At 69.8% G+C, this 57,671-nt stretch carries 52 protein-coding genes (1 of these 52 running past the window's edge); 16 read left to right on the top strand and 36 right to left on the bottom strand.

The annotated features are described in order from the left end of the window. On the bottom strand, nt 1-715 hold the beginning of the coding sequence (locus tag A5767_RS15455; protein ID WP_064852636.1) for an error-prone DNA polymerase. The gene continues 2,537 nt to the left of window position 1, outside the view; 715 of the gene's 3,252 nt are visible here — the first part of the coding sequence; the start codon lies at nt 713-715; the stop codon falls past the left edge of the window. A gap of 189 nt (nt 716-904) precedes the next feature. On the opposite strand from A5767_RS15455, the gene A5767_RS15450 reads away from it, so the two are divergent. Next, a complete protein-coding gene (locus A5767_RS15450; RefSeq protein WP_024101572.1) occupies nt 905-1,363 on the top strand; it encodes an ATPase in 459 nt (152 codons plus the stop codon). Beyond that, a complete protein-coding gene (locus A5767_RS15445; RefSeq protein WP_006550100.1) occupies nt 1,350-1,682 on the top strand; it encodes an ArsR/SmtB family transcription factor in 333 nt (110 codons plus the stop codon). Before A5767_RS15450 ends, A5767_RS15445 begins: the two co-directional genes overlap by 14 nt. On the opposite strand, the gene A5767_RS15440 is transcribed toward A5767_RS15445, so the two are convergent. Next, nucleotides 1,676-2,581, bottom strand: a complete 906-nt coding sequence (locus tag A5767_RS15440) for a D-isomer specific 2-hydroxyacid dehydrogenase family protein (RefSeq protein ID WP_064063847.1) — start codon at nt 2,579-2,581, stop codon at nt 1,676-1,678. The two genes, A5767_RS15445 and A5767_RS15440, sit on opposite strands and share 7 nt — an antisense overlap. A gap of 112 nt (nt 2,582-2,693) precedes the next feature. Here A5767_RS15440 and A5767_RS15435 point away from each other — a divergent pair, with 112 nt between their 5' ends. From A5767_RS15435 to A5767_RS15420, 4 genes are all read left to right on the top strand, one after another. After that, on the top strand, nt 2,694-3,101 hold the full coding sequence (locus A5767_RS15435; protein WP_006550097.1) for a YciI family protein: 408 nt from the start codon (nt 2,694-2,696) through the stop codon (nt 3,099-3,101). Nucleotides 3,102-3,103: 2 nt separating this feature from the next. Beyond that, nucleotides 3,104-4,243: an RNA polymerase sigma factor gene (locus A5767_RS15430; protein ID WP_006550096.1), complete on the top strand. Its 1,140-nt coding sequence runs from the start codon at nt 3,104-3,106 to the stop codon at nt 4,241-4,243. Between the two features lie 74 nt (nt 4,244-4,317). Then, nucleotides 4,318-5,847: a multicopper oxidase family protein gene (locus tag A5767_RS15425; RefSeq protein WP_006550095.1), complete on the top strand. Its 1,530-nt coding sequence runs from the start codon at nt 4,318-4,320 to the stop codon at nt 5,845-5,847. 285 nt (nt 5,848-6,132) lie between these two features. Then, entirely contained in the window at nt 6,133-8,256 is a 2,124-nt protein-coding gene (locus tag A5767_RS15420) for an MMPL family transporter (RefSeq protein WP_006550094.1), read from the top strand. A gap of 55 nt (nt 8,257-8,311) precedes the next feature. On the opposite strand, the gene A5767_RS15415 is transcribed toward A5767_RS15420, so the two are convergent. Together A5767_RS15415 and A5767_RS15410 are read right to left on the bottom strand one after the other, a co-directional pair. Continuing rightward, nucleotides 8,312-9,190 (bottom strand): sucrase ferredoxin, encoded by an 879-nt coding sequence (locus A5767_RS15415; RefSeq protein WP_064852627.1) that lies wholly within the window; start codon nt 9,188-9,190, stop codon nt 8,312-8,314. A gap of 55 nt (nt 9,191-9,245) precedes the next feature. Then, on the bottom strand, nt 9,246-9,770 hold the full coding sequence (locus A5767_RS15410) for a hypothetical protein (RefSeq protein ID WP_064852626.1): 525 nt from the start codon (nt 9,768-9,770) through the stop codon (nt 9,246-9,248). Nucleotides 9,771-9,820: 50 nt separating this feature from the next. Here A5767_RS15410 and A5767_RS15405 point away from each other — a divergent pair, with 50 nt between their 5' ends. Then, on the top strand, nt 9,821-10,927 hold the full coding sequence (locus tag A5767_RS15405; protein WP_019288569.1) for an alcohol dehydrogenase catalytic domain-containing protein: 1,107 nt from the start codon (nt 9,821-9,823) through the stop codon (nt 10,925-10,927). 76 nt (nt 10,928-11,003) lie between these two features. Here the strand turns inward: A5767_RS15405 and A5767_RS15400 are convergent, their stop codons facing one another. The 4 genes from A5767_RS15400 to A5767_RS15385 are packed head-to-tail and all read right to left on the bottom strand — an operon-like array spanning nt 11,004 to nt 15,072. Then, entirely contained in the window at nt 11,004-11,918 is a 915-nt protein-coding gene (locus tag A5767_RS15400) for an exodeoxyribonuclease III (protein ID WP_064852625.1), read from the bottom strand. A gap of 11 nt (nt 11,919-11,929) precedes the next feature. After that, nucleotides 11,930-12,718, bottom strand: a complete 789-nt coding sequence (locus tag A5767_RS15395; protein WP_019288571.1) for an alpha/beta fold hydrolase — start codon at nt 12,716-12,718, stop codon at nt 11,930-11,932. Between the two features lie 15 nt (nt 12,719-12,733). Beyond that, nucleotides 12,734-14,314, bottom strand: coding sequence for a DNA polymerase Y family protein (locus A5767_RS15390; RefSeq protein WP_037216093.1), 1,581 nt, complete (start codon nt 14,312-14,314; stop codon nt 12,734-12,736). Next, nucleotides 14,311-15,072 (bottom strand): hypothetical protein, encoded by a 762-nt coding sequence (locus A5767_RS15385; RefSeq protein WP_006550087.1) that lies wholly within the window; start codon nt 15,070-15,072, stop codon nt 14,311-14,313. The genes A5767_RS15390 and A5767_RS15385 overlap by 4 nt, the downstream gene beginning before the upstream one ends. Before the next feature lie 274 nt (nt 15,073-15,346). Here A5767_RS15385 and A5767_RS15380 point away from each other — a divergent pair, with 274 nt between their 5' ends. Continuing rightward, complete coding sequence (locus A5767_RS15380; protein WP_019288573.1) at nt 15,347-16,495, top strand: serine/threonine-protein kinase; 1,149 nt, start codon at nt 15,347-15,349, stop codon at nt 16,493-16,495. Between the two features lie 94 nt (nt 16,496-16,589). On the opposite strand, the gene A5767_RS15375 is transcribed toward A5767_RS15380, so the two are convergent. Then, a complete protein-coding gene (locus tag A5767_RS15375) occupies nt 16,590-17,276 on the bottom strand; it encodes a response regulator (RefSeq protein WP_006550085.1) in 687 nt (228 codons plus the stop codon). After that, on the bottom strand, nt 17,273-18,595 hold the full coding sequence (locus tag A5767_RS15370) for an ATP-binding protein (RefSeq protein WP_064852624.1): 1,323 nt from the start codon (nt 18,593-18,595) through the stop codon (nt 17,273-17,275). The genes A5767_RS15375 and A5767_RS15370 overlap by 4 nt, the downstream gene beginning before the upstream one ends. 97 nt (nt 18,596-18,692) lie before the next feature. Here A5767_RS15370 and A5767_RS15365 point away from each other — a divergent pair, with 97 nt between their 5' ends. Both A5767_RS15365 and A5767_RS15360 read left to right on the top strand, forming a co-directional pair. Then, complete coding sequence (locus A5767_RS15365; RefSeq protein WP_064852635.1) at nt 18,693-20,201, top strand: PspC domain-containing protein; 1,509 nt, start codon at nt 18,693-18,695, stop codon at nt 20,199-20,201. Next, nucleotides 20,194-20,427: a hypothetical protein gene (locus tag A5767_RS15360; RefSeq protein ID WP_006550082.1), complete on the top strand. Its 234-nt coding sequence runs from the start codon at nt 20,194-20,196 to the stop codon at nt 20,425-20,427. The genes A5767_RS15365 and A5767_RS15360 overlap by 8 nt, the downstream gene beginning before the upstream one ends. A 77-nt stretch (nt 20,428-20,504) precedes the next feature. Here A5767_RS15360 and guaA read toward each other — a convergent pair whose 3' ends face one another. The 4 genes from guaA to guaB all read right to left on the bottom strand — a co-directional run bounded on the left by guaA (nt 20,505) and on the right by guaB (nt 26,782). Further along, a complete protein-coding gene (gene guaA, locus A5767_RS15355; protein ID WP_024101587.1) occupies nt 20,505-22,079 on the bottom strand; it encodes a glutamine-hydrolyzing GMP synthase in 1,575 nt (524 codons plus the stop codon). Between the two features lie 67 nt (nt 22,080-22,146). Continuing rightward, complete coding sequence (locus A5767_RS15350) at nt 22,147-23,871, bottom strand: GMC oxidoreductase (RefSeq protein WP_019288577.1); 1,725 nt, start codon at nt 23,869-23,871, stop codon at nt 22,147-22,149. Between the two features lie 182 nt (nt 23,872-24,053). Further along, the gene (locus tag A5767_RS15345) at nt 24,054-25,187 is read right to left on the bottom strand and encodes a GuaB3 family IMP dehydrogenase-related protein (RefSeq protein ID WP_019288578.1); all 1,134 of its coding nucleotides are present in this window, start codon (nt 25,185-25,187) and stop codon (nt 24,054-24,056) included. 71 nt (nt 25,188-25,258) lie between these two features. Further along, a complete protein-coding gene (guaB, locus tag A5767_RS15340; protein ID WP_033097050.1) occupies nt 25,259-26,782 on the bottom strand; it encodes an IMP dehydrogenase in 1,524 nt (507 codons plus the stop codon). A 259-nt stretch (nt 26,783-27,041) separates the two neighbouring features. Here guaB and A5767_RS15335 point away from each other — a divergent pair, with 259 nt between their 5' ends. Next, on the top strand, nt 27,042-27,452 hold the full coding sequence (locus A5767_RS15335; protein ID WP_006550077.1) for a DUF5319 domain-containing protein: 411 nt from the start codon (nt 27,042-27,044) through the stop codon (nt 27,450-27,452). Nucleotides 27,453-27,547: 95 nt separating this feature from the next. Here the strand turns inward: A5767_RS15335 and A5767_RS15330 are convergent, their stop codons facing one another. The 3 genes from A5767_RS15330 to A5767_RS15320 all read right to left on the bottom strand — a co-directional run bounded on the left by A5767_RS15330 (nt 27,548) and on the right by A5767_RS15320 (nt 30,282). Next, nucleotides 27,548-28,618: an anti-sigma-D factor RsdA gene (locus A5767_RS15330; protein ID WP_019288579.1), complete on the bottom strand. Its 1,071-nt coding sequence runs from the start codon at nt 28,616-28,618 to the stop codon at nt 27,548-27,550. After that, nucleotides 28,611-29,189 (bottom strand): sigma-70 family RNA polymerase sigma factor, encoded by a 579-nt coding sequence (locus A5767_RS15325; RefSeq protein WP_019288580.1) that lies wholly within the window; start codon nt 29,187-29,189, stop codon nt 28,611-28,613. The genes A5767_RS15330 and A5767_RS15325 overlap by 8 nt, the downstream gene beginning before the upstream one ends. 127 nt (nt 29,190-29,316) lie before the next feature. Beyond that, on the bottom strand, nt 29,317-30,282 hold the full coding sequence (locus A5767_RS15320) for a hypothetical protein (protein WP_064852623.1): 966 nt from the start codon (nt 30,280-30,282) through the stop codon (nt 29,317-29,319). Between the two features lie 525 nt (nt 30,283-30,807). Here A5767_RS15320 and A5767_RS15315 point away from each other — a divergent pair. Next, nucleotides 30,808-31,101, top strand: coding sequence for a WhiB family transcriptional regulator (locus A5767_RS15315; protein WP_006550073.1), 294 nt, complete (start codon nt 30,808-30,810; stop codon nt 31,099-31,101). A gap of 193 nt (nt 31,102-31,294) precedes the next feature. Here A5767_RS15315 and groL read toward each other — a convergent pair whose 3' ends face one another. Both groL and groES read right to left on the bottom strand, forming a co-directional pair. Continuing rightward, the gene (gene groL / locus A5767_RS15310; protein ID WP_006550072.1) at nt 31,295-32,905 is read right to left on the bottom strand and encodes a chaperonin GroEL; all 1,611 of its coding nucleotides are present in this window, start codon (nt 32,903-32,905) and stop codon (nt 31,295-31,297) included. Between the two features lie 87 nt (nt 32,906-32,992). Continuing rightward, a complete protein-coding gene (gene groES / locus A5767_RS15305; protein ID WP_006550071.1) occupies nt 32,993-33,295 on the bottom strand; it encodes a co-chaperone GroES in 303 nt (100 codons plus the stop codon). 311 nt (nt 33,296-33,606) lie between these two features. Between groES and A5767_RS15300 the strand changes: the two genes are divergently transcribed. Beyond that, the gene (locus tag A5767_RS15300) at nt 33,607-35,331 is read left to right on the top strand and encodes an Hsp70 family protein (protein WP_064852622.1); all 1,725 of its coding nucleotides are present in this window, start codon (nt 33,607-33,609) and stop codon (nt 35,329-35,331) included. Between the two features lie 39 nt (nt 35,332-35,370). On the opposite strand, the gene tsaD is transcribed toward A5767_RS15300, so the two are convergent. The 8 genes from tsaD to glmS form a co-directional block, all read right to left on the bottom strand. Continuing rightward, nucleotides 35,371-36,399: a tRNA (adenosine(37)-N6)-threonylcarbamoyltransferase complex transferase subunit TsaD gene (gene tsaD / locus A5767_RS15295; RefSeq protein WP_033097166.1), complete on the bottom strand. Its 1,029-nt coding sequence runs from the start codon at nt 36,397-36,399 to the stop codon at nt 35,371-35,373. A gap of 44 nt (nt 36,400-36,443) precedes the next feature. Next, complete coding sequence (rimI, locus tag A5767_RS15290) at nt 36,444-36,959, bottom strand: ribosomal protein S18-alanine N-acetyltransferase (protein ID WP_006550067.1); 516 nt, start codon at nt 36,957-36,959, stop codon at nt 36,444-36,446. Then, nucleotides 36,956-37,624: a tRNA (adenosine(37)-N6)-threonylcarbamoyltransferase complex dimerization subunit type 1 TsaB gene (gene tsaB, locus A5767_RS15285; RefSeq protein ID WP_064060917.1), complete on the bottom strand. Its 669-nt coding sequence runs from the start codon at nt 37,622-37,624 to the stop codon at nt 36,956-36,958. The genes rimI and tsaB overlap by 4 nt, the downstream gene beginning before the upstream one ends. Nucleotides 37,625-37,703: 79 nt before the next feature. After that, nucleotides 37,704-38,192: a tRNA (adenosine(37)-N6)-threonylcarbamoyltransferase complex ATPase subunit type 1 TsaE gene (tsaE, locus tag A5767_RS15280; protein ID WP_064852621.1), complete on the bottom strand. Its 489-nt coding sequence runs from the start codon at nt 38,190-38,192 to the stop codon at nt 37,704-37,706. After that, the gene (locus A5767_RS15275; protein WP_006550064.1) at nt 38,185-39,243 is read right to left on the bottom strand and encodes an alpha/beta fold hydrolase; all 1,059 of its coding nucleotides are present in this window, start codon (nt 39,241-39,243) and stop codon (nt 38,185-38,187) included. The genes tsaE and A5767_RS15275 overlap by 8 nt, the downstream gene beginning before the upstream one ends. 4 nt (nt 39,244-39,247) lie before the next feature. Then, entirely contained in the window at nt 39,248-40,420 is a 1,173-nt protein-coding gene (gene alr, locus A5767_RS15270) for an alanine racemase (RefSeq protein WP_039584927.1), read from the bottom strand. Between the two features lie 58 nt (nt 40,421-40,478). After that, nucleotides 40,479-41,930 carry a bifunctional ADP-dependent NAD(P)H-hydrate dehydratase/NAD(P)H-hydrate epimerase gene (locus A5767_RS15265; RefSeq protein WP_064852620.1) on the bottom strand — a complete coding sequence of 484 codons (1,452 nt, stop codon included), beginning with the start codon at nt 41,928-41,930 and terminating at the stop codon, nt 40,479-40,481. A gap of 28 nt (nt 41,931-41,958) precedes the next feature. After that, entirely contained in the window at nt 41,959-43,824 is a 1,866-nt protein-coding gene (glmS, locus tag A5767_RS15260; RefSeq protein ID WP_006550061.1) for a glutamine--fructose-6-phosphate transaminase (isomerizing), read from the bottom strand. 128 nt (nt 43,825-43,952) lie between these two features. Between glmS and A5767_RS15255 the strand changes: the two genes are divergently transcribed. Then, entirely contained in the window at nt 43,953-44,801 is an 849-nt protein-coding gene (locus tag A5767_RS15255) for a hypothetical protein (protein WP_006550060.1), read from the top strand. A gap of 16 nt (nt 44,802-44,817) precedes the next feature. Here the strand turns inward: A5767_RS15255 and A5767_RS15250 are convergent, their stop codons facing one another. From A5767_RS15250 to eccCa, 9 genes are all read right to left on the bottom strand, one after another. Continuing rightward, nucleotides 44,818-45,858 carry a WXG100 family type VII secretion target gene (locus tag A5767_RS15250; protein ID WP_064852619.1) on the bottom strand — a complete coding sequence of 347 codons (1,041 nt, stop codon included), beginning with the start codon at nt 45,856-45,858 and terminating at the stop codon, nt 44,818-44,820. Beyond that, nucleotides 45,855-46,223 (bottom strand): hypothetical protein, encoded by a 369-nt coding sequence (locus A5767_RS15245; protein WP_064852618.1) that lies wholly within the window; start codon nt 46,221-46,223, stop codon nt 45,855-45,857. Before A5767_RS15245 ends, A5767_RS15250 begins: the two co-directional genes overlap by 4 nt. 118 nt (nt 46,224-46,341) lie before the next feature. After that, nucleotides 46,342-47,682 (bottom strand): phosphoglucosamine mutase, encoded by a 1,341-nt coding sequence (gene glmM, locus A5767_RS15240; protein ID WP_006550057.1) that lies wholly within the window; start codon nt 47,680-47,682, stop codon nt 46,342-46,344. Between the two features lie 152 nt (nt 47,683-47,834). Continuing rightward, nucleotides 47,835-48,338 carry a 30S ribosomal protein S9 gene (gene rpsI, locus A5767_RS15235; protein ID WP_006550056.1) on the bottom strand — a complete coding sequence of 168 codons (504 nt, stop codon included), beginning with the start codon at nt 48,336-48,338 and terminating at the stop codon, nt 47,835-47,837. Beyond that, on the bottom strand, nt 48,335-48,778 hold the full coding sequence (gene rplM / locus A5767_RS15230; protein WP_006550055.1) for a 50S ribosomal protein L13: 444 nt from the start codon (nt 48,776-48,778) through the stop codon (nt 48,335-48,337). Before rplM ends, rpsI begins: the two co-directional genes overlap by 4 nt. Before the next feature lie 289 nt (nt 48,779-49,067). Further along, on the bottom strand, nt 49,068-49,358 hold the full coding sequence (locus A5767_RS15225; protein ID WP_016690931.1) for a WXG100 family type VII secretion target: 291 nt from the start codon (nt 49,356-49,358) through the stop codon (nt 49,068-49,070). Between the two features lie 60 nt (nt 49,359-49,418). Continuing rightward, entirely contained in the window at nt 49,419-49,772 is a 354-nt protein-coding gene (locus A5767_RS15220) for a WXG100 family type VII secretion target (RefSeq protein ID WP_019288588.1), read from the bottom strand. Nucleotides 49,773-49,902: 130 nt separating this feature from the next. Next, on the bottom strand, nt 49,903-51,417 hold the full coding sequence (locus A5767_RS15215; RefSeq protein ID WP_231913197.1) for a type VII secretion-associated protein: 1,515 nt from the start codon (nt 51,415-51,417) through the stop codon (nt 49,903-49,905). Further along, entirely contained in the window at nt 51,417-55,400 is a 3,984-nt protein-coding gene (eccCa, locus tag A5767_RS15210; RefSeq protein WP_064852634.1) for a type VII secretion protein EccCa, read from the bottom strand. Before eccCa ends, A5767_RS15215 begins: the two co-directional genes overlap by 1 nt. 195 nt (nt 55,401-55,595) lie before the next feature. Here eccCa and eccD point away from each other — a divergent pair, with 195 nt between their 5' ends. Both eccD and A5767_RS15200 read left to right on the top strand, forming a co-directional pair. After that, nucleotides 55,596-57,047 carry a type VII secretion integral membrane protein EccD gene (eccD, locus tag A5767_RS15205; RefSeq protein WP_228044602.1) on the top strand — a complete coding sequence of 484 codons (1,452 nt, stop codon included), beginning with the start codon at nt 55,596-55,598 and terminating at the stop codon, nt 57,045-57,047. A 2-nt stretch (nt 57,048-57,049) separates the two neighbouring features. Beyond that, nucleotides 57,050-57,671: S8 family serine peptidase (locus A5767_RS15200; protein ID WP_331712097.1), on the top strand; the 622-nt coding region annotated here is incomplete at its 3' end.

The following is a 57,671-nucleotide window of genomic DNA, read 5'->3' as shown; positions in this document are numbered from 1 at the left end:
CAAGTTCGAAGAGGGCTGCGTTGCGTTCGTGGTCGTCGGGATATCCGTGACGGGTGAGTTCGACGGTCACGCGGTCGGCACCGAACCGGTCGACGAGATCGAGCAATGCTGCTTCGGCGGCGGGGATCCCGCCCGTGGTGAGCGCCTGTCGCAGGTGCCCCCGACGACAACCGGTGAGGATCTGCCAGTGCCCACCGGCGGCGTCGGTGAGCGCGTCGTAGTCGTACCTCGGGTTGTTCTTCTCCCCTCCTGCGAGGTGGGCGTCGGCGATCTGCCGCGACAGGCGTCGATAGCCCTCCTGACCGCGGGCGAGGACGAGCAGGTGCGCATCGTCGAGGCCCAGCTCGGCTCCGAAGACGGTGCGGATGCCGAGTTCGCGTGCGGCTTCGGCGAATCGCACCGCTCCGTACAGTCCGTCGTGGTCGGTCACCGCGAGGGCCTCGAGTCCGAGTCGTGCCGCCTCCTCGGCGAGTTCCTCCGGCGTGGAGGCACCGTCGAGGAAGCTGAACGCGGAGTGGGCGTGCAGTTCGGCGTAGGGCACGACCGGTCCTTCCGGACGTCGGACCCGCGCCTCGTACTCGGTGCGGGTGCGCGACCACGCCGGGCTGTCGCTCCCGTCGCCGGGATGTTCGGCATCGCGGCGGGAAGTGCCGGGTCGTCCCGAGAGCACACGTTCCATCTCCGACCAGGTCGGCGGACCGTTTCCCCATCCCACTCCGGCACCTCCTCGACCGATCCAGTATCGCACATGTGTTCGAACGAGACGTTCGAACACATGTGCAGTTCTCGTCGCGACACGCCGGGAGTCGGCGACGAGAACTGCACGATCGACTGCAACCAGGGGGTTGCATCATGGGCCAGCAAGTGCAACCCTGGAGTTGCATTCCCATCGGAGGAGACAGTCATGACCGACGAACTCGACCGCATCGAACGCGACATCACCATCGACGCGCCCGTGGACCGGGTATGGACACTCGTGGCCGAACCCGGCTGGTACATCAACGACAACGAGTGGACCGAGCACCGCCTCGAACACGACGGAGATCTCACCACCGTGCACGATCCGGTCCACGGCGCCTTCGTCTTCCGCACCGTGACCCTCGACGAACCGCACTACGCCGCCTTCCGCTGGCTCGCCGACCACACCGATCCCGACAGTCCGTCCACCCTCGTCGAGTTCCGGCTCACCGCGCTCGACACCGGCACGACCGAATTACGAGTCACGGAAACCGGATTCGACTCCCTGCCCGGCGACGCGAGCGAACGCCGCACCCGCTTCGAGGAGAACTCCCGCGGCTGGACGGCCGAACTGGAAATCGCCAAGCACCATCTCGAGAAGGACGAAAGCGTTGCCCGACGCTGAGTTCTCCGCCGACCTGCATCCCGTCTTCGCGGCCCTGGCCGACGACACCCGGTGGCGCATCCTGCAGCGACTGGGCCGATCCCCGGCGTCGGCGTCCGGGCTCGCGGCCGAGTTCACGGTCTCCCGTCAGGCCATCGCCAAGCATCTGGCGGTGCTCGAACGGTGCGGTCTCGTGACCTCCGAGCGCGCCGGACGGGAGATCCGCTTCTCCGCCGTCGGATCGCGGCTGAGCGCGGTCGGGCGTGCGATCGACGCCGTGGGGGCAGGCTGGGACCGCCGCCTGTCCGCGATCAAGAAGGCGGCCGAACGGCCTCAGTAACCCGCGTTCGGATCGACCCGGGCGATCAACTCCTCACCCGCGGCGAACCGGCGCACGTTCTCCTCGAGGGTCGGCGCGAACGTCTGCGTCAGCCGGCTGCGCGTATTGGCGATGTGCGGTGTGATCACGGCGTTGTCGAGATCCCACAGCGGATGACCGTCGGGCAACGGTTCGGGATCGGTCACGTCGAGGACCGCCCCGGCGATCGCACCGTCCCCGAGCGCCTTCACCAGCGCGTCGGTGTCGACGAGGTTGCCCCGCGCGACGTTCACGAGCCACGCCGACCCGGGCATCGCCGCGAGCGCGGCGGCGTCGACGAGATGATCGGTCTCGGCGGTCGCGGGTGCGGCGACGACGAAGTGATCGGCCATCGACCACACCTCCGACGTGCGGTCGGCCGGCAGCGTGACCTTCGCGCCGTCGACGGGACGGCCCGAACGATTGACCGCGACGACGGACGCGCCGAGGGCATGCAGGCGCGGGATCATCGCCCGGCCGATACCGCCGCATCCGACGATGGCCACGGTCGAGCCGTGGAGGGTCCGCACCCGCGGGTCGAGAACGTCCTTGGTCCACCGCTTCGCGGCAACCGAGGCGTGGAACTGCCGCAACCCCACGAGCAGCGCTCCCACCGCGTACTCGGCCACGTTGTCGGCGTACACACCGGACGCATTCGCCCACAGCCGCCGGTCGTCGATCACGCCCGCCCGGAAGAACGGTTCGATACCCGCGTAGGTGAGCTGCACCCAGCGCACCCGGTCGGGCAGATCCGGGAACTCCTCGGCGCTGCCGTCCCACACCAGGGCATCGGCCTCGTCCAGTTCGGAGAGGGTTCCACCGCCGGAGACGATCGCGGCGGCGAGGTGTTCGTCGTGGCCCGGTCCGAGATGAATACGCATGCCGCGACCCTAACCTCGAATCGTTCGCGGAGGGATGTCGAGAATCCGGAAGCGGCTCCGTCTCCTCCATGAACGCGGCCACAATGGGCCGTACCGCACGGAGGAGAACATCATGGCCAAGTACCTGCTGCTCAAGCATTACCGCGGCGCCCCGGCAGCGGTGAACGACGTACCCATGGATCAGTGGGAGCCGGACGAGGTGTCGGCCCACATCCGGTACATGCAGGATTTCGCCGCCCGTCTCGAGAGCACCGGCGAGTTCGTCGACGCGCAGGCGCTCTCCCCGGAGGGCACCTTCGTCCGTTACGACGGTGAGGGACGTCCCCCGGTCACCGACGGGCCGTTCCCGGAGACGAAGGATCTCATCGCCGGGTGGATGGTGATCGACGTCGACAGCTACGACCGGGCACTGGAGTTGGCCGCCGAACTGTCGGCCGCGCCGGGAGCCGGCGGGAAGCCGATCCACGAATGGCTCGAGGTGCGCCCGTTCATGTCCGAGCCGCCGACCGTCACGGAGTAGACGTGGACGAGGCTCTGCTGCGCACGCTCGTCCCCACCGTGATCGGCATCCTCGTCCGCCGCGGAGCGGATTTCGCAGCGGCCGAGGATGCCGTGCAGGACGCGCTCGTCGAAGCCCTGCGGGTGTGGCCGGAGGATCCGCCACGCGACCCGAAGGGCTGGCTGGTCGCGGTGGCGTGGCGCAGATTCCTCGACACCGTACGCGCCGACGCATCCCGCCGGCGCCGCGAGATCCTCGTCGACGCCGAGCCCCGGCCCGGTCCGGGCACACCGGTGGACGACACCCTCGCGTTGTACTTCCTGTGTGCCCACCCGTCGCTCACGCCCGGGTCGGCGGTCGCGCTGACCCTGCGGGCCGTCGGTGGGTTGACCACCCGGCAGATCGCGCAGGCCTATCTCGTCCCGGAAGCGACGATGGCCCAACGCATCAGCCGGGCCAAGCGCACGATCGCGGACGTCCGGCTGGATCGGCCGGGCGATGTCGCGACGGTGCTGCGGGTGCTCTATCTCGTGTTCAACGAGGGTTATTCGGGTGACGTCGACCTGGCCACCGAGGCCATCCGGCTCACGCGCCGGCTGGCAGCGGTGATCGACCACCCCGAGGTGTCGGGTCTGCTCGCGTTGATGCTGCTCCACCACGCCCGGCGAGCGGCGCGCATCCGGCCGGACGGCAGTCTCGTCCCCCTCGCCGAACAGGACCGCAGCCTGTGGGACACGCGCATGATCGCGGAGGGCGTGGAGATCCTGCAGGCCGCACTCGCCCGCGACAGGCTCGGCGAGTTCCAGGCACAGGCCGCCGTCGCCGCCCTTCACGCCGACGCACGCACTGCGGAGGAGACCGACTGGGTGCAGATCGTCGAGTGGTACGACGAGCTCCTGCGGTTCACCGACAACCCGGTGGCCCGCCTCAACCGCGCCGTCGCGGTCGGTGAGGCGGACGGACCGCAGGCCGGTCTCGCGGCGCTGGCCGAACTCGACCCCGGCTTGCCTCGGTACACGGCGGCCGCGGCATATCTCCACGAACGCGCCGGCGACACGGCCACGGCGGCCCGGCTCTACACGGAGGCCGCACACCTGGCGACCAGCGTCCCCGAGCGGGACCATCTCGTGCGGCAGGCGGCGCGCCTGCACAGCGTTTCCTGAGGGTCGCTCAGGGTTCTCCCCCACCATGAAATCCGGTGCCACGCCGGATGTGCCGAGAGTGCGGGAGAACGAGCATGGATGTCGTGAAACTCCTGGTGCGTCTGCTCGCCATACCCTTCGTGCTCTTCCTCGCGTTCGTGGCGGTCATCGGTGGCCTGGCCGTCCACGCGTGGACCACGCGCGCGATCGACACCACCGGACGCGTCGACTTCGACACCGCCCTGCGCATCCCTCCCGTCGAGTCGGGCACCGTCGACGCCGACGGCACACGCGTGTTCGACCTGACCATGCAGCGCGGCACGACCGACCTCGGGCACGGCCCCGACACCCGGACGTGGGGAGTGAACGGCAGCTATCTCGGGCCCACCCTCCGCGCCGTGCGGGGTGAGAACGTGCGCGTGAACGTCACGAACGAACTCGACGAGACGAGCACGATGCACTGGCACGGCATGCACCTGCCCGCGGCGATGGACGGCGGACCGCACCAGCCGATCGAGCCGGGAACGACATGGTCGCCGTACTGGACCGTCGATCAGCCGGCCGCGACCCTCTGGTACCACCCGCACCTGCACGGTTCCACCGCCGCGCACGTGTACCGGGGTGTCGCGGGCATGTTCCTGATCGACGAACCCGGCACGTCGCCGCTCCCCCACGACTACGGGGTCGACGACATCCCCCTCATCGTCCAGGACCGGAAGTTCGAGGGCGATCAGCTCGACGACAGCAACGCGATCTTCGCCGACGTCGGGACGCTCGGCGACGAGATCCTCGTCAACGGCACACCGCGACCGTTCCTGGACGTCGGCACCGAGACGGTCCGGCTCCGGGTGCTCAACGCGTCGAACGCGCGCGTCTACAACTTCTCGTTCGACACCGGGATGCCGTTCCTCGTCGTCGGCAGCGACGGCGGTCTGCTCGAGGAACCGCAGGCCGTCCGCAGCCTCCAGCTGTCGCCGGGTGAGCGCGCCGAGATCGTCGTCCGGCCGGAAGCAGGTTCGAGCCACGTGCTGCGCAGCACCCCACCCGAGCTGAAGGCCGGCTTCTTCCAGGACCGCTTCTCCGGTGGTGACGATCGCCTGGACGTCCTCGAACTGCGGACGGCACCCGTGCTCGGGTCGTCGGCCGCGATCCCGGAGAAGCTGACGACCCTCCCGGAGCTCGGGGAGCCGAGCAACACCCGCCGCATCGACCTGACGTCGTCGACGACCATCAACGATCGCGAGATGGACATGAGCCGGATCGACGAGGTGATCGTCGCCGGCACCACGGAACTGTGGGAGGTGACCAACGCCAGCGGCACGATCCACAACTTCCACATCCACGACGTGCAGTTCGAGATCCTCGGCATGACCGGGATGAGTCCCGACCATCCGTCCCTGGCGGGGCGCAAGGACACCGTCTTCATCCCGCCGGCGGCGACGGTGCGGCTGCTCGTTCCGTTCGGTAGCCACACCGATCCGGCGATGCCGTACATGTACCACTGTCACCTGCTCAAACACGAGGACGCCGGGATGATGGGGCAGTTCGTGGTGGTCGGCGCCGACGAGGTGCACGAGGTGACGCAGGTGGCCGGCACGGCCCACCATGCCCACGACGGCGGGTGAACCCGGTCACGTCCGGCAGGGCGGGGAATGGATCCCCGCCCACCCCTGTTGAGGAGTGTGGATCGGCGCGTCGCGTACGCCCCGGAGCCAATGAGAAACCGCCTTCGTGGAATACCGTCCGGCTGGAGCCACGTTGCGCACCGTGCCGTGAGGCATCCGGCGCGTCGGTCCACCTTCTTCCTCCCCTGATCTCGTGCCCGTTCCGGCCGAGCAGGGTAAAGCCCTCCCACTCCACGCCAGTACAGTTGCCGATCGTCACAATCGTCAGCGGAACCGGGAGTGGGCATGAGTCGCTGGGCCGAGATCGTCGTCACCAGGAGCCGATGGGTACTGGCGATCGTGCTGCTCGTCGTGCTCTTCGCCGGCGCCTGGGGCGTCGGGATCTTCGGCAAGCTGACCGGCACGGGCTACTACGACCCGAACAGCGAGGCCGTCGAGGTCGAGCAGATCATCTACGAGAACTTCGGGTCGCAGGCCGCGGACATCATCGCGCTCTACACCGCACCCGAGGGACGCACGGTCGACGACATCCGTCCCGACATCGAAAGAACCCTCGCCGAGTTCCAGGACGCCGTCCCCGCCGAGTCGATCCAGACCTACTGGACCGCTCCGCCGCCGATGAACCAACTGCTGCTGTCGACCGACCAACGCAGCGTGGCTGCCTCGATCACGCTCGGCGCGAACTCCGGGCTCACGGCCGCGAGCTTCCCCGAAGCCCTCGACCTGCTCGAGGTGCCCGGCGTGGAATCGCAGTTCGCCGGCAACACCGTGGTCGCGATCGAGTTCACCGACACCCTGGAGAGCGATCTCGTCCGGTCCGAGCTCATCGCGGTGCCCATCACGCTGGTGCTGCTGGTGTTCATCTTCGGCGGGGTGATCGCCGCCGCGGTCCCGGTCTTCGTGGGTGTGCTCGCGATCTTCTCGTCCCTCGCCACCCTGCGCCTGCTGTCGAATTTCACCGAGGTGTCGTCGTACGCGCTGAACATCACGTCGCTGATCGGTCTGGGCCTGGCGATCGACTACGGCCTGTTCATCGTCAGCCGCTACCGCGAGGAACTCGCGGCCGGTTCGGACGTCACCTCGGCGGTCAAGCGGACGATGTCCACCGCCGGTCACACCGTGATGTTCTCCGCTGCCCTGCTGATCTGCGCGTTCGCGGGCATGCTCGTCTTCCCGCAGACGGTGCTGCGGTCGCTCGGCCTCGGTGCCATGGCCGCCGTCCTCGGTGCCGCCGTCCTGTCGCTGACCGCGGTTCCCGCCCTGCTGACGATGCTCGGCCACCGCATCAACGCGTGGACCTGGGACCGTGAGACCTCCACCCGCGCCGAAGCGCGGGCACGTCGTTTCTGGGGTGGGGTCGTCCGCAAGGTCGTGCGCCGTCCCGCCCTGATCGCGGTGGTGATCACCGGCGGTCTCCTCGTACTCGCGTCGCCCCTGTTCGAAGCACGGTTCGGGGAGATCGAATACACCGCCCTGCCCGAGGACAGCCAGGCCCGCGCAGCCACCCAGACCTTGCTCGACGAGTTCCCGAGCACCGGCAACGGCGCCACGCTCGTCCTGCGTGGTGAGAACGGACAGGCCCCGGACAGCACTGCCGTGCGCACGGTGTCCACCGAGGTCGCCAAGGTCGACGGCATCTCGCAGACCGTCATCGTCGGGCAGGAGTCCGACGTGGTGGTCCTGCAAGGCCTCTACGCTCAGGGCGTGGACGGCACCGCACGGGCGAGCGAGATCACCGGCGAACTGCGCGCCCTGGACGTGCCGGACGGCACCGACCTGCTCGTCGGCGGCGGCCGGGCTCTCGTCGACGACGCCAACCAGGCCGTCTCGGATTCGCTCCCCTGGATGATCACGATCATGGTGCTCTCGACCCTGGTGCTGCTGTTCCTGGCATTCGGGTCGGTGGCACTGCCGATCAAGGCGGTGCTCATGGCGGCACTGAGTCTCGCCGCGACCTTCGGCGTGCTGACCTGGGTGTTCCAGCTGGGCCACGGTGCTTCGTGGCTGCACGTCGTTCCCGCGGCGATGGAGCCGACCTTCGTCGTCCTCATCCTCGCCGTGGTGTTCGGCCTGTCGACCGACTACGAGGTGTTCCTCATGTCGCGCATGATGGAGGCCCGCGCGGCCGGAGCGACGACGGTAGAAGCCGTCGAGTACGGCATTGCCCGCACCGGACGTGTCGTCACCGCCGCTGCACTGCTGCTGATCGTGGTCACCGGGGCCTTCACCATCTCCGGCCTGTCGATCATGCGGTTCCTCGGCGTCGGCATGATCGTCGCGCTGATCATCGACGCAACGATCGTGCGCATGCTGCTCGTGCCGTCACTGGTCAAGCTCATGGGCGAGGCCAACTGGTGGGCACCGGCGTGGATGAAGCGCGTGCACGCGAAGGTCGGACTGGGTCACTAGACCGCAGAGCGGCGGGATCACTGAACCGCAGAGCGGCCGGGTGGTCGGGGTGTCGCTACAGCGGCGTGATCGTCGTCGCGACGACGGGACGCGCCGGCTTGGCCGCGGCACCGCAGCTCGCCGGCCGGGCCGGTAGTTCCGAGGTCTCCACCCCGACCTGCCATGCCCGGCCGTCGCGATGATGCACGATCGGCTCGTCCCCGTCCTCGACCGTCACGGCGTCGATCGCGAACTCGTCGATCGCCTCGCGCACCGCGATCTCGGCGGCCTGCCCGGCCGCACCCCAGGTGCTGCGACCCCGCAGACCGGCCGCGTGGACCTTGCCCTTCCGGGCGTCGCGGACGGCGGCGAGACTGTCGTCCTCGTCGAGCCGCCCGTAGGTGTAACCGGTGGGCAGCATGATCATCGACGGCGCGAAACGGTGTCCGCCGGTGTGCGAGCACTCCCACACGTCCTGCCCGAACTCGGCGGTCAGAGCGGCCGCGATCGGGCGCCCCAGCACAGCGCAGCACCGGTCCCGCTTTCCGTGAGCGCACACCAGGGCGATCGGGTCCTGCACGGCCGTGCCGAAACCGGGGGCCGGACCTGCGACCACACGGGGGACGATGTCGAGCAGCTCCGCCGGCTCGGTGATCTCGAGCCGCTCGCACCAGGTGTTCTCCGGTTCGGTGCGGGCCAGCAGGACGGTCCGGGTCTCCCGCACCACGTCGCGGCCGGGTCTCCGGATGAACAGGATCCGCACGTCCGCGACCTTCGCCCGGGCGGACAATTCGTCCGACAACTCGGCGCCGAGGGCGGTGCCGTCGAGCACGTCGCGGCCCCAGCCCGTCGGCACCTCGAGGCACACGTAGCCGGGCGCGGTGGCCGCCGTACCGGGCAGCGGCTCGTCGAGTGCGGACAGTGCGGAACAGGTGGGGGCGGAGATGGTGGTCACGCGGACATTGTGGCCCGGACACCCTCGTGACGGCCCGGCACCCCGCGGTGACCGGTCAGCCGCGGCGAAGAACCCGCTGTGCCGCACCGCCCCACATCCGCAGGAATCCCTGCGACAGGTACGCGAAACTGCCCAGCGCCAGCACCCACTTGGTGAGGCTGACGGTCGAGGCAGCCCGGACCGTCCGATCGTCGATCCGGGTGCGGTGATCCAGCAGGTACAGGCCGACGGCGTTCTCGACGTAGTCCCCCGCCGCGGCGACGACGGGCGCCGCCATCAGGATCCGACGCGTGCTCGGCGACAGCGGGCGGTGCTCGTCGAGTGATCGTGCGCCGGCCCGCAACGCGATCGCGAAGGTCGCCGGGTGGACCATGTCCCAGTAGTAGTGCTCCCGGTAGCGCTCGATCTCCTCAGGACCGAGATTGTCGAGGATCTTTCGGTACTTCGCGGCCGAGAAGGTGGTCTGGAGGGTGCCCACCGTCGGGGCCGTGGAGCCGAGAACCCGACCGATGTTCGCCTGGGACACGAGGAAGACTGCGGTAGCACCGATGAGGAAGCGGTCGGCCCGGGTGAGTGTCATGCTCGTGATGCTAGAGGCAGAGAATCCGCGACTCTACGGAAGGGAGACTCGTGCAGATCACCGGAGCAGTCCTGGAGGAGATCGGACGTCGACGGCGGTACGAGGAGTCCACCCCGCTCAGCGTGGACCTTCTCGAACTCGACCCACCGGGCCCGGGTGAGGCGCTGGTCGAAATCGAATGCGCCGGTGTGTGCCACTCCGATCTGTCCGTGGTCGACGGCAACCGGCCTCGTCCGGTTCCCATGCTGCTCGGGCACGAAGCGGCCGGACGCATCGTCGAACTCGGTGACGACACCACCGGATTCTCCGTCGGCGAGCGGGTCGTCATGACCTTCATGCCCCGCTGCGGTGAGTGCGAGGGCTGCGCGAGCAACGGCATCCGTCCCTGCATCCCGGGATCGGCCGCGAACGCGGCGGGAACCCTGCTGTCGGGCGCCCGGCGGCTGCACCGCGACGGGAACGACGTCCACCACCATCTGGGAGCATCGGCCTTCGCGACCCACGCCGTCGTCGACACGCGGTCGCTCGTCGGTGTCGGCGACGACGTCCCCGCCGAGGTCGCCGCGCTGATGGGTTGCGCCGTGCTGACCGGTGGCGGTGCGGTCGTCAATACTGCTCGTCCTCAGGCCGGGGACACGCTGGTCGTCGTCGGTCTCGGCGGAGTGGGGATGGCCGCGCTGCTCGTGGCGCTGGCCCACGACGACGTCACCGTGATCGCCGTCGACACCTCCCCGGACAAGCGCGATACGGCCCGGTCGCTGGGAGCCGAACGCGTCCTCTCACCGGACGAGGCCGTCGAACAGGGCGTGAAGGCGCGGCTGGTCATCGAGGCCGCGGGGAGCGTGCCCGCGCTCGCCACGGCGGTCGCGCTCACCGGACCGGGAGGCACTACGATCACTGTCGGCCTGCCCGCCCCCGACGCCCGGCTCGAGATCTCGCCCACCGCTCTCGTCGGCGAGGGCCGCTCACTGGTGGGCAGCTACCTCGGATCCGCCGTCCCGGCCCGCGACATCCCCCGCTTCGTGGACATGTGGCGCGAGGGGCGACTGCCGGTCGAGCGACTCGTCACCGACCGTCTGCCGCTGGGTCGGATCAACGAGGCGATGGACGCCCTGGCCGACGGAACCGCCCTCCGTCAGATCCTCACCATGGACTGACCACGAGCCCTACATATCAAGCTCAGATGCCGTAGTCCACGACAGTCACTCAGATGTCGTAGTCCACGACAGTCACTCAGATGTCGTAGTCCACGACGACCGGCGCGTGATCGCTGATCCTCCGGTCCGGCGCCGGATCGCGGTCGGTCCCTGCGGAGATCGCGGTCCGGCCCAGTCGCGGCGTGGCGAGGTGGTAGTCGATCCGCCACCCGGAATCGGAGGCGAACGACTCCCCCAGCCACGACCACCACGAGTAGGGACCGTCGACCTCGGGATGATGCCGGCGGACGACGTCGACGAGCGTGCGCGGCGACAACAGTGAATCGAACCAGGCGCGTTCCTCGGGCAGGAAGCCCTCGGCCTGCCCGCGACGCCGCCAGTTGCGCACGTCGTAGCGCGTGTGGGCGACGTTGAAATCACCCATGATCAGGAACTCCCGCCCCTGGGCGCGCGCCGCGAGTCGGCTACGGGTCAGCTGCCGGGCGAAGGCCGACAGGAACCGCATCTTGCGTTGGTAGCGCATCCCACCGTCCGGTTCGTCGCGCATGCGCCCGGGCTTCTGGAGGTGCGCCGGGAGCCCGCCCTTCGGCAGGTACAGCGACGCCACGGTGATCGGTGCGTGGGCGAGATCCACCTCGACGTACCGCCCCTCGTGGGCGAATTCGGACAGTCCGCGTGCCAGCGCTCCCCGATCGAACTCGATCCGGTCGACGTGTTCCTCACCGGGAAGTCGCAGCAGTGCGGTGCCGCTCCAGGTGCGCACGGCGGCAGGTTCGTGCAGGGTCAGGATTCCGACGCCGTTGCGGCCGGGAAGGGTGCCCTCGTCGTAGGCGAGGTGGTACTTGCCGAAGACTCCCTGCGGGATCGCAGCCGCCGGGGCGCGTACCTCCTGCAGGGCCACCACGTCGGGGTTGCGCTCACGCAACCAGTCCTCGAATCCGCGGCGCTGTGCTGCGCGGATTCCGTTGATGTTGAAGGTCGCGATGCGCACGATCGTCCAGTCTAAGCAACCGTTCGATCCGTGAGGAACGGGACGACGGCCGCTGCGAAATCGCGGGCACGGTCGCGGTGGATGCTGTGCCCGCAGCCGATCTCCCGCACTGAGGCCGAAGGCAGCGCGTCGACTGCCGCCGCCAGCAGGCGCGGGTCGACCATGCTGCCGCGGCGCGCTCCGCGCAACAGCAGGGTCGGAGCGTCGAGGGACGGAAGATGCTTCCACCACACCGGATTCGGCGTGTGAAACTGGGCGACGACCGACGGCGTCATCGAGCGGTCGAAGGCGGTGACCGCGCGCGGGTTGAGCGCCATGCTGGTCGCGGCGTGCCATAACTCCGCGGGAGTCGGGCGGTGGGCCGGCACCTCCGGAACCGGATCCCCCTCCCGCAACGGCAGAGGTGTCTCCTCGAGGACAAGTCGCCGGACGAGGCCGGGATTCTGTTGCGCGACCAGCGATCCCACATGACCGCCGAGCGAGTGCCCGACGAGATCGACGGCCTCGACACCGAGGTGGGCGCACAGGCCGGCGACGTCGGCGGCGAACTCGTCGAAACGGTACGAGGGGGCCCGCCCGCTGCGTCCGTGCCCGCGCAGGTCGACGGTGATCACCCGTCTGCCCGCCTTCACCAGGTTTCCGGCGAACCGGGTCCATGTGCGCCCGTCACCCCCCATCCCGTGCACCAGCAGTACGGGCACGGAACGGGCGGCGGACCCCGCGGATTCGCGGGACGCAGCGTATTCGCGATACGCCAGGGCGACCCCGTTCGGCGCGACGGTGAGGACCGGAGATCTCATGATGCTCGAGCCTACTCAGTCGTAGACGCCCTCCACCCGCCAGCCGTCGGCACCGAAGAACACCAGCAGGGCCCGTGATTCCTCGAGCAGCACCTGCAGACGGGCGGCGCACCGGGCGGCGGCCGGATCCCACCAGTACTCGTCCACCGGCCACGGACCGGCCCATCCGATCACCGTCCAGCTGCGACTTCCCCATCGCAGCCGAGCAGGTGACCCGCTGAGCAGTCCGCGCTCGGTCACCGAGACCGGATTCCCCACGTCGTCGTCCAGCCGGATCGCGGGAGGTGTGTGCAACACCAGCGCGGGAGCCGGGGGCGGGAGCCGGCCCGGCCACGGTGCGTCCGGGTCGGAGTGCGGTATCGCCTCGTCGCCGACGGGCACGAGGACGATCCGTTCGGTGGGTCCCCGGCCGCCGCCGAGCACTCCGATCCGGACGGCGTCCCCACCGAGCAGGCCCTGCACTCGGACGAGCGCCCGACGTGCGCGTTCGTCCTCGTCGCCGACACCGCCCCAGAGCCCGAGCTGCAGCGCGCCGGCGGCCACGACCTCGACCGGCTCGAGACGTAGCAGCACGATTCCCGCCGTGGGCCGGTTCGTGTTGCGGCCGGTGAGCCATCCGTCGAGCTGCCATCGCACACGATCGGCCGTACCCTCGGGGGTGAGCGGCTCGGCGCAGCGCCAGGTGCGCGCGAGTTCCTCCCCGGCCCCGGTGCGTGCCGTCACGAGCAGTCGCGTGCATGCGACTCCCGCTGCCGCGAGCCTGGTGTGGAGCAGTTCGGCCAGTGCGCGACCGGCGAAGGCCGCGGCGTCGACCCGCTCCACCGGCGGGTCGCAGGGCTGCTCGACCGTCAGGTCCGGAGGGATCGGCCGCCCCGACGGGGGACGTTCCGGCAGGCCCCGTGCGCTCCGGTGCGCAGCGACGACGTCCGCGTCGAAGCGTGACGCAACATCGATAGGGGACAACGCGGCGAACGCTCCGATGGTGCGGATACCGAGACGGCGCAACAGATCCACCGTGTCGGCCCGCCGAGGAGCCGCCAGCGCCGGTTCCACCGCGAGATACGAGACCGGCAGCGGCGCCAGGAACTCGGCGCCCCTCCCCGTCGGGACCAGCGCGTTCCGGCGCGCGGCGAGGACCGCTGTGGACAACTCGTCGGCGACACCGACCTGGCATTCCACGCCGTTCGCCGCGACCGCGTCGATCAGGACCTCCGCGGCGGCCTCCTCCGAACCGAACCACCGGACTGCACCGCGCGCGGCGAGGACCACCAGACCCGGGCGCAGCACCTCCACGCCCGGGGCCACCGCATCGATTGCGGCCACCACCACCTCGAACGTCCTCGCTTCCAGGTCGGGATCCGAGCGGGCCACATGCAGTTCCGGGCAGCGTGCCTGCGCCTCACGTCGTCTCAGGCCGCGCCGGACACCCGCGGCCCGCGCCGAGGCCGAGCAGGCGACGACACGATTCGCCGAGACCACCGCCACCGGGACGGTCGCGGGCAACTCCGCGGCGGTGGCGGCGGCGACGGCGGGCCAGTCTGGGCACCAGAGGGCCACGACCCGCGCGGGCGCCCGTCGAGAGGACGAGTCGTTCACCGGACCGCTTTACGGAAATGCCCGTCCTCCAGCCGATTTCGCTCCTCACTCGCCCATTCGACGGCACTGCGGCCGGCGCACACCTCCACGCGGGTGGCGCGCGGAGGAAACGCACGCCCGTGCGCCCGGACCGACAAGCGGGTCGCGCACAGCCGGTCCCGGCCGGGACCGTCCACACCCCGATAACCGTCGACCCGCGCCTCCAGTCGCACGTGTGCACCCTCCCAGCGACCGTCCGTGACCACGAGGACGGACTGCTTGCTCCGCGCCCGGGCGGCGACCGCACGAGCGCGGGACGGCGGCACCGATGCCCCACCGAGCCCCAACACCACCAGGTCGATCCCGTCGAGCAGCACCGCGGCGATCTCCACGGGATCCGGTCCGGGATCGGGGATCACAGCCAACCGGTGCAGACGGGCTCCCATCTCCGCGGCGGCGAGCAGACCCAGCCGGCGCTGACCGATCACGGCGGCGTATCCGCCCGAGGCAGTCACGGACGCGAGCATCCCGAGGAGAAGGGAGGTGGCCCCCGAGACCGAGACGACGCTGCCACGCACCAATCCGCCCTGGGGCAACAGTTCCGCGAGCGGAGCCGGGACGGGCAGGATGCGGTCGGAGGGGGCCTCGACCCGGCCTCGCGCGACGGACTGGACCTCGCCCCGCGCCGGCACTGCCGCGATCCGACGTCGCAACGCTTCGATCCGCTCCGCGCGACCCGCTTCCTCGTCGTCCACCGGAAATTCGGCCACCTCGCCCACTGTCACCCCTGTCATCCGCCTGCCGCCTGACACACACGACCGGCCGACCACGGGGAAGTCGTGGCCCGGCTCGCACTCTATTCGAACATACTTTCGATCCCCATCAAGTAGAACCGACCCGAATCCTTCCCGTCAAGCCGGGAGCACCGCCCCCGACGGTGACTACAGTGCAGCTCACACGTTTTTCGGCCGGGGCGAACACCTCCGATCGACTACTCTCGATCGAGTGGCGGAGCAGGCATGGGCAGGACGGGCCGTAGGACCGGATCACTTGGTGGCCGGTCGATATCGGCTCGACTCCAAGCTCGGCGGTGGCGGCATGGGTGCCGTCTGGCTCGCCCGCGACAACCGTCTGGGCCGCGACGTCGCCGTCAAGCAGGTGATCTCCACCGCAGACCTCGATCCCGACGAGGCCGAGGATCTTCGCCGCCGCGCGCTCCGGGAGGGCCGGGCCGCCGCCCAACTCGCCCACGAGCACGCCATCTCGATGTACGACATGGCTCTGCACTACGGCGAACCGTGGCTCGTCATGGAGCACTTGCCGTCCCGCAGCCTGGCGCAGGTGATGAACGTCGTCGACACTCTCCCGCCGTACGTGGTGGCGCAGATCGGCGCGAACGTCGCCGACGCCCTCACCGCCGCGCACGCCGCCGGGATCGTCCACCGCGACGTCAAGCCCGGCAACATCCTCATCGCTGAACGCGGCCGCGACGCCGGCATCGTGAAGATCAGCGACTTCGGCATCGCTCGCGCGAAGGGCGACAACGACCCCGACGGCGTGATCATCGGCACCCCCGCCTATTTCGCACCCGAGGTCGCGCGCGGCAACGATCCCACCGAGGCCAGCGACGTCTTCTCGCTCGGCGCCACCCTCTACACCGCGGTGGAGGGGCAACCGCCCTTCGGCTTCGAGACCGACTCGATCGCGTTGCTGCACCGGGTCGCGCGGGCGGAGATCATCATGCCCACGCACACCGGTCCGCTCACCGAGCCCCTGCTCGAGATGCTCCAGCCCGATCCGGCGCGACGCCCGACGATGGCGCAGGCGCGCGATCTCCTCGCCCGCGTGGTCCTCGGACCGAGCGGATCGGCGGCGGCCCTGCGCGGCCGTCCCATCCAGAACGAGGACGGCACGATCCCGTCGTGGGCACAGCGTTCCGCGCACTTCGCCGAACCCGCACGCCCCCGTGGTTCCTTCGTCGACCGCCCCCTCGGTGCCGCGACGCAGGCCACCGGTGGTCCGAAGAAGTCGGCGAAGGGTTTCGCCCCGGCGGATCTGCTCGACCGCCTGCTCCCGAAGGGCCCCGTGCCCGACAACCCGCAGGACCGCATCGTCGCCTATGCACCCCTGGCGATGGCGGCGATGATCGCGGTGATCCTGGTGGCGTTGCTCGTCGCCGTCATCATCGCGCTGGTCGTCTGATCTGCGCCGGCTGCGCAGTCCTCGTCGATGATTTCGCTCGCGAGCGACGAGAACTGCACGCCGCCGGCATCGGCACGACGAGCACCGGTCACGCTCAGTCGATGCGGCGGCGGTGTGCCCAACGGGTCAGCGCGTTGCGGTTCGACTGCTGCGTCTTGCGCAACACGTTCGACGCGTGCGTCTCGACGGTCTTCACCGAGATCACGAGTTCCTCGGCGATCTCACGGTAGGTGTAGCCGCGAGCGAGCAGGCGCAGCACCTCGAGTTCCCGCGGCGTCAGCGAGTCGAGCTCGGGATCGAGGGGCGGTTCCGGCGCGGCCGACCGGCCGGTGAACGAGTCGAGCACGAAACCGGCCAGACGCGGACTGAACACGGCGTCTCCCCCTGCGACCCGCCGGACGGCGTCGGCCAGATCCGGACCGGAAATCGTCTTCGTCACGTACCCGCGGGCGCCGGCGCGGATGACGGCAATGACGTCCTCGGCTGCGTCGGACACGCTGAGCGCCAGGCAGACCGGCCCGTCCGGGATCCGCTGGAGGACGGCGACGCCGCCGCCGTCGGGCATGTGGACGTCGAGGAGCACGACATCCGGCTTGGTCGCCTCGATCCCGGCGACGGCCTCGGCGACTCCCCCGGCCTCGCCGACGATCTCCATGTCGGCCTCGCGCCCCAGTTCGGCGCGCACTCCGGAGCGGAAGACCGCATGGTCGTCCACCAGGAAGACACGATAGGGACGGTTGTTCTCGGTGGCATCGGACGATGTCGCCGGAATCGAAGTCACTGTGTCTGCTCCTCGGGGTGGGGGTCGTTCACCCCCCACTCTAAGGTCGACTCGGTGTCCTGTTCGCGTTCGGTCTCCGTCCGGCCGGCGCGCGGTGCATGGATGCGCACCTCGGTTCCCTTTCCGGGACTCGACTTCACGACCGTCCGGCCGCCGCGACGTTCGATGCGCGCCCGGATCGACTTGGCCAGACCCTGCCGATCGGCCGGCACCTCGTCGGGATCGAATCCGACGCCGCGATCGCGCACGAACACGCTCACCTGATGCGGTTCCACCTCCGCGAAGAGGTCGACGCTGTCCACCCCGGCGTGCTTGGCGGCGTTGACGAGAGCCTCGCGGGTCGCGCCGAGCACGGCGGTCGCGGCCTCGGGGGTCAGATCGCTGTCATCCGGCGCGACGTCACCGACGATGACGGGTTGAACGGACAGACCGTACTGGTCCTCCACCTCACCGGCGATGGTGCGCAGCGTCTCGGCGAGCGAGGTGCTCGGCGTCTCGTCCCCACCGAACAGCCAGCGGCGCAGTTCGCGTTCCTGGCTGCGCGCCAGTCGCACGACCTCTTGCTGGTCGCCGGCCTGCTTCTGGATGAGCGCGAGGGTCTGGAGTACCGAGTCGTGCAGGTGCGACGCGATCTCCTCGCGCTCCTCGTTGCGCACCCGGGCGGCACGCTCGGTCTCGAGGGCACGCCACATCCGGATCCACAGCGGCACCGACAGCAGGGCGGCACCGACCAGCGTGACCACCACGGCGACCAGCGACGAGCGCAGCGCCGCGACGTCGACCTGCGCGATGACCATCACTCCGAGTCCGGTGACGACGAGGGTCAGGCCGCCGAGTACGCGGGCCCATGTGAGGACCGTCGGATGTGCGGGCAGACCGAGTACCGATCGGGGGCCTTCGACGTCGAATTCACGCCATACGAGCGCCGCACCGACGACCACCACGACGATCGGCAGCACCACCCCGGCGGCACCACCACTGAACAGCCACGAAAGACCCACCGCCAGGCCGATACCCATGAAGGCGAGGCCGATGGCTCGGCGCCGTTCGGGGCCGGTGGGGCGATCGGTGTCGGAGCCCGGGGGCACGAACATCCACAGCAAGCCGTAGGCCGCGATCCCGGCCCCGCCGAGGGCGGCGAGCACTGTGAACGCGACCCGCACCTTGGTGGCGTCGATGCCGAGATGGTCGGCGACACCGCCGGCCACACCGCCCACGATGCGACCGCCCACCCGTCGTTCGAGGCGGGGAACGGTCACGGGTAATCCAGGTACCGGTTGCACACCTCGATACTGGCACGGAGATCGCCGGCCCGGCATCGGGGACGAACCCTGATGTCCGGGTTCCGATCGGGCCCTCGGAAATCAGGGTTGGTCCCTGATGTGCCGCGCGCGGAAGCCCAGCAGGATGGGTGCCATGGACACGAGGAGCTTTCAGGACCAGGTGGCGGACATGTGGCGGACCCGCCCCGTGCGTCTGCCGAAGGAGGGGCACATCGCGGGTGTGTGCTCGGGTATCGGAGTGCGCTACGGCGTCGATCCCGTGCTGATCCGTGTCGTCTTCGTCGCGTCGGCGCTGTTCGGCGGTGGCGGTCTCGTCCTCTATCTGGCCGCCTGGCTGATGTTCCCCCGTCACGGCGACCAGGTCTCCTCGCTCGAATCGCTCGTCGGGCGGGGTGCGAGCTCGGACTCGACCACCAAGGTCGTCGTACTCCTCGTGGCCCTGGCGATCGCGGCGGGTGCCATCGGTCCGGTGGGTGCGGGTTCGGGCGGTTCCGGATTCATCGGAACGCTCCTGCTGCTCGGCGGTTGGTGGCTGCTCTATCAGCGGCGTCCCGAACCGCCGGTGCTGCCGGCGCCCGAGGGAACCTCCTTCCCCACCCAGGCGGCCTTTCCTCAGCCTCCGGTGACGAACGCGTACTGCTCCCCGTGGGGCGCACACACCGGTGCATGGCACATGCAGGCGGGTCCGGCGGCCACGACGACACCGGGCGGAGAGGCAGCCGGCACAAAGACAACCAGCACAGCGGCAACCCCGCCTGCGCAGACCACCGACGCGACGGAGGTCCTGAGCACCACCGACGCCTCGGACACCCCTGCTTCGGGCACCGATTCCACAGCGCCCACCGAGACGACTGAGAGGAAGACGTCCCCGATGCCCGACCTACGCAAGGACACCGACCGCAAGGACACCGACCGCAAGGACACCGACCTTCCGCTCCCGGATGTCGACGCGCTCTCCCCCCACCGTTCGGCACCGCCGGCATGGGATCCCCTCGGGGTCGCCCCGTTCGCGTGGGACCTGCCCGAACCCACACCGACACACCAACCTGCGGTCGTCACGAACCGCCGTTCGCGCCTGACCACCACGGTCCTCGGTCTGGCCGTCATCGCCGCTGCCGTGACCGGCGCGCTCGGTGCCGCCGCCGACCTGGCCTGGGTGACCCCCGCCCGGGTGGGTGCCGCGGCCCTCGCGGTCGTCGGTCTGGGCCTGCTGATCGGCGCGTTCCTGCACCGCGGGCACGGACTGCTCGTCGTCACCGGCCCCCTCCTCGGATTCGTCGTCCTCGCCTCGATCGCCGGCCCGGTCGACACCTCCAACTGGGGCGACCGGACCTGGGCTCCGACCAGTACCGATCAGCTCGAGTCCGAATACAGCTTCCAGTTCGGGGCGATGACCCTCGATCTGCGGGGACTCGAACTCACCGAGGACCGCACGGTGCAGGTCGACGGCCGGTTCGGCAGCGTCGAGGTGCTGTTGCCGGAGAACCTGGACGTCCGCGCCGACTGCACGGTCGGTCCCGGTGAGATCAGGGGATGCCCCGCCCCCGGCATCGACGGTGGTGCCGACGGAGTCGACGACGGGCCGGTCCTGGACCTGAACGCGAACATGGAATTCGGATCTCTGGAGGTGCGTCGTGGCTGATCACGAAACCGGAACACACACCGAGGATCGGACCGAGCGCACCCGCAAGGGACCGTCGCTCCTGCTCCTGCTCGCCGCACTGGCAGCGCTGGTCGTGAGCGGATGGGCCATGATCGGGCCGTTCTCCGTCGAGTTCCTCGCCGCCGTCGACCTCGGATGGGTCCTGGTGGGCGCGGCCCTGCTGATCGGAGCGGTGCTGGTCTTCCTCCCCAACCGCCGGAGATAACCACCCCCACCTACGCGACGTCCCCCGGACCTGACCGGTCCGGGGGACGTCGTCTCACCGCTTACGGCGAGCGGAAATCACTCCCACTCGATCGTTCCCGGGGGCTTGCTCGTCACGTCGAGCACCACTCGGTTGACCTCCGCCACCTCGTTGGTGATACGAGTGGAGATCCGCTCGAGGGTCTCGTAGGGCAGGCGCGTCCAGTCGGCGGTCATCGCGTCCTCGCTGGAGACCGGACGCAGCACGATCGGGTGTCCGTAGGTGCGGCCGTCGCCCTGCACGCCCACGCTGCGGACGTCGGCGAGCAGCACGACCGGGCACTGCCAGATCTGTCCGTCGAGGCCGGCGGAGGTGAGTTCCTCGCGGGCGATCGAGTCGGCGCGGCGCAGGATCTCGAGGCGTTCGCGGGTGACCTCACCGATGATGCGGATGCCGAGGCCGGGGCCGGGGAACGGCTGGCGGCCGACGATCTCCTCGGGCAGACCGAGCTGACGTCCGACCGCGCGCACCTCGTCCTTGAACAGCAGGCGCAGCGGCTCGACGAGCTCGAACTCGAGGTCCTCGGGAAGTCCACCGACGTTGTGGTGGCTCTTGATGTTCGCGGTGCCGGAACCGCCGCCGGACTCCACGACGTCCGGGTACAGGGTGCCCTGCACGAGGAACTTCACGGTCTCGCCCTTGTCGGCACCCTCGCCGAGCACCTCGGAGACCGCGCCCTCGAAGGAACGGATGAACTCGCGGCCGATGATCTTGCGCTTGGTCTCGGGGTCGGTGACGCCGGCGAGCTCGCGCAGGAAGGTCTCGGATGCGTCGACGGTGACCAGACGGGCACCCGTCGCGGCGACGAAGTCCTTCTCGACCTGCTGCCGTTCGCCCTCGCGCATGAGGCCGTGGTCGACGAACACACAGGTCAGGCGGTCGCCGATGGCGCGCTGCACCAGCGCGGCCGCCACGGCGGAGTCGACGCCGCCGGACAGGCCGCAGATGGCACGACCGTCGCCGATCTGCTCGCGGACCTGCTCGACGAGCGCGTCGGCGATGTTCGCTGCAGTCCAGTCGCCCGGGATTCCGGCGATGTCGTGCAGGAACCGGCTCAGCACCTGCTGGCCGTGGGGCGAGTGCAGCACCTCGGGGTGGTACTGGACACCGGCGAGGCGACGGGCGCGGTCCTCGAACGCCGCGACCGGGGCACCGGCGCTGGTCGCCGTGACCTCGAAGCCCTCGGGGGCCTCGGTGACGCCGTCGCCGTGGCTCATCCAGACGGGCTGCGTCTCGGGCAGACCGTCGTGCAGCACACCTCCGGAGACCGACAGCTCGGTGCGGCCGTACTCGCGCGAGCCGGTGTGCGCGACCGTGCCGCCGAGCGCCTGCGCCATCGCCTGGAAGCCGTAGCAGATGCCGAAGACGGGGACGTCGAGATCGAACAGCGTGGGATCGAGACGCGGTGCGCCCTCCTCGTACACGCTGGCGGGGCCACCGGACAGCACCACCGCGCGCGGGTTCTTCGCCGCGATCTCCTCGACACCGGCCGTGTGGGGCACGACCTCCGAGTAGACGTTGGCCTCACGAACGCGCCGAGCGATCAGCTGCGCGTACTGAGCTCCGAAATCGACGACGACGACCGGTCTGGACTGCTGGCTTTGCGACGACACCCGAACAGTCTAAGCGGCCGCGCCGGGTGTTCCCGACGCGGCCGCTCATCCGATCACTTCCGGGTCGCTACGCGACGCCGCTGTGCTTGACCTCGACGACCGGCAGTCGCAACGCACCGGGTGCGTCGACGGGCACCACGGGGTTCTTCGGTTCGATCGGCGCGATACGACGGTAGGGCTGTCCCTGCTCGGGACGCTGGTCGTCCTCACCCTTGTTGGGCCACAACGACGCAGCGCGTTCAGCCTGCGCCGCGATCGTGAGCGAGGGGTTCACACCGAGGTTCGCGGAGACCGCGGCGCCGTCGACGACGCTCAGCGTCGGGTAGCCGTGGACGCGGTGGTACGGATCGATGACCCCGTGGTCACGATCGGATCCGATCACGGCGCCACCGAGGAAGTGTGCGGTGAGCGGAATGTTGAAGATCTCACCCCACGTGCCGCCCGCGACACCGTCGATCTTCTCGGCGATGCGGCGCGTGGCCTCGTTGCCGGCCGGGATCCAGGTGGGATTCGGCTGCCCGTGGCCCTGTTTGCTCGTGACCTTGCGGCGGCCGAACACACCCTTGGTCGTGTAGGTGGTGATGGAGTTGTCGAGGTTCTGCATCACCAGCGCGATGATGGTGCGCTCGCTCCACCGGTGCACCGAGAGCATCCGCAGCATCTTCACGGGGTTCCGCACGACCTGCCCGAGGAACTTCACCCAGCGCGGGGTGCGTCCGTCGCCGTCGGTCATGAGGGTCTGCAGCAAGCCCATCGCGTTCGATCCCTTGCCGTACCGCACGGGTTCGATGTGCGTGTCGGGGGTGGGGTGGAACGACGACGTGATCGCGACGCCCTCGGTGAGCTTCAGATCGGGATCGATCCGCATCTTCCCGGCGCCGACGATCGATTCGGAGTTGGTGCGGGTCAGTTCGCCGACCTTGTCGGACAGTTCGGGCAGCGCACCGGTGTCCTTGAGGTGGTGCAGCAGGTGCTGCGTGCCCCACGTTCCGGCGGCAAGGACGACGTGCGCGGCCGTGTAGGTGCGCCGCCGCTTGCGGACCCACGCGCCGGTGCGTTCGGTGATCACGTCCCAGGTGCCGTCGGCGGCCTGACGGAGATCGGTGACGGTGGTCAGCGGGACGATCTCGGCTCCCGCCCGCTCGGCGAGACCCAGATAGTTCTTCACGAGGGTGTTCTTGGCACCGTGGCGGCATCCCGTCATGCACTCACCGCACTCGATGCAGCCGGTGCGGTCGGGACCCACGCCACCGAAGTAGGGATCGGCGACCGTGCGGCCGGGTTCGCCGAAGAACACGCCCACGGGCGTCTGGATGAAGGTCTCGCCGACGCCCATGTCGTCGGCCACCGACTTGATCACCTTGTCGGCGTCGGTCATCCGGCCGTACTGCACCACGCCGAGCATCCGCTTCGCCTGGTCGTAGTACGGGCTCAGTTCGTCCTGCCAGTCGGTGATGTGCGCCCACTGGCGGTCCTCGAAGAACGGCGCCGGAGGCTTGTACAGGGTGTTCGCGTAGTTCAGCGACCCGCCGCCCACGCCGGCACCGGCGAGGATCAGGCAGTCGCGCAGCAGGTGCACGCGCTGAATGCCGAAGCAGCCGAGCTTGGGCGCCCAGAGGAAGCGGCGCAGGTCCCAGCTGGTCTTCGCGAAGTCGGCGTCGGCGTAGCGGCGACCGGCCTCGAGCACGCCGACCTTGTAGCCCTTCTCCACGAGGCGCAACGCCGTGACGCTCCCACCGAAACCCGATCCGATGATCAGGACGTCGTAGTCCGTGACCCGTTGCTTACCCATGGAACCTCCAGCGGCGAGAGTTGTTACCGGCAAGTATGCACTTCGGCGGTGTGACTACAGGCACAGCCCCAACTCTACCCGTTACGTGGAGTTGCACGAAAACGAAGTGTGAGAAAAATCGATGGCCGGTCACCGCGTCCTGCGACGCTGTGACCGGCCATCGGGATGTACCGGGAAGGTCCTTATCCGCGGACCGACAGACCGACCTTCTGGAATTCCTTCAGATCGGAGTATCCGGCCTTCGCCATCGATCGACGCAGGCCGCCCACAAGATTGAGCGAACCGGAGGGGTCATCGGACGGGCCGAACAGCACCCGGTCGAGGCCCGGTCGCCCGTCCTCGGCGACCCGGACCGCAGCGCCGCGCGGCATCGACGGATGCCCGGCCACGGACGGCCAGTACCAGCCCTTACCCGCGGCCTCCTCGGCGAGAGCCAGGGGCGCGCCGAGCACCACCGCGTCGGCGCCGCACGCGATCGCCTTCGCGAGGTCGCCGGCGTTCTCGATGTCGCCGTCGGCGAGCACGTGGACGTAACGGCCCCCGGTCTCGTCGAGGTAGTCGCGCCGGGCCGCAGCGGCGTCGGCGATGGCCGTGGCCATCGGGATGCCGATACCGAGCGAGGAGGACGTGGTGGTCGCCTGCTTCGTGGAGCCGAAGCCGACGATGACACCGGCCGCACCCGTGCGCATCAGATGCAGCGCGGTGCGGTGGTCGCTGACACCACCGGCGATGACCGGCACGTCGAGCTCCGAGATGAACGTCTTGAGGTTCAGCGGCTCGTCCTCACCGTGGGCCACATGCTCGGCCGAGATGATGGTGCCCTGGACGACGAGGAGATCGATGCCCGCCTTCACGAGCTCGGGCGTGAGGGCGCGCGCATTCTGCGGGCTGACGCGGACCGCGGTGGTCACCCCGGCATCCCGCACCTGCGCGACGGCCGCGGCCAGCAGATCGCCCTGCAGCGGAGCCATGTGCAGTTCCTGCAGGTAACGGACGGCTGCGCGCGGATCCGTGCTCGCGATCTCCGCGAGACGGGTGACGACGGCGTCGACATCGGCATGACGACCCCACAGGCCCTCGCCGTTGATGACACCGAGACCGCCGGCCTTGCCCAGCTCGATCGCGAAGGTGGGCGACACCAGCGCGTCGGTGGGGTGCGCCAGCACCGGGATGTCGAAACGGTAGGCGTCGATCTGCCAGGCCGTCGACACCTCCTTCGACGACCGCGTCCGGCGCGACGGGACGATGTCGACGTCGCCCAGCTCGTACGTACGTCGGGCCGTGCGACCCATGCCGATTTCAACGAGGTCGCGCACGCGCGCCCCTTTCTCCTCTTGGACGATGCTCCCGTCCTATTCGGAACGGGACCCTGCTGCGAACGCGAAAACTACCGGACCACGTAGTTCGGTGCCTCGGCAGTGATCGTGATGTCGTGCGGGTGGCTCTCCTTGAGGCCGGCGGCGGTGATCTGCACGAACTGCGCCTCCTGCAGTTGCTCGATCGTCGTCGCGCCGGCGTAACCCATCGCTGCGCGCAGGCCACCGATGAGCTGGTGCGTGACCTGCTGCAGCGGGCCGCGGAACGGCACGCGTCCCTCGATGCCCTCGGGCACGAGCTTGTCCTCGGAGAGCACGTCGTCCTGGAAGTAGCGGTCCTTCGAGTACGACTTGGCCTCGCCGCGGCTCTGCATCGCGCCCAGCGAGCCCATGCCGCGGTAGCTCTTGAACTGCTTGCCGTTCACCAGGATCAGCTCACCCGGGGACTCCGTGGTGCCGGCGAGCAGCGAACCGAGCATCGCGGTGGACGCACCGGCCGCCAGAGCCTTGGCGACGTCGCCGGAGAACTGCATACCGCCGTCGGCGATGACCGGCACGCCGTGGGCGCGCGCCACCGTGGACGCCTCGAGGATCGCCGTGATCTGCGGCGCGCCGACACCCGCGACGACACGCGTGGTGCAGATCGAGCCGGGGCCGATACCGACCTTGACCGCGTCGACGCCGGCGTTGATGAGCGCCTCGGTGCCCTCGCGGGTCGCGACGTTGCCACCGATGATCTGCACGCGGTCGCCGACCTCGCTCTTGAGCTTCGAGATCATCGACAGCACGTTGGCCGAGTGGCCGTGGGCGCTGTCGACGACGAGAACGTCGGCTCCGGCATCGACCAGCGTCATGGCGCGGGTCCAGGAGTCGTCGCCGACGCCCACGGCGGCACCGACGAGCAGACGGCCGTCGCGGTCCTTCGTGGCGTTGGGGTGCTGCTCGGTCTTGACGAAGTCCTTGACGGTGATCAGGCCGGTGAGCTTGCCCTGACCGTCGACGATCGGCAGCTTCTCGATCTTGTGGCGACGCAGGAGACCGAGCGCGGCCTCAGCGGTGACGCCTTCGCGGGCCGTGACCAGCGGAGCCTTCGTCATGACCTCGGCGACCGGGCGGTTCTGGTCGACCTCGAAGCGCATGTCGCGGTTGGTGATGATGCCGACGAGCTGACCCTCGTCGTCGGTGACCGGCAGACCCGAGATGCGGAATCGCGCGCACTTCGCGTCGACCTCGGCCAGCGTGTCGGTCGGCTTGCAGGTGACGGGATCGGTGACCATGCCGGCCTCCGACCGCTTGACGGTCTCGACCTGCGCGGCCTGCACCTCGGTGGGCATGTTGCGGTGCAGCACGCCCATACCACCGGCCCGGGCCATCGCGATGGCCATGCGGGACTCGGTGACGGTGTCCATCGCGGAGCTGACCAGCGGGATCCGCAGGCGGATCTCGCGGGTGAGCTGACTCGACGTGTCGACCTGACTCGGGACGACGTCGGAAGCCGCGGGAAGCAGCAGCACGTCGTCGAAGGTCAGACCCAGCATTGCGACCTTGTTCGGGTCGTCACCGCCGGTGTGCACGCGCCCTCCGGTACTACTCATGCGGTTCGGACCCTCCGTGACAGTCGATGGGAGCGGACGGCAGAACCGCCCGACAGCAGGAATGAATGAAGGCTGTGCGCGCTCGTCGCACCGACGGGCGGTTGGAGAGCGGCACGCACCCCTTCATGTTATCTGTTCGGGGAACAAGCTCGGCTCCCACCCTGTTCCCCGATGTTCGTCACATCACCCCGTGTGATTTCACGGCGTGTCCCCTGGCGACCGCTGGCGCAGACCCCCTCGGTCTGCGTACCGTGGAGTCGTGCGTGATCAGTTGCCTCCCGGACTCCCACCGGACCCGTTCGCAGGAGACCCCGACGATCCGTCCGCAGCACTGGACGCGATCGAGCCGGGCCAGCCCCTGGATCCTGCGGAGCGGCTCGCGGTGGAAGAGGACCTCGCAGACCTGGCCGTCTACGAGGCGCTGTTGGCTCCCCGCGGCGTCCGCGGACTCGTGGTGTGCTGCGAGGACTGCCACCAGGACCACTACCACGACTGGGACATGCTGCGGGCGAACCTGCTGCAGCTGCTCGTCGACGGCACCGTCAGACCGCACGAGCCCGCCTTCGATCCGTCCCCCGACGCCTACGTCACCTGGGACTACTGCCGCGGCTACGCGGACGCGTCCATGAACGAGGCTCTTCCCGTCGACCCCTACGGTCTGGATTCCTGACCGACCGTTCCCCACGCGGACCACGCATCACGTCACTTCCACGAACGACCCGGGCCCCACAGCACATGCTGCCGGGCCCGGGTCGTTCTGTACTTCTAGCCGCCTTCCGAAGTGGTCACGGACCCCGGAGCGAAATCTGCTCCCGGTCCGTCCTGCGTCGACCGCGGCGACGATGCCGTCGTCGTCGGAGCGGGAGTCGGGGAAGAAGCCGAGGTCGACGGAGGAGCCTCGCTGGGCACCGACGGACCCGGCGTGCTCGACGGGGGCGGTGGCGCGGTCTGCGACGGCGTCGTGGTGTTCGAAACCGGAGGCGGCGGCGCTTGCAGGATGGTCGGATCCACCGTCGTGGAAGTGGGCGGCACGGTCGTGCCGGTTTCCGCACCGGTCGTCGGGGCAGGCTGCTGCCCATCCGTGCCGGGCGTCGTGACCGGCGGGGGCACGACGGCACCGGGAACCACCGGCACCTCGGGTGCCACCGGCGCTGCCGGCGGCGGAGGCACCTGCGGCACCAACCGGCCGAGTTCCTCGGCGAGGCGTTGCACCCAGTCGCCGAGCGCATCGCGCTCCTCCGCGTCCCGGACGTCGCCCGAACGGGACTCCGCGGACGTCAGCAACTCGCGTGCTTCCTCCGTGTTGCCCTCGGCGATGAGTTGTTCGGCACGCTCCAGGGTCGATGTGGTGTCGATCCGGGCCTCGGTGGATTGCGCCTGCTCACTGAACACGACCTGCTTGACGCCCCACAACGGGTCGCCGGGCTCGGCGCCGTAGGACACGGCGGTCGCGCTGCCGACGGCGATGGCGACGAGCGCTGCTGCACCTGCGAGCGGACGGAGCAACCGGAGTTGCCCCTTCGATCTCGGGCGCAGAGGGGTGACCTCCGGGGCCCGAGCGAGCGTTTCCCGTGTTCCCAGTTCCCGGTGGACGGCGGCGACCACTTCGTCGAGGTCGGGGCCGGCGGGCATCGGTTCGGCGAGGATCTCTGCACGCCAGTCGGCGAGCAGAGTGGCGAGTTCGTACTCCTCGTTGTCCTTCGTCTCGACGAGCCCGTTACCGGAGATCGCATCGATCAGCGCGTCGTCACGACGCACGGCGGCGAGGTCCACGGAGGTTTCGTCGTCGGGAAACTCGTCGTCGAAGCCGTCGCCCGAGAAACGCCCCCTACCCATTCCGCTCACCTGCTCTCGTGACTTCCTTCTTGAGTCTCGCGATGGCCCGGTGCTGGGCCACCCTGATCGCTCCTGCAGTACTACCCACTGCTGCGGCCGTCTCCTCGGCCGACAATCCCATGACGAGACGGAGGATGAGGATCTCGCGCTGCTTCTCCGGGAGGATGCCCAGCAGCTGCTTCATCTGCCGGCCCGCCTCGGAGTTGATCGCGTATTCCTCGGGGCTGTCGTCGAGCGACATCACCTCCGGCACATCCGCCACGGGTTCCGCGCGGTTGCGCGCCGCACTGCGGTGCGCGTCGGCGACCTTGTGAGCAGCGATCCCGTACACGAACGCCATGAAGGGGCGGCCTTGGTCCTGATATCTCGGCAAAGCGGTCATCACGGCCAGGCACACCTCCTGTGCAACGTCGTCTGCAGAGAGCTGGCCGCGCTCTGCAGATCCGACCCGTGCGCGGCAGTACCGCACGACGAGGGGTCGGACACTTGCAAGAACCTGAGCGAGAGCCGCCCGGTCGCCTTGCGCAGCCGCAGCAACCGCGGAGTCCAACTCCTCACCCATAACAGTCATCGATTGCGCAAGTCCTGGCGTTACAGACGGCACCACCCCCCGGGCGGGCTTCCACCTGACCGTGGAACACCCCCAGAGTAACTACAACGACCGACCGGTCCGGTCACCCCCCGCGCGCGAATGGAACTCAGCAGGCAGACAAGGTCACGAAGCGACCCCCACGCCCCCTGATCACGGTCGCGCAGAAGTCACGGACGCGACCCGCATCGAGGTCACGGACGCGACCCGCATCGAGATCACGGACGCGACCCGCGTCTCTCCCTGCCCCCAGCCCGTCGAGGAGCATCGCCGCGGCCCATTGCAACGGAATGAGTTCGTGTTCCTCCGCGCGCGCGAGGACGTCGGCGGCCAGATCCATAGCCGGACCATGGTCGGGCAGTCCGGTCAAAGAGGCCGACCGAACGAGGTCCGACTTCACGGAGTGCCGGATCGATCCGAATCCGTCCGCAAGTTCCACCGCGCGGTCCGCCCGGCTGCGCGCACGGGTGAAGTCGCCTGCCGCGAGAGCGGATTCGGCCCCGACCCATGCGAGACGGATCCGCTGTCGCACGAAGGCCTTCTCCCCCGCTTCCGATTCGGCAGCGTCGAGAGCGGCTGCGCATCGGTCGAGCAGCGACCCGCACACCGCGAGACGGCCCCGCCCGAGCGCATCGGCCGCCAACCCCGTGGCAGCGTCACACCATGCAGCGACAACATCGACGTCGCGCCGTGCGGCGACAGTGCCGACGTCGCGCCGTGCGGCGACAGTGCTCCCGGAGCTGGTTCGCAGAGACCCCGCCTCCGCGAGAGCACGTCCGTCCAGGACGGCGGCCGCGCGATGTCCGCCCAACTGACGGAGAAGGGAGGCCTCGGTGCTCGCTCCGAACGACGACCACACTCCTCCGGTTCCACACACTCGGGCCAGCTCGGCCCGCGCGGCGGCGTAACGTCCCTGCCCACCGAGCGCGACGGCCCGCAACCAGTTCTGTTCGGGTCCGTGCGCCGCAGGGAGCGGATGTGCCCCCGGGGACGAGCCGAAGGCCGCGGCGACCAGGATCGCGTGGCGGTCGGACGGTGTCGGTGCCGTGTGCCGGCGGGCGTCGGAATGTGCCATCGCGGAATCATCGCACCAGCGGATACCGACGATACGCGGGGCTCCGGGCCGACGCCGGGCATTTGTCGGAGAGAAATTATCACCGCGAGCGCAAATAGTCTCGATGATTGGAACGCAGGGATGCACAGAAGACATTTCCGAACATTTTGTTAAACATCGAGTTAAAACATGCGTGGTGCATGTATGGTGCCGCCCCCGACCCCCGAGGCCGAGTCGGAGTCCGCATCCAGCCGCCGAAAGGCCGGGTTACCAGCGAGTAAGGGACCTTTTGCCCACGTCGGGAGCATAAGATACCCCGGATCACCCCCGCCCGCAGCGCACAGGCACGACTCCTCACGAAAGTAAATATTTCCGCGGTTAAATCTTGGCTGTTCGGTTATGGACTATCCCACTCATCGAAAACATTGACGACGAATCGATACAGATCCTACGGTGAGTTTGTTTGATTCGGATCACAGCGGGAATCCCGATGTGTCCACGGTCCGCTCGCACAATTCACGCGAGCTTGCTGCAAAGGAGTGCCACATGCCCGCACCACACACACTGCCCGGCCCCAACGCGGACCTCTGGGATTGGCAGATGCACGGTAAGTGTCGTGGTGTGGACTCCTCGGTGTTCTTCCACCCCGACGGAGAGCGCGGTCGTGCCCGCGCCCAGCGGGAGAACCGCGCGAAGGAGCTGTGCCGCACCTGCCCCGTGCTGGCCCGTTGCCGCGACCACGCCCTCGCCGTCGCCGAGCCGTACGGCATCTGGGGCGGCATGTCGGAGACCGAGCGGGAGATGTACACGAGGCAACGACGGCGGAAGGTCGCTGTGTGAGGCGGTCGCCCGCCCCGTGACGGTACGACCGGGAGGCCGGTTGGAGGAGTTGCGTCGATACGACGAAGGCCCCGCAGGGAATGCGAACATTCCTTGCGGGGCCTCGCTGTATTCGTGCCGTCCGGAACGACTTTCACGTCCGGCTCGACCTACGGACCCGCCGGGCGGCGGGTCCGCGGCCCTGACCGGTCGCTCAGTGCGCGTGACCGTGGCCGTGCCCGGCCTCGGCCTCTTCCTCCGGCTTGTCGACGACGGCGCTCTCGGTGGTGAGCACCATGCGTGCGACCGACGCGGCGTTGACGACGGCGGAACGCGTCACCTTCACCGGGTCGACGACGCCCTCGGCGACGAGGTCGCCGTAGGAGAGGGTCGCGGCGTTGAAGCCCTTACCCGTCTCCTCGACCTTGCTCACGACCACCGCACCGTCGATGCCGGCGTTCGTGGCGATCCAGTACAGCGGCGCGGTGAGCGCGGTGCGCAGCGCGGCGACGCCCGTGGCGGCGTCGCCGGAGAGGGACGCCTGGAGCTCTTCGAGCGAGCGTGCGGCCTGTACGAGAGCCGACCCGCCACCGGGGACGATGCCCTCCTCGATGGCCGCCTTCGCGGCGTTGACTGCGTCCTCGACGCGGAACTTGCGCTCCTTGAGGTCCGTTTCGGTCGCCGCACCCACACGGATGACGGCGACGCCACCGGCGAGCTTCGCGAGGCGCTCTTCGAGCTTTTCGCGGTCCCAGTCGGACTCGGTGGCCTCGATCTCACGACGCAGCTGAGCGGCGCGCGCCTCGATGTCCTCGGCGGTACCGGCACCGTCGACGATCGTGGTGCTGTCCTTCGTGACGACGACGCGGCGGGCCGAGCCGAGCAGGTCGAGTCCGGCCTCCTTGAGGGACAGACCCAGATCGGAGTTGATGACCGTACCCGCGGTGACGACGGCGAGGTCTTCGAGGAAGGCCTTCCGGCGATCACCGAAGTACGGAGCCTTGACGGCAACGGCCTTGAGGGTCTTGCGGATCGCGTTGACCACCAGGGTCGACAGCGGCTCGCCCTCGATGTCCTCGGCGATGATCAGGACCGGCTTGCCGGACTCTGCGATCTTCTCGAGGAGCGGGAGGAAGTCGGGAAGCGAGCTGATCTTCTCGCGGTACAGCAGGACGAGCGCGTCCTCGAGGACAGCTTCCTGCGCGTCGATGTCCGTGATGAAGTAGGGCGACAGGAAGCCCTTGTCGAACTGCACGCCCTCGGTGACGACCAGTTCGGTGCTCAGCGTGGAGGATTCCTCGACGGTGACGACACCGTTCTTCCCGACGCGGGTCAGCGCCTCGCCGACCATCTCACCGATCTCCTCGTCGCGCGAGGACACGGTAGCGACCTGCGCGATGGCGGTCTTGCCCTCGACGGGAGTGGCGGCAGCGAGCAGAGCCTCGCTCACCTTGTCCGCACCCTGGGCGATACCGGCACCGAGCGCGATCGGATTGGCGCCTGCGGCAACGTTCTTCAGGCCGGCCTTGACGAGCGCCTGGGCGAGAACGGTCGCGGTGGTGGTGCCGTCACCCGCGACATCGTTGGTCTTGGTCGCGACACTCTTGACGAGCTGGGCGCCGAGGTTCTCGAACGGATCCTCCAGCTCGATCTCACGGGCGATGCTCACACCGTCGTTCGTGACGGTGGGACCACCGAAGGCCTTGGCGAGCACGACGTGCCGGCCACGCGGGCCGAGCGTCACCTTGACGGCGTCGGCCAGCTGGTCGACACCGCGCTCGAGAGCCCGCCGCGCGGTCTCGTTGAACTCGATTTGCTTGGACATGTTCTGCGACTACTCCTGGACTCGGATGTTCCCCAACGTATTCCGCCCCGGGTCCGAAACGGGACACCGGGGCGGAATGCAAGCGGCCTACTTGGCGACGACAGCCAGGACGTCGCGCGCAGACAGGATCAGGTACTCCTCGCCGGCGTACTTGATCTCGGTTCCGCCGTACTTGCTGTAGATGACGACGTCGCCTTCCTTGACGTCCAGCGGGATGCGCTTGTCGCCATCTTCGTCCCAGCGGCCGGGTCCGACGGCGACGACGGTGCCCTCCTGGGGCTTCTCCTTCGCCGTGTCCGGGATGACCAGGCCGGAGGCAGTCGTCGTCTCGGCCTCGTTGGCCTGGACGAGGATCTTGTCCTCGAGCGGCTTGATGTTCACGCTCGCCACGATGAGCCCTCCACTTTCAGGGGTAATGGGGTCCGAGAACCGGTGTTCTCGGACACGGGTGTGTTCAGTCATCACGGTGACTCCGCACGCGTCCCGTCGTCGCGGGTGCCGGGCCGGCGCTCGGTGTCACTAGCACTCTATACACGAGAGTGCCAGCGCTCAAGGGCAACGGGTGCAAACACGCCGACCTGCGTGGAACCCGACGTCATGTTACGGTTGAATAACGGAAACCCATGAGCGTGATCGTTCGGTGACCTCAGCCGAGGTAGGCCCTGGACGCCTGGTCGTCGATCACGCACGGAAGGTGAACAATGCCCACGTCGCTCGGCATCTCCGTCGGCGCCTCCGGCGCCGGCTCGGCCCTGCGCGTCGATGCTGCACACGCGCCCACAACGGAATTCCGCAGACTCGCCTCCGAGTCGCAGCCCGGGCGCGATCTCGGGGATCTCGTCTTCGACGCCGTCTCGCTCACGTCTCCTCGCGGAACCGCCCGCGGAGCCGACAGTCCCGCCATCATCACGGTCGCATACCGCACCGAGGAACAGGCGCACGAGATCCGCACGGCCGCCGAGCGGACGGGCCACATGGTCCGCCTCGTTCCAGAGACCACCGCCGCCCTCGAGTATCTCTACACAGTGGGGGTCCGTCGCGAACCCGGCGCGATCGCGCTCGTGGACATCGGAGCCACCGGCACGACCGTCTCCGTCCTCGACCGCGAGACCGGCACCCTGCTGCGGTCCGCACGTACCGAGACCGTCGGCGGCGACGCCCTGACCGCACGTGTGCTCGATCATGTCCGCAACGCCACCGAGCGGATGCGCACCCGGAGGCAGATCGACCCCGGCCTGCTGGCGGCCCGGTGCCAGGGCGCCCAGGAGGCACTCTCCTCGGCGACGACGACCCGCATCGACATCGCCGAGGCCGGTCCCGACGCGACGGTCACCCTCACCCGAGCGCAACTGGACGAACTGACGACCGATCTCGCCGACGAAGCGGCGGCGTTCACGCGGCGCATCTGCTCGAGCACCGATCCGGTCCCCGAGACCATGGCCCTCATCGGGGGCGCGGCCGCGTCCCCCGTCCTCGCCGCGGCGATCTCGGCGGAGTTCGACGGCGAGATCGTCACCGTCCCCGAACCGGGAGCGGCTGCCGCGATCGGTGCGGCACTGTCGGCCGATTCCCCGTCCTCGGTCGGATACACCGTGGTCGGCGCCCCGTCGCGCACCGGCAACCGGTCCTCGGGTCGTGTCTCCGGTGCGGTCGCCGGGCTCCTGGTGCTCAGTGCGATCATGGCCGGCTTCGCCACCCAGCACTTCACCGAACGCGACAGCAGCGACGCCCAGGTGTCGCCGCGTTTCACGAGCGGCGACGTCCCCACGCAGGAGGCCGGTCCCGGCGAGTCGGCCGTCCCGTCCCAGGACCCGCCGCCCGAACCCGTGACGTCCCGGAGCACCCGGGACGCACCCGCGCCGACGACGGTTCCCTGGCCGTTGCCGACCGTCGAGCACACCGTTCCGTCGACCCAAGATCCGTGGCCCACTGTGCCCGAGTCGTCGAGCACCACCGTGACGCCCACGCCGATCGATCAGGTGCCGACCCCCGGGTCGACAGCGGAGGAAGAGTCCGACCCGGACCGACCGTTCACGTCGCCGGATTCCGAGACCGCACCGAGGCCCGATCCCGACTCCACGGCTCCGGACTCCACGGCTCCGGACACGACCGCTCCGGACACCACGGCTCCCGACACGACGGCTCCCGACACCACCGAGCCGACCACACCGCCGGAGACGACGAGCCCTGCGCCCACCGATCCGGAGACGACCGAACCGAGCACCGGTGTGAGCCCGACACCCCCGTCGACCGAGACGCCGTCCGCGTCGTCCACCGGCGCATATCCGACCGACCTGTCCTCCACGATCGCGTCCGTCACGGAGGAGGGCACGACCGTGCCGTCCACCGGACAGACCACGACGGGGGAAACGACCACCGGGGAGACCACCACCGGATCCGGGACCTCGGAGATCGCCCCCACCTAGGCAGCGCGCCCTCCTCGGGTGGGGGTCGGTCGGGAAAGGTCAGGCCACGACCTGCGACACCGACACCGACAGGCCCGGATCCGTCGCAGCGCCCAGCGAGGACGGCTGCGCCCCCGCGGCGATGAGATGCGCGCCCAGCGACGCGATCATGACGCCGTTGTCGGTGCACAACTTCGGCCGCGGCACGCGCAGGGTAATACCCGCAGCAGTGCACCGTTCCTCGGCGAGTGCGCGCAACCGGCTGTTGGCGGTCGCTCCACCACCGAGGACGAGCGTGTCGACACCGAGATCCTGGGCGGCCCGCACAGCTTTCATGGTGAGCACGTCCGCCACCGCCTCCTGGAAGCCCGCGGCGACATCGGCGACCGGCACCGGCTCGCCCTCACGTTCCTTCGCTTCGACGAAGCGGGCCACCGCGGTCTTGAGACCGGAGAACGAGAAGTCGTGACGCGCGTCGCGCGGACCGGTCATACCCCGCGGAAAGACGACCGCGGAGGGGTCGCCCTGGCGGGCCAGCCTGTCGACCTCGGGACCGCCCGGATAACCGAGCCCCAGCAGTCGCGCGACCTTGTCGAAGGCCTCCCCGGCGGCGTCGTCGACGGTGGTGCCGAGTTCGACGATGGGTTTGCCGAGATGTTCGACGTGCAGCAGGTGGGTGTGACCACCGGAGACGAGCAGCGCCACGCAGGGCGGCATCGGTCCGTGCTCGAGGGTGTCGACCGCGACGTGGCCCGCGAGGTGGTTGATCGCGAAGAACGGCACGTTCCACGCTGCCGCGTAGGCCTTGGCGGCGGCGACACCGACGAGAAGTGCTCCCGCGAGACCCGGCCCGATGGTTACGCACACCGCGTCCGGCTTCTCGATCCCGGCCTCGTCGAGGGCGCGCCGCATCGTCGGCACCATGGCTTCGAGGTGGGCGCGGGATGCGATCTCCGGCACCACACCACCGAAGCGGGCGTGCTCGTCCACGCTCGACGCCACGGCGTCGGCCATCAGCTCGAGGGTGCCGTCACCCACCCAGCGGACGATGCCGACACCGGTCTCGTCGCACGAACTCTCGATGCCCATCACGACGGGGCGCTCGGGCAGCTCGAATCGGGGGCTGGTGGTGCTCACGCCGGTGACTCCTCTCGCGGATCCGGACGACGCATCGTGTACGCGTCCGCGCCGCTCGGCTGGTAGTAACGCTTCCTGGTTCCGACGATCTCGAAGCCCTCGCGCCGGTACAGGGCGATCGCCGCGTCGTTGTCGGTGCGCACCTCGAGGAAGACCGGCCCTCCCCAGCGGTCGGCGACGGCCAGCAACTCCCCCAGGAGGGCTCCGCCGATCCCCCGGCGGCGCGCCACGGGGTCCACACCGATGGTGTGCACCTCGGATTCGGGTTCGATGGCCGTACCGAGTCGCGCGAGTCCCGCGTAACCGATCAGCCGGCCCTGCGGGTCGCGGGCCGCGAAGTAGCGGTTGTGGGGCGAGGCCAGCTCCGAACGGAAGGCGTCGGCGCTCCACGGGTCGTCGCCGGGGAACAGGATCTGTTCGAGTTCGGCGCAGCGGGGTGCATCCTCGGGGCGCAGTGCGTCGATGACGACCGCGTTCTCTGCGGCCGTATTCTCCTCGGGTGTGGCGTTCATGCTCGGCGATTCGCGGTCTCCACCGCGTCGGGGCGGCGCAGGTACAGGGGCACGAGCGGCTCCGGTTCGGCGCCCGCGCGCAGGGCGTCGGCCGCGACTGTCACCAGGCCCGCCGGGGACGGCGTCTGCACGTCCACCGCCGGAAGGTCGAACAGCGCGACGTGCGACGACGAGCCCGCCACCCGCACCGACGGCTCGGCGGGCACGTCGGCGGGCTTGCGCACCTCGGGTCCTTCGACGCGGCGGCCGCCGGAATAGCGTGCCCAGTAGATCTCGCGACGACGGGCGTCGGTGACGACGAGCAGATCGTCGTCCGTACCGTGTTCCCGGTGGACGTCCGCGGCGATCGCGTCGAGGCTGCACACACCGTGCACGGGGATGCCGAGCGCATCACCGAAGGCCGCAGCAGTGGCCATGCCGACGCGGAGACCCGTGAACGGGCCGGGTCCGATGCCGACGACGATCGCGTCGAGATCGATGGGGGCAGCGCCGGCCTCGGCGAGGCATTCGAGGATTTGCGGAGTGAGGACTTCGGCGTGCGCTCGCGGATTGTCGAGCACGCGCGCAGCGACCGTCTCGGGTCGGGCATCGTCCCGACCGCGGTCGAGACGGACGACTCCCGAGGTCACGGCGGGGGTGGCGGTATCGACAGCGAGCACGAGCACGATGTACCAGCTTACCCCGCGCGACCTGCCCGGTCGGTGTGCAGTGACGGAAGCCACCGGCATGCGGACTGCCGGTGGCTCAGCCGATCCATTCCCACGAGGCACGGCGGACATCGGTGCCCGGGTCGCGCCGGAGCCGGACCCTCAGATGCCGTTCGGCGAGCTGTTCGACCAAGCCACCGCCCCATTCGACCACCACGACGGTGTCGGTCAGGTCGGTGTCGAGGTCGAGCGCGTCGAGTTCGTCGAGGGCGTTCGGTCCGTCGCCGAGACGGTAGGCGTCGACGTGGACGAGCCCGACCGGTTCGCGTCCCTCCGGACTACCGGGACGGTGTTCGCGGGCGATGACGAAGGTCGGGGAGGTCACGCGTCCCTCCACCCCGAGGCCGGCGGCGATTCCGCGGGTCAGTGACGTCTTTCCCGCGCCGAGCGGCCCGTCGAGCACGACGAGGTCCCCGGCCCGCAGCTCGGCTGCAAGCCTGCGCCCGAACGCCTCGGTGTCCTCCACGGTCGGCAGTTCGATGGTCTGCTCCCCCGCCTGCGGCCCACTCGATTGCGAATCACCCAATTGCGATCTGCCTTCCGTTCACTCCCTGCGTGAAACTCCGCTGGATCAGACGATCGAGGGCACGGTCGACCACCTCGGGGAACTCCAGCTGCACGAGGTGCCCGGCACCACGTACCCGCTTGAGTTCGACATCGGGCAGCTGCTCCGCCAGCGCCTCGGAACTCGCGTACGGGATGACCATGTCGGCGTCGCCGGACAGCACCAGCACGGGCACGGTGCCCAGGACCGGAAGCGCCGCGGACTCGTCGTGCAGTTCGAGGGTGCGGAGGAAGTTGACGATGGTGAGCACCGACGTCTCGTCGAGCATCCGGTCGGACAACTTCACCAGGCGGGGGCTCACGACCGTGCCGTAGGACGCCGCACGCAGGATCGGCGTCACGACGGCACGGGCCGCGCCGCGCGCGAACTGCACGAATCCCGGTGCGGTACGCGCCGCGTACCGGAACGCGTCGATCACCGGGTTCTCGAGATTGCGTCCGATACCGGTCTTGCTGAGCCCTGCCGCGGTGGTCGCCAGCAGACCGACGCCCACGATGCGTTCACCGAACAGGTCGGGCCGCTGGGAGGCGAGCGCGATCGCGGTCATGCCGCCCATCGAGTGGCCCACCACCACCACCGGACCGGTGGGCGCGACTTCGTCGATCACCCGGCCCAGGTCGCGGCCGAGCTGCGCGATGGTGCACGTCGCGGCACCGGAGAAACCGGATTCGCCGTGACCACGCTGGTCGTAGAAGACGGCACGCACGTCACGCCCCCACTGTTCGCGCAGGTGGCGGTACTGCATATGCCAGGCCTGCATGCGCAGGCAGTAGCCGTGGACGAACACGACGGTGAGCCGAGCCAGGGCCGAGCCGCTCTCGCGGACCACGAGCGGGACACCGTCCTCGGTGGTCACGATGCGGCGCGGGAGCCGGAGGATCTCGTCGAAGTCCTCGTTCTGATAGATCTCATGGGCGGGCGCGCCCGCGGTCTTGACCGCGTACAGTCCCGCCGACGATGCGAGCGTCGCAAGGCTCGCACCGAGGAGTCCCATCCTGTTCACGAGTGACATGACGTCACGCTCCCTTCGCTCCGACATAGGTCCGGACGGTCCGTCCGCCGATGCCGGTCACGATCTCGTAGTTGATCGTGCCCAGCTTGTCCGCCCAGTCCTGGGCGTTCGGCTCTCCGTGACGCCCGTCACCGAAGAACAACACCTCGTCGCCCTCGCTTACTCCTGCCCCATCGGGGCCGAGGTCGACGACGACCTGATCCATGCACACGCGCCCGATCTGCGGGCACCGGCGCCCGCCGAGCTGCACCTCGATGCGCCCGCTGAGATTGCGGCGGATCCCGTCCGCATATCCCATGGGCAGCAGCGCCACCGTCGTATCCGCGGGAGCAGTCCAGGTGTGCCCGTAGGACACCCCGTCTCCCGCCTTCACCTTCTTCACCAGCACCACCCTCGCCCGCACGGTCATCACCGGCCGGAAGCCCAGGTCGCCGAGTTCCGGGATCGGTGTCAACCCGTACATCGCAATTCCGGGCCGAACCATGTCGAATCGCAGGTCGGGACGGGTGACGGTGGCCGCGGAATTCGACAGGTGCACCACCTCGGGAGCCAGATGGTGCCGCCGCAGATCCGCGACGGCCTCGCTCAGCCGGTCGCGCTGCTCGGCGTTGCCCGGATGCTCGGGTTCGTCGCCGTGGGCGAGGTGCGAAAAGGCTCCACGCAGCCGCACGACACCTTCGGCCTGTGCCCGGCCCAGGTCGCGCACCATGTCGTCCCACTCGTCGACGGCGACACCGTTGCGGTTGAGGCCGGTGTCGACCTTGACCGTGACGGTCGCGGTGACCCCGACCTGCCGCGCCGCCTCGACGACGGCCGCTAGATGCCGCGGCGAGGACACGCCCAGTTCGATCCCGGCCTCGACGGCGGGAGCGAAATCGGAGTCGGCGGTGTGCAGCCACGACAGGATCGGAGCCTCGATACCCGCGGCGCGGAGTTCGAGGGCCTCGCCGAGCGTCGTCACACCCAGTTCGCGGGCGCCTGCGGCGAGCGCGGCACGCGCGACCGGCACGGCCCCGTGGTTGTAGGCGTCGGCTTTGACGACGGCCATGACCGCAGCGGGACCCGCGTACTCCCGGAGCGCTCGTACGTTCTCCGCCACGGCATCGAGATCGATGAGGGCTTCGGCTTGGGGAAGGACGGTACGTGCAGGTCGCGGGGTGCGTTGGGTCGTGGTCACGTCTGTCGATCCTGCCACTGCGCCGTCGGACGTCGACGTCGTGTCCCCGTGTACCACGTCACGATTCGGCAATGTGGGTGCGCAACAGACGAATCGAGTCGCCGAGTCGCGAGAGGATCGCGCTCGCCGAGGTCGGCGCCGCTCCAGGGGACTCGGGGTCCTGCGCGGCCAGGTTCGCGGCGAGGGCGTGGGCCCGAGCACCGGCCGCCGCGGCCAGGTCCACCGGCATGCCCGACGAGAGCAACGACCCGATGACACCGGCCAACACGTCCCCGGCACCCGCGGTCGACGCCCACGAACCGCCCGCATCGTTGACGAAGACGTGCCCGTCGGGCCGTGCCACGAGCGTCGCGCGCCCCTTGAGCAGCACGTGCACTCCCCAGTCGGCGGCGAGGGAACGTACCGCCGCGACCCGGTCCGGTTCGGGGCGGTTCCCGGTCAGGCGTGCGAACTCGCCGGCGTGCGGGGTGAGCAGGGTGTGCGCGGACCGGCCCCGCACGAGACCGGGTTCGCGGGCGAGGAGCGTGAGTCCGTCGGCGTCGACGAGCACCGGCAGGTCGGTGGCGAGGATGTCGCGCAGGTTCGCGCAGGCCTCATCGTCGGTACCGGCACCCGGCCCCACGACCCAGGCCTGCACCCGCCCGGTCTCGGCCACCGAGGGCGACACGACGACCTCGGGGAACCGCGCGAGCACCTCGGATGCACCCGACCCGGCGTAGCGCACCATGCCGGAGGTCGCGGCGACGGCCGCTCCCGTGCACAGCACACCCGCCCCCGGATACCGGGCGCTGCCGGCACGGACACCCACCACACCCTGGGAGTACTTGTCGTCCTCGGCGCCGGGCACCGGCCAGATCGCGCCGATCTCGGACGGTTCCGCCGCGACCAGCCCGGCCTCCGGGAGTGTGAGTCCGATGTCGACGAGTTCGACGCGACCGCAGCGCGTGGCGCCGAGTGCATGGACCGGCTTGTAGGCGCCGAAGGTGACGGTCACCGCGGCCGTGATCGCCGGTCCGTCGACGGCACCGGTATCGGGGCCGACACCGCTCGGGATGTCGACGGCGATGATCGGCGCGGTGATCTCGTCCACGAGCGCGGCCGCCGCCGGTCGCAGCGGGCCGCGCCCGGAGATGCCGACGATGCCGTCGAGCACGAGGTCCGGGTCGCCGAGGTGCTCTGGAGTCGCCGGGACGATCCGCCCGCCGGCCTTCCGCAGTGCCCGCAGACCCGCGGGGTGCGCCCGGTCGGGGTCGAGCAGCAGTGCAGTGACGGACACGCCCCGCCGGCGCAGGAAGGTTCCCGCCCACAGCGCGTCGCCGCCGTTGTCGCCGGACCCGACGAGCAGGCTCACCCGCCGACCGGCGATCCCACCGGTGCGTTCACGCAGTTCGGAAGCCACGACCCGCGCGAGTCCGTAGGCCGCGCGCCGCATGAGGGTTCCCTCGGGGAGAGACTCCAGCAGCGGCGCCTCCGCCGCGCGGACCACGTCGGACGGGTGAAAACTGCGCATCGTCCCTCCTGCACCGGCGGGTGGGTCGCTATTCGACGGTGACCGACTTGGCGAGGTTGCGGGGCTTGTCGACGTCGTAACCACGGGCCTGCGCGACCTCCGCGGCGAAGACCTGCAACGGCACCGTCGACAACAACGGCTGCAGCAGCGACGCCGACGACGGGATCTCGACGAGGTGATCGGCGAACGGCCGGACCGTCTCGTCGCCCTCCTCGGCGATGACGACGGTGACGGCCCCGCGGGCCTGGATCTCGCGGATGTTGCTGAGCAGCTTGCTGTGCAGCACGGCGCGGCCCTTCGGCGACGGCATCACGACGATGACGGGCAGCCCGTCCTCGATCAGCGCGATCGGGCCGTGCTTGAGCTCACCGGCCGCAAAACCCTCGGCGTGCATGTACGCCAGCTCCTTGAGCTTGAGCGCACCCTCGAGCGCGACCGGGTAGCCCACGTGCCGACCGAGGAACAGCACGGCCGGCGAGGCCGACAGCTCCCGCGCCAGCGCCCGCACCGGCTCCATGCCGGTCAGCAGCTCGGCGATCTTCTCCGGCATCGCCGCCAGATCCTGGTACTCGCGGGCCACCTCGTCGGGATACTTCGTGCCGCGCGCCTGCGCCAGCGCCAGACCCACGAGGTAGTTCGCGGCCATCTGCGCCAGGAACGCCTTCGTCGACGCCACACCGATCTCCGGGCCGGTGCGGGTGTAGAGCACCGCGTCGGCCTCCCGCGGGATCTGCGCGCCGTTGGTGTTGCACACCGCCAGCACCCGCGCCTTCTGATCCTTGGCGTGCCGGACCGCTTCGAGGGTGTCGGCGGTCTCCCCGGACTGCGAGATCGCCACGACCAGCGTGGACCGGTCGAGCACCGGATCGCGGTAGCGGAACTCCGAGGCCAGCTCGACCTCGACGGGCAGGCGGGTCCAGTGCTCGATCGCGTACTTGGCGACCAGGCCCGAGTGGTACGAGCTGCCGCAGGCGACGACGAACACCTTGTCGATGTCGCGCAGTTCCTGATCGGACAGGCGCTGCTCGTCGAGCACGATGCACCCGTCGACGAAGTGACCGCGCAGGGTGTCGGCGACCGCGGCCGGCTGCTCCTCGATCTCCTTGAGCATGAAGTAGTCGTGGCCGCCCTTCTCGGCGGCGGCGAGATCCCAGTCGATGGTGAACGGACGCGTCGCCACGTCGGTGTTGCCGTCGAAGTCGGTGACCTCGTAGGAGTTGTTCGTGATCACCACGACCTGGTCCTGACCGAGCTCGACCGCCTCCCGGGTGAACTCGATGAACGCCGCGACGTCCGAGGCGATGAACATCTCACCGTCGCCGACCCCGACGACCAGCGGCGTCGACCGGCGCGCCGCGACGATCGTGCCCGGATGATCGGCGTGGGCGAAGACCAGTGTGAACGCACCCTGCAGCCGGCGCAGCACACTGCGGGCGCTGTCGACGAAGTTGCCCGCCGTCGGACCCTCGGCGTAGGCGCGGGCCACCAGATGCACCGCGACCTCGGTGTCGGTGTCGCTGGCCAGCTCCACACCCGACTTCTCGAGCTCCTCACGCAGCGGCGCGAAGTTCTCGATGATGCCGTTGTGCACCACCGCGACCTTGCCGGTCGCGTCGCGATGCGGATGCGCATTGCGGTCGGTGGGACGACCGTGGGTGGCCCACCGGGTATGCCCCATCCCCGCGGTACCGGCGAAGTGCTCCTCGCCGATCTCGGCGAGCTCGGCCTCCAGATTGACCAGCCGCCCCGCCTTCCGCTCGACGGCCAGACCACCCTTGCCGTCGAGGATGGCGATTCCCGCCGAGTCGTAACCCCGGTACTCCATCCGCCGCAGCGCTTCCACCACGACGTCGAGAGCACGACGGTGCCCGACATAGCCCACGATTCCGCACATGCCTAGCAGGGTACTGGTCGACCCCCGCCCGGGAACAACACACCGGTGAGCCCGTACACCTGCATCGGGGCACGCCGTCCGGTACGCACCGACCCCGGCGGGCAGCGCCATCCGCTAACGTTCAGGCCGTGGCGGCGAACCCCAAGAAACTGGCTCAGGAACTCTCCCGGCGCGGCCCGCACTCGGTGCTGCGCGGCGACCTGGCGCTCGCCGGTCAGCCGGGTGTCGTGTACACCCCAGCGGAAGGCTTCGACCTGCCCGCGATCGCGTTCGGGCACGGCTGGCTCACCGGGGTCACGAAGTACACGAAGCTCTTCGAGCACCTCGCGTCCTGGGGAATCGTGGTGGGCGCACCCAACACCGAACGCGGACCGGTGCCGTCGACGATCGGCTTGTCGACCGACCTGCTCACCACCCTCGACATCTGCACCGGCGTGCGTCTCGGTACCGGGCGGATCAGTGTCCATCCGTCGAAGCTCGCGCTGGTGGGCCACGGCTCGGGTGCCGGGGCGGCGGTGCTCGCCGCTGCGAGGCGTGAGGTCGCGGCCGTCGCCGCGCTCTACCCCTCGCCCGTCTCCCCCGCTGCCTCCGAAGCCGCGGGCCGCGTGCGGGCACCGGGCCTCGTCCTCGTCGGCGAGAAGAGCATCGGGTCGATGACCAGCGACGCCGTCGCGGTCGCCCGGGGCTGGGGCAGCGACGACGTGCAGCTGCGGGTCGTCGAGAAGGCGAACGACGAAGGACTCGTCGAGGGGCGCCGCCTGCTCGGAGTGCTCGGCGTCGGTGGTGCCGAGCGTCGCACCCAGGAACGCACTCGTGCGCTGCTCACCGGCTTCCTGCTGCACCGTCTCACAGGCGACAAGACGTACGCGATCTTCTCCGACCTCACCACGGAGCTGCCCGGCTCCACGGTGATCTCCGACCCCGACGTCGTCGATCGCGATCTCGGCACGCAGGTCAACCTGCTCCTCGGGCGCTGACGTTCCGTCGTTCGCGTCACAGCGGTCCGGCTTCCGCGAGCACGGCTCCTGCACCGCCCTCGTCGTTCTCGTCCTGCCGGCGGTCGGCCTCGACCGGTCCTGGGGTGTGTTCGCGTCTGCGTTCGCCCGGGCGGATCCCGGGAACCGTCAGCAGTGCACCTTGATTCGGCGGGTCGCTCGGTCCGTGCTGCGTCGACCCGTCGTCGACGACGGGAGCCACCGTCCCGGCACCGGATACGTCCGCGGCCGCCGCCCCGGCATCATCGGCGACGCGTTCGGTGGTCGTCGCCAGGTCGGTGACGCTCCCGGCGATCCGGCGGCCGGCCTCCTCACATGCCCCGAGCACCACGTCGACGGCGTCTCGGACCGCCGGGACCAGACGTTCCTCCATCCATCTCCGGCACTCGGCGGCAGGGTCGGACACGTCGCCACCGGGCGGGTCGCCCAGGTTGCCACCGGGCGGGTCGCCCAGGTTGCCACCGGGCGGGTCGCCCACGTCGCCACCGGGCGGGTTGCCGAACCAGCGGGCATGCTCCTCCGGGCTCGGTCCGTGCGGGCCACCGCTCGCTCCGGCGACGATCGTGTCGATCTCGTCCCTCGTGCGACCGTCGACGGTGCCTTCCGCGAGTTCCCCGACGACGCGGGCCTTCTCACGCAACGCTGCGGCGATCGCGGTGGCCGCCGATTCCAGCGCGACCGCGAGATCGGTCAGCGACGCACACAGCGCCACTCCGGAACGGACGGTGGCCGTCAGCTCGGCGCGAGCCCGGTCGGCGGCGGATCCGTCCCACGACTCGTCGAGTTGCTGCAGGAGGCGACGCTGTTCGTCGGTCCGACGACCGAGCGAGGTCGCGAGCGAGCGCGTCGTGGCGGCGTCGTCGGCGAGGGCGGGCAACGAGAGGGTTCGTTCCTCGTCGTAGCGTGCCCGGACGTCCGCGACGCAACAGCCGGACTCGAGCCCGAGAGTGTGCAGGGACTGCACGAGGTCGGTCAGACGGGCCAGGCCGGGCGCTCCCGCGTCGAGGATGTCGCCTGCGCTCTCGGGAGGGGTCCTCACGGCTGCCGGGTCCCTGCGTCGCCGAACCCGACGCTGTCGAGTTCGGCACCGGTCACAGCGGTGAGGGCGATGCCGGTCGCGTCGTCCTGGTGCCGGTATCTGTCTGCCGCCGCGCGCAATGCGTCGGCGTGCGCCTGCACGGTCGCCGCCCAGCTCTCACACGTCGCACGCATCCTGCGATATCCGGTCTCGACGCGAACGCCGGCCGACCGGTGCGTCGATCCGGCACCGGAGCCGTCGAAGACGAGACCGCCGAAGCCACGACGGATCTCGTCGTCGGCGTCCTCGGCGACCTCCTCGAGTCGTGCCGCGACGGCTCGCACCGCGTCGCCGTCGACCTGGATCGTGCTGTGCTGTGTGTCCATGTCCGCCCTTCACCCACCGAACCCTCTCGAAGGGTTAGGACGCAGCGCAGGACGATCCGGTTCCACCGCAGCGTGACTGCGAGCGGAAACCGGCAGCGAAGGGCAGGGACCGCGCAGGTCAGACGGCGGCGACGACTCCCGCGAGACGGTCGGCGACCGCCCGGGCGTGATCGTCGTCGGCGGCTTCGACCATGACGCGTACGAGCTGCTCGGTGCCCGACGGACGCAGCAGCACCCGGCCGGTCTCACCGAGTTCGCGCTCGGCCTCCGCGACCGCGTCCGCCACCGCAGGATCGCTCGCGACGGCGACCTTGTCGTGGACCCGCACGTTCACGAGGACCTGCGGAAGCGATGTCATCACCGAGGCGAGCTTCGCGAGCGGCAGACCCGTCGTGGCGATCCGCTCCATCAGGCGCAGGCCCGTGAGCACGCCGTCGCCGGTCGTACCGTGCGCGGGCAGGACGATGTGGCCGGACTGCTCACCGCCGAGGCCGTAGCCACCGCGGCGGAGCTCCTCGAGCACGTAGCGGTCGCCCACGCCGACGGTGCGCACCTGGATCCCCGCCGCGCGCATCGCGAGATGCAGACCGAGATTGCTCATCACCGTGGCGACGAGGGTGTCGTCGGGAAGTTCACCGGCTTCGTGCATGCCGAGAGCGAGGATCGCCATGATCGCGTCACCGTCGACCACCGTGCCGGTCGCATCGACGGCGAGGCAGCGGTCGGCGTCGCCGTCGTGCGCGAGACCGAGGTCGGCGCCGTGCTCGAGCACGGCCTGCTGCAGCACGGACAGGTGCGTGGATCCGCAGCCGTCGTTGATGTTCAGTCCGTCGGGTTCGGCGTTGATCGCGATGACCGTGGCACCTGCGGCCGCGTAGGCGGCCGGGCCGGCCTGCGAGGCGGCGCCGTGCGCGCAGTCGACCACTACGGTCGTACCGGTGAGCGGCTTGTGCACGGCCGTCGCGAGATGCGCGAGATAACGGTCGAGGGCGTCGGACACGACGCGCACCCGGCCGATACCGGAGCCGGTGGGGCGTGCGGCGCTCTCGGCGTCGCCGTGCAGCACCGCTTCGATCCGGTCCTCGACCTCGTCGTCGAGCTTGTGCCCGCCGGCTGCGAAGATCTTGATGCCGTTGTCGGGCATCGGGTTGTGCGACGCGGAGATCATCACGCCGAGGTCGGCGCCGTAGTCACCCGTGAGGTACGCGACCGCTGGGGTGGGCAGTACGCCCACCGACACCACGTCGACTCCGGCTGCGGTGAGTCCGGCCGTGACGGCCGCCTCGAGCATCTCCCCGCTCGCGCGTGGATCTCGACCCACGACCGCGACCGGTCGCCGCTCGGCACCCTGCGGGGCCAGGACCGCTGCCGCAGCGCCTGCCAGGCGTACTGCCAGCTCCAATGTGAGCTCGGCGTTGGCCAAGCCCCGGACTCCGTCGGTGCCGAACAACCGACCCATGTACACAGCCTCCCAGTCGTGTGCGGCCCCCGCCGCGGGTGTCGATAGAGGACAGAATGCACGAAAGCAGGCGCCGGTAGGAGATGTCTACCGACGCCTGCTCTCGTGATGGAACAGGTGCCGACTCTGACGAAATCAGCGTCGGCGGCACATCAGCGCTTGGAGTACTGCGATGCCTTACGGGCCTTCTTCAGGCCGTACTTCTTGCGCTCGACGGCACGCGGGTCACGCGTGAGGAAGCCGGCACGCTTGAGCGCGGGGCGATCCTCGGGGGTGACCTCGGTGAGTGCACGCGCGATGGCGAGACGCAGCGCGCCGGCCTGGCCGGACGGACCGCCGCCGTGCAGGCGTGCGTGGATGTCGAACGACTCGGTGCGCTCGACCGTCACCAGGGGCGACTTCACGAGCTGCTGGTGCACCTTGTTCGGGAAGTAGTCCTCGATGGTGCGGCCGTTGAGGGTGAAGTTGCCGGTGCCGGGCACGAGGCGGACGCGGACGACAGCCTCCTTACGGCGACCGACGGTCTGGACCGGACGGTCGAACACGATCGGGGCAGCAGGTGCCTCGACGACGTCCTCGACGTACTCGTCTGCAGCGACCTCGACGTTCTCGACGTACTCTTCGGGGTTCACGTTCTGTTCCTCGGGCGTCGTCACTGTGCCACCTGCTTGATCTCGAACGGCACCGGCTGCTGCGCGGCGTGGGGGTGGTTCGGGCCCGCGTAGACCTTCAGCTTCTTCGCGATGGCGCGACCGAGCTTGTTCTTCGGGAGCATGCCGGTGACGGCCTTCTCCACGAGGCGGTCGGGGTTCTTCTCGAGAACCTCGCCGACGGAACGAGCCCGCAGACCGCCCGGGTGACCGGAGTGGCTGTAGAGGAACTTGTCGGTCCGCTTGTTGCCGGAGACGGCAACCTTGTCGGCGTTGATGATGACGACGAAGTCACCACCGTCGACGTGCGGCGCGAATGTGGGCTTGTGCTTGCCGCGGAGCAGGTTTGCCGCCTGCACCGCGAGGCGGCCGAGCACCACGTCGGTGGCGTCGATGACGTGCCACTGATGGGTCACGTCGCCGGCCTTCGGTGTGTACGTAGACACAGATCTTCCTCGTCTATCGTTTCGCTGCTGGCCTGCATGCCGACGGTTGCCACGCCCGGCGGCCAGTTGGGACCCGGGAGAGGTGTTCGTCGCACCACAGGGCACGACGACGTGCGACACGCCGAGGGGACACTCTACCGGGCGGACGCCGGGCCGGTCAAAGCGCCGCAGCAGCCCTGCCCTTGCGCACCCTCCGCTGGAGCACCCCGGAAGCAGCAGCACGTCCCGGCGGCCTCTCCACCACCGGGACGTGACAGCGCCGGATCGGTCCGGATCCGGCAGACCCGGATCAGCCCGGGAAGCGCTGCTGGTTCAGTCGCTCGACCTCCTGCATGTTGTCGTTACCGGTCGAGACCACCCGACCGATGTCGTGCAGCACCTGGATGAGGCCGGCCTCGGCCTCGTTCCAGCGCGCCTGCGTGGCGGCGTAGCGCTCCTGCGCCCCACTGTCCCAGGTGGCGATGAGGGGCGCCACCTGCCCCTCGATGCGGTCGAGCGTCGCCTCGATCGCCTTCTGACCGGACACGAGCTGGGCGTGCAGGTCGGCGACGCCGGCGAAGTTCTGATAGATCTCGGACACGGATCGTTCTCCTTGTTCTCGAATGTGTGCCGGAGGGCTGTGTGCCGGAGCGACCGGCGATCAGTTGAACGACCCGTTGAGCACCGAACCGCCATCGGGGTCGATCGCCGACAAGGACTGGGCCTGCTGGTCCTCGGCAGCGGCGTACGACCGTCCACTGGTGCGCACGGCTTCTGCCAGTTCGTCCAGGGCGTTCGACAGCTTGGTGTGGTTGACGTTCCAGCGCTCCATGATTCCGGCGAACTGTTCCGCCGAGCGGCTCCGCCAGACCGACGGCGCGGACTGCACCACGCCCGTCAGACGACCGAGGATCGCGTCGAGTTCGGCGCGGGAGTCCTGGAGTTGTCCCGCGACGACCTCCATGGTCGCTACATCGGTGGTGAGGTGATTCGAATTGCCGGTCGGTTGGGTCAACGGCGTACTCCTTCGCTCGTGCGTGGATCATCCGGCTCGGTGTCGAGCCGGTCCTGGCTCCTACATCTGGTTGGACGCACCCGATCCGGTATCGGTTCCGCGCCTTCCGAAATTCGTGGACCTTCTTTTCTCACCCGCCCCGGAGGGTGTGGACGGCCTGCTCGCATTCACTCCGGATACGGGTCCATTCCCCCTCGAGGTACTGGCATCCCACGGAGACCTGAAGTCCGGGGAAGACCAGGACCGACCACCGCACCACCGAGTAGTCGTCGGGAACTTCGGTGTACGCCACGACCTTGCGGTCGGCGAAGGTCGTGTCGGTGTCGAGGTCACGGATGACAGGTGCACGTTCGGCGGCCCGCTCCGCCAACGCGGAGGCGACCGAGCGCTCGTCGATCCCGTCGGGAAGATCGCGGTACACGACCAGGATCCGGCGATCGGTTCCGCCGACCGGTATCAGTTCCGCGCGCCCCTCGGGCACGGTCGCGGGGTCGCGGACGCGCCAGCCCTCCGGCAGGTCGAGGTGCAGCGGACCGGCGTCGATCCGCGTCGACGGGGAGGGACCGGCGTCGGCGGCCGACTCGGGCTCACGAGCGTCGGTCGGCGGCTCCTCTGCAGCAACGACTTCCGGCGGAGCCGGGACCTCCGCGTCTCCACCTTCTCCGGTGAGAAGCGGCCACAGGAAGATCGCAGCGGCGAGCAGGAACGGAATCACCGCCCCGGCGACGACCAGCGCGGGCACCGTGCCGGCCCGCCCGCCACGAGGGGGATCCGGGCGTGCGCGCACCTCGCTGAGCCACGGCAGTGTCCTGTCGGGTCCGTCGGTCGTCGGAGCGATGGCCGGGGCTCTCGCGGTCCCTCCGGTTCCGGCCGGTGGCGCCGGAGGGCCGGTCACGGCGCTGAGCATCTCCGAGGCCGCGACGGGCAGGACCCGCCGACTCGAACCCACGAGATCAACTGCGAGAGAGAAGGATTCGACACCGGACGGTTCGCCCGGGCCGCCGGTCACCACCACGACCTCCGGCCCAGCCCCGCCGCACACCGAGGTCAGCAGGTTCTCGAGTCGCATCGCGGCGTCCGGGGAGTGCACCGACAGACCCGGATCGCGTGCGAGTCGTTCGACGGTCGGCCCGTCGGGTCCCGGCGGAGCGATGCTCACGGCGGTGACTCCCCCGGCGGCGAATTCGAGCACCGCACACCGCTCGTGCGGCGCAGGATCGGCGGCGCGCGCGGCGGCCACCGCGGCCGGAAGCAGGATCGTATCGCCTGCGACCTGCCGCACGGCGGTCCGGAAGAGATCGCGGCGCCGCTCGTTCCACCAGGTCGGGTGTATCGCGCACGCCACCCCGCCGATGTCCGGTGCACCCACGGTCGCTGCGGCGTAGGAGACGAGCCCGCTCAGCAGTTCTCCGAGTTCGGTTTCCCCTTCGACCGCGGCCGCATCCACGAGTTCCGTGACATCCATGAGTCCTGCGACGCCGGCCGGCTCCGACGGTTCCTCCGCTGCCGCTCCGTAGACCCGTCGGTCGCCGAGATCCGCGGCGAGAGCGGGCACGCTGCGCGTGGTTCCGGGCCATCCGATGTGGACGGATCCGGGTGTCAGCGTGAACGCGACCGCGACGACCGTCTCGTCCCGGAGCGCCATCACACCTCCGGCGCCCACGCGGTCTGGACGAGCGCCGTGCCGTCGCGTCGTACGAGTGTGCCGCGGCCCGGCGGCACCGGCGACGGACGGACCGCGCCGACGAGCGCTCCCTCGTCGCGGCTACCGCTCATGATCAGACCCGGAGTCGACAACTCCCGCAGACGCCCGAGGATCGGTTCGTACATCGCGCGTCCGGCACCACCCGAGCGACGCGCGACCACCAGGTGCAGGCCGATGTCGCGTCCCTGCGGGAGATAGTCGAGCAACGGCAGCAGCGGATTCTGGCCAGAGGTGGCGACCATGTCGTAGTCGTCGATCACCACGAACACTTCGGGTCCGGTCCACCACGATCGATCGCGCAGCTGTTGTTGCGTCGTGCCGGGGCCCGGCAGCCGGCGCTCGAAGATGCCGGCGAGTTCGCGGACCATGGCTGCGAGGACCGTTGCCGACGCAGCGTATCCCCCGAGATGGTCGCCGCCCACGACACCGAGCAGCGTGCGGCGGTAGTCGCCGACGATGATCCTGGTCTGCGCACCGCTGCCGGCTTCGACCAGTCCGCGGCACAGCCCTCGCAGCAGATTGGTCTTGCCGCACTCCGAGTCGCCGAAGATCAGCAGGTGCGGATGGTCGGTGAAATCCACCGATACGGGCGCGAGTTCGGATTCGTCGATGCCGATCGGGACGGAGAGCCGGGCCGCCGGGGACGCGTCGGCCGGTGGCGGCCACCCTGAGGGCAGAGCTGTGAGAAGGTCGGGCCGGTCGATGCGTTCGGGCAGCATGCGCACCGGTGGCGCCGAACGCCCCGGCGTGGCAGCACGGACGGCCTCGACCGCCGCTGCGACGCCGACCGCGAGATCGGCCGGATCGGAGCTTCCGTCCACCCGCGGCAGCGCCCCCAGGATGTGCAGGCCATCGCGGTCGATACCGCGTCCCGGCCGCCCTTCCGGCACCATCGCCGCTCTCTTTCGGCCGTACTCGGAGTCGGACGGGTCGCCGAGGCGGAGTTCGAGCCGCGTACCCAGCAGGTCGCGCATGGCGGGCCTCACGTCACCCCAGCGTGGGGCGCTGAGCACCACGTGGATGCCGTAGGACAGACCCTGGGCGGCGAGGATCCCGATCGTCTGTTCCAGTGCCTCGAAGTCCTGCCGGATGCTCGGCCAACCGTCGACGACGAGAAAGACGTCGCCGAACGGATCGTCGGTGGCCGGTGCGACCGCGTCGGCGCGCATCCGCCGCAGCTGAGCTATGGACTCGATGCCGTTCTCGGCGAAGGACCGTTCGCGACGACGCAGCAGCGACATCATCTCCGCGACCGTGCGGCGCACCCGGTCGGTGTCGTGCCGCCCCGCGACGGAACCGACGTGCGGCAGGCCGGCCAGACCGGACAACGTGCCACCACCGAAATCGAGACCGTAGAACTGCACCTGCTCGGCGTTGTGCGTGAGGGCCATCGACAGGACGAGGCTGCGCAGCAGTGTGGACTTCCCGGACTGCGGGCCGCCGACCACCACGACGTTGCCGGCCGACCCGGACAGGTCGACCACCAGCGGGTCGCGGCGTTGCTCGAACGGCCGGTCGACGACACCGACGACGGTGCGCAAGGTTGCGTGACGCGGCACGTCGCCGGTGAGCACCGACCTGGGCAGCAGCATGTCGAGCGACGGGGAGTCGTCGAGCGGAGGAAGCCACACCTCGTGCGCCGGTGTTCCGTGCCCCCGCATCCGGTCGACGACCACCTCGAGCACGCTCCGGCCGTCGCCCGCGGGAAGAACCGGGAGCGGCTCCGTGACCGGGGCGGGCGGACCGGCGTCGACCGGCACCGCCCGCGCGGTGAAGAGCCGGGGCCGGGACGTGCCGGCCGGCACCGCCGATCGGGTGCGCCGGGTGGGGCGGCCGGGCTCGTACGGCCCCGAGACGTACGCCGCGGAGAACCGCTGGATGTCGGCGGAATCGGTCCGCAGATATCCGGCGCCGGGTGTCGACGGCAGGTGGTAGGCGTCGGGAACGCCGAGAACGCTCCGCGATTCGTTTGCGGAGAAGGTCTTCAGGCCGATGCGGTACGACAAGTGGCTGTCGAGACCGCGGAGGCGACCCTCGTCGAGTCGTTGGCTGGCGAGCAGCAGGTGCATGTGCAGCGACCGGCCCAGGCGTCCGATCGCCGCGAAGAGGTCGGCGAATTCGGGCTGTTGAGAGAGCAGTTCGGAGAACTCGTCGACCACGATGAACAGCGCGGGCAGCGGGTCGAGCGGTGCACCTGCCGCCCTGGCCTTCTCGTAGTCGCCGACGTTGGCGAAGTTGCCTGCGGTCCGGAGCAGTTCCTGGCGGCGGTTCATCTCGCCTTCGAGGGCGTCCTTCATGCGGTCGACCATCGCGATCTCGTCGGCGAGGTTGGTGATCACCGCCGCGACGTGCGAGATCCGGTCCAGACCGAGGAAGGTCGCGCCGCCCTTGAAGTCCACGAGGACCAGGTTGAGTGCCTCCGGCGGGTGCGTCGCCACGAGACCGAGGACCAGCGTCCGCAGGAACTCGCTCTTTCCCGATCCGGTTGCGCCGATGCACAGTCCGTGCGGTCCCATCCCGTTCTCGGCGGCCTCCTTGAGGTCGAGTTCGACAGGCGCACCGTCGATGCCGACACCGATCGGTACCCGCAGGCGGTCGCGCCCGCGGCGTGGCACCCATACCTGCGCGGGGTCGAAGCGGGCCACGTCCCCGAGGCCCAGCAGCTCCTGCCAGCTCGACGGCCGGTCGTCGCCGGCGCTCTCGTCCACCGCTCCGCTCGTCACCCGGTACGGCGCGAGCAGTCTGGCCAACGTCTGTGCCTGCGGAGTCCCGATGCCGTCGGCATCGGCGAAGATGTCGACGTCGGTGCCGGTGGCGACCCCGACCCGTCCTTCCTCGACCGCCAGGCGCAGGCCGCGCGTCGCGCTGAGCCGCGTGGCGTAACCGGAGAGGTCGAGCACGGTCACTGCGTCGAGACCGTCGTCGAGCACCCCCGAACCCGATCCCGTGACCCCGCCGTCGACGACCACGACGAGGTGCACGGCACCCTCGGTGGCCGGGGCGTTCCGGACGAATCTGCTGCGACCGGCGAGGACCGCCGCGAGATCGGTCTCGAGTTCGAACAGCGAACCGAACACCGTGCGTGCACTGCCCGCACCGTCGCGCAGGACCGGGTTCTGCGCATGCGGCAGCCACTTGATCCATTCCCATTCCGCAGCGGTGTCGGGCCCGCACACGACGGCGACCTGCAGTGTGTCGGGACCGTGGAAGGTGCACGCCTGCGCGAGCATCCCCCGAGCGAGCGAGCGCGCCGCGCTGCGATCGCCCTCGAGGCCGATCGCCGCGAAACCCCGCAGCGACACAGCCGTGGGCAGCGCCTGCACCACCGAGTGCGCGCGCACGAACCTGCGCAGCGACAGGGCGGCGACGGGTTCGAGATCCTCGACCGGCCCGGTGTCCGGAGGCACGAGTCGGGTCGCGAGTCGCTGCCCGCCGCGCCCCACCCTGAGGTGACCGAAGTCGGGATCGGTGCTGCGCCGCTCCCACATCCGGACGGTGCCGGCGAGGGTCCACAGCAGGGCCGGGTCGGGATGCGACCATTCGAGCGCCCGACGTTGTTCGTGCGCCGTCTCGGTGACCTCGCGCCGGAGCTGGTCGAGATAGCGCAGATAGTCCTTGCGGTCCTCGTTCGCCTCGGCGGTCTTCGTTCCCCCGCTGCGACCACCGTTGGCGAGCATGCCCACCAGGGACACGACCATCATGAGCGGGAAGATCATCGCCATGGGGCTGCGTGCGGCGCCGGTGGTGAACATCAGCGCGACCATCCCGATCATCGCCGCGACCATCACGAGCGGGAGCAGTCTGGTCACCAGATTGCCGGGCGTGGCCCGGGGAATGTCCGGTGGCGGTTGGACACTCACCTCGCCGCTGGGAGCGCGCGGTGCCTCCCGCCGTGCTCTGCGTACGAAACGCACGGTACTCACGTTCGTCACCCCCCGGAACGCCGTCGGCCGCCCCCTACGGCCCCACGGTCGTGGAAGACTAACCCATGGCTGCGACCTTCCGTGCTCCTGTTCGCCCCTCGGCCCCTCGACGGACAACTCGGGCACGACACCGGTCGGGACGATGTCGTATGGTCTGCGTCGTTCGGACTGCAGTGACGGGGGGAACCGAGGCCGATGACATCTGTGCGTGCGCGATCCGAGACCCCGGGGCAGGTGGGCGCCCCGGATCTGTGCCGGATCACCGTGCTCGCCCGCCACACCGAGGTCGATCTCGCACTGCCCCTCGACGTTCCGGTGGCGCTGCTGCTCCCGGGGATCGTGAATCTCGTCGCCGGCCACCGGCCCGACAACGACTTCGACGCGACACCCGAACGCACGGAACCCGACGGCTGGGCGCTCGCCCGGATCGGTCGGGCCCCGCTGTCCGGTGCGCTGAGTCTCGACGAGCACGGCGTCCGCGACGGGGAGATCCTCGTCCTGGAGGACGCCGGATCCCCCGCTCCTCCACCGTTGTTCGACGACGTCATGTACAGCGTCGCGGCCTCGGACCGGACCACGACGCCGTGGGGTGCGGGCCCGTCGGGTCTCATCGCGGCCGTCCTGGGTCCGGTCGCCCTCGCCGCGGGCTGCGTACCGTTGCTGTTCCTGCCCGACGGCGCGAGCCGTCTCGCCCTCGGAGCCGTGTGCGCCGCGCTGCCTCTCCTGGTGCTGCTCGCCGCAGGCATCCTCGCCCGGCTCCACGACGATCGACGGACCGCGACCGCGCTGCTGTGGTGCGCCTTCCCGCTCGCAGCGACGGCCGGGGCGCTGCTCGTTCCCGGCGAATCGCCGGCGCCGCGTCTCGTCCTCGCCGCGGCACTGACCGGTGCGGTCGCAGTGCTCGCCGTGCGTGCCACCCGCATCGGCCTCGCACCGTGCACGGCGGTCGCCGCGACCGCCGCGGGCGTCGTCGTGACGGCCACCCTCGCATCGACCACCGAACTCGAGGCGCGCGCCCTCGGAGCCGGAACGGTGGTGGTGGCGCTGCTGCTCGCCGGCACGGCACCACGCCTCGCGGCGATGCTCGCGAAACTCCCCATCCCCCCGGTCCCTGCTCCGGGCGCTCCGCTCGAACCGGAGACCCCCGAGAGCAGCGTGTCCGGGTTGCCGTCACAGGCGGAGCTCGAGCACCGTGCGAATCGGGCACGGAGCGCGCTCACCGGAATCGTCCACGCCGTCGTCCTACTCACGGCGGGCGGAGCGTGGTGCGCCGCGTTCCCGTTGGACGGAGACGTGTCCGTGCCCGCGGTAGCACTGGCCGTGGCGTCGGCCGTGGTCCTGGTCTTCCGAGGCCGCACCTACACCGCGACCGCGCAGGCGGCTCCCCTCGTGGCCGGTGGCGCGGTACTGCTGCTCGGGCTGCTCGTCGGTGCGGCAGCGAGCGGAGCGTTGCCGCCGTGGGCGGTGTTCGCATCCGCTACGGGTCTCGCGTGTGCCGGTTTCCTCTTCGGTGTGGTCGCGCCGCGACGGACGTTCACTCCGGTACAACGCCGGATCGCCGAGATCGCGGAGTACGCGACCATCGCCACCGTCGTGCCGTTGGCCTGCTGGGTCGCCGGTGTGTACGCAGCGATCCGCGGACTGTGACGGTGCGGCTGTCACACCGGTTCGCGGTCCTGGCCCTCGCCGCCCTGATAGCGACCACTACTCCGGGTCTCGCGACCGCCGCGCCCCCGGTACCCGATCCGGCGCAACTGCCCGCCGGCGCGACGCCTGCGCCTCCCGAGGCCACCGAGATGCGGGTGCTGTGCGCAGAGCTGCCGGATGCTCCCGACGGACCGCAGATCCCTCGGGCACAACGCATCCTCGACTTCGCGTCCGTGTGGCCGATCACCCGGGGAGCGGGGCAGGTGGTCGCCGTCATCGACACCGGGGTCCATCCGCATCCGCGGTTGCCGGCCCCGAGGCCGGGTGGCGACTACGTGTCCACGGGTGACGGCACCGAGGACTGCGACGCGCACGGCACCCTCGTCGCCGGCCTGATCGCGGCGCGGCCGACACCCGGATCGGGTTTCGCCGGTGGCGCACCCGACGTGGGGATCATCGCCATCCGCCAGTCGAGCGGCCATTTCTCCGACCGCTCCCGATCGGACGACGATGCCGCGCGCAACGCCTCCGGATACGGCGACGTACGGACCCTCGCGGCGGCCGTCCGGCAGGCGGTGGATCTCGGCGCCACCGTCGTCAACGTCTCCGCGGTCGCCTGCCGGA

This window comes from Rhodococcus sp. 852002-51564_SCH6189132-a (genome assembly GCF_001665495.1).
GTDB classification, from domain to species: Bacteria; Actinomycetota; Actinomycetes; order Mycobacteriales; family Mycobacteriaceae; genus Rhodococcus; species Rhodococcus pyridinivorans.
Note: the sequence above shows the minus strand (reverse complement) of the source record. Positions and strands in the feature narration are given on the sequence as shown.

What these genes read in the sequence shown, in the direction of transcription:
- eccD (WP_228044602.1), top strand. Translation starts at nt 55,596, where the DNA reads ATGACATCTGTGCGTGCGCGATCCGAGACCCCGGGGCAGGTGGGCGCC.
- A5767_RS15365 (WP_064852635.1), top strand. Translation starts at nt 18,693, where the DNA reads ATGGACACGAGGAGCTTTCAGGACCAGGTGGCGGACATGTGGCGGACC.
- A5767_RS15320 (WP_064852623.1), bottom strand. Translation starts at nt 30,282, where the DNA reads ATGGCACATTCCGACGCCCGCCGGCACACGGCACCGACACCGTCCGAC.
- A5767_RS15315 (WP_006550073.1), top strand. Translation starts at nt 30,808, where the DNA reads ATGCCCGCACCACACACACTGCCCGGCCCCAACGCGGACCTCTGGGAT.
- A5767_RS15275 (WP_006550064.1), bottom strand. Translation starts at nt 39,243, where the DNA reads ATGTCACTCGTGAACAGGATGGGACTCCTCGGTGCGAGCCTTGCGACG.
- rimI (WP_006550067.1), bottom strand. Translation starts at nt 36,959, where the DNA reads ATGAACGCCACACCCGAGGAGAATACGGCCGCAGAGAACGCGGTCGTC.
- A5767_RS15245 (WP_064852618.1), bottom strand. Translation starts at nt 46,223, where the DNA reads ATGGACACACAGCACAGCACGATCCAGGTCGACGGCGACGCGGTGCGA.
- A5767_RS15370 (WP_064852624.1), bottom strand. Translation starts at nt 18,595, where the DNA reads ATGCCGGGCCGGCGATCTCCGTGCCAGTATCGAGGTGTGCAACCGGTA.
- glmS (WP_006550061.1), bottom strand. Translation starts at nt 43,824, where the DNA reads ATGTGCGGAATCGTGGGCTATGTCGGGCACCGTCGTGCTCTCGACGTC.
- A5767_RS15265 (WP_064852620.1), bottom strand. Translation starts at nt 41,930, where the DNA reads ATGCGCAGTTTTCACCCGTCCGACGTGGTCCGCGCGGCGGAGGCGCCG.
- A5767_RS15350 (WP_019288577.1), bottom strand. Translation starts at nt 23,871, where the DNA reads ATGGGTAAGCAACGGGTCACGGACTACGACGTCCTGATCATCGGATCG.
- A5767_RS15420 (WP_006550094.1), top strand. Translation starts at nt 6,133, where the DNA reads ATGAGTCGCTGGGCCGAGATCGTCGTCACCAGGAGCCGATGGGTACTG.
- A5767_RS15435 (WP_006550097.1), top strand. Translation starts at nt 2,694, where the DNA reads ATGGCCAAGTACCTGCTGCTCAAGCATTACCGCGGCGCCCCGGCAGCG.
- groL (WP_006550072.1), bottom strand. Translation starts at nt 32,905, where the DNA reads ATGTCCAAGCAAATCGAGTTCAACGAGACCGCGCGGCGGGCTCTCGAG.
- A5767_RS15330 (WP_019288579.1), bottom strand. Translation starts at nt 28,618, where the DNA reads ATGGGTAGGGGGCGTTTCTCGGGCGACGGCTTCGACGACGAGTTTCCC.
- A5767_RS15325 (WP_019288580.1), bottom strand. Translation starts at nt 29,189, where the DNA reads ATGACTGTTATGGGTGAGGAGTTGGACTCCGCGGTTGCTGCGGCTGCG.
- A5767_RS15395 (WP_019288571.1), bottom strand. Translation starts at nt 12,718, where the DNA reads ATGAGATCTCCGGTCCTCACCGTCGCGCCGAACGGGGTCGCCCTGGCG.
- tsaD (WP_033097166.1), bottom strand. Translation starts at nt 36,399, where the DNA reads ATGGGCATCGAGAGTTCGTGCGACGAGACCGGTGTCGGCATCGTCCGC.
- A5767_RS15300 (WP_064852622.1), top strand. Translation starts at nt 33,607, where the DNA reads ATGCCCACGTCGCTCGGCATCTCCGTCGGCGCCTCCGGCGCCGGCTCG.
- A5767_RS15450 (WP_024101572.1), top strand. Translation starts at nt 905, where the DNA reads ATGACCGACGAACTCGACCGCATCGAACGCGACATCACCATCGACGCG.
- A5767_RS15425 (WP_006550095.1), top strand. Translation starts at nt 4,318, where the DNA reads ATGGATGTCGTGAAACTCCTGGTGCGTCTGCTCGCCATACCCTTCGTG.
- A5767_RS15215 (WP_231913197.1), bottom strand. Translation starts at nt 51,417, where the DNA reads ATGGCGCTCCGGGACGAGACGGTCGTCGCGGTCGCGTTCACGCTGACA.
- glmM (WP_006550057.1), bottom strand. Translation starts at nt 47,682, where the DNA reads ATGGGTCGGTTGTTCGGCACCGACGGAGTCCGGGGCTTGGCCAACGCC.
- A5767_RS15410 (WP_064852626.1), bottom strand. Translation starts at nt 9,770, where the DNA reads ATGACACTCACCCGGGCCGACCGCTTCCTCATCGGTGCTACCGCAGTC.
- A5767_RS15440 (WP_064063847.1), bottom strand. Translation starts at nt 2,581, where the DNA reads ATGCGTATTCATCTCGGACCGGGCCACGACGAACACCTCGCCGCCGCG.
- guaB (WP_033097050.1), bottom strand. Translation starts at nt 26,782, where the DNA reads ATGAGTAGTACCGGAGGGCGCGTGCACACCGGCGGTGACGACCCGAAC.